Below are 45,667 nucleotides of genomic sequence, written 5' to 3'. Positions count from 1 at the left end.
CGGCCATGCTCGCCGCAGTGGCGGGTGTGGCGGCGCTGGCCGCGTTGTTCACGTTCGTGCCGTGGATGCACGCGCACGGCCTCTATTTGCGCGATGCCGTGCGGACGGAGGGTCAATGGTGGCGCCTGGTCACCGCGATGTGGGTGCACCTCGACACCAGACACTATCTCTCCGATGTTGCCGCCACCGCCGGGCTCATGCTGCTCGCCGGGCGCGAGGCGCGGGTGCGTGAGTCGCTGACGGTGCTGGTGGTCTGCGGACTGGCCGCCCAGTTGGCGTTGCTCGCGATGCCGGCGGTAGGTTGGTATGGCGGGTTGTCCGGGGCTACACACGGGCTTGCGCTATGGACGGCGTTGCGGCTGCTGCAGGCACCCGGCTGGTCGCGCCTGATCGGCGTGGTGACGTGCGTGATCGTGCTGGGCAAGGTCTGGCTCGAACAATCGTGGCTCGCGGCCGTGGTGTTCGATCCGTCGTGGGGGTTCGGCGTGGTGCGCGGCGCGCACGCGGCGGGCGCTGTGGCGGGATTGGGCTGCTGGTTGCTGCAGGAATGGTGGGGGGCGCGTGGGAAGCGTGAAGGATAGTTGAGCGGTTATCGCCCTTCCAGCCAGCCGGCGAGCTGCGCAAATCGCCAGCCTTCGATCTTGATACTCCCGCGGTGCTCTGCCCCGACCCCGCTAGCAGGAAACGGGAAGGGGCAGGGCCAAAGGGCAGGCGCCCGCTATGCGGTTATGCCCGCTTCACTCCCACCCGCCTCCGTATCGCGAACCCCGTCACACCCATCACCAGCAACAAGGCAGCGCTCCACGGCACCATCGCGCCGCCCCCACCGCCCCCGCCCCCGCTGCTGCCGGAGCCACTGCCGCCAGTCGATGTCGATGAGGAACCGGCCGGCGCGCTAATCGCCGCCGCCAATGCGGCATCGGCATCCAGCAGTCCGGCGCCACATTTGCCGACATTGCTGCCGGTGGTGCAGAACGTGTTGGCCGGGTGCGGACGTGCCGAACTCTGCAGGGCAGTCGTGACCTGGGCCGGCGTCAGTGCGCCATTCACCGCGAACATCAATGCGACGACGCCCGACACCATCGGTGTCGCGAAGCTCGTGCCTTGAGAACTGACGATCGTGTAGTTGCCGATGGTCGTCGCGCCATCGTTCGAGAGCGTCCGGATGTATGACTGGCCGCCCACCGCCGTGCAGACTGGCTGACCCGCGATGGTGCCGACCTTCGAGTTGCCGCAGCCGCCGCCGGGCGCGCTCAGCGTTACCTGGGTCCCGAAGTTGGCGTAGCTCGCGTTCTCGCCATCGTTCGCGTGCGCGGTCACGGCGACCACGCCGGAGCAGTCGGCGGGGGCTTCCACGGCACCGGCCGAGTTGCCGGCGGCAGCCACCACCACCACGCCCGCTGCATTGAGATCGTTGATTGCCTGTTGTTCAATCGTCGAGCACGTGCCGCCACCCAGGCTGATATTGATCACCCGCGCCGGGGTCGGGTTGGCCGGTACATTTGGCACGCTCAGGCCGCCGGCCCAGCGCATGCCGTCGACGGTGTCGGACAGCAGCGCGCCGCAGCGTCCCGATACCCGCACAGGCTGAATCCGTGCCGACCAGTCCACGCCGGCGATGCCGAGGCCGTTGTTGGTCAACGCGCCCAGCGTGCCGGCCACGCGTGTGCCGTGCCAGGTGCTGGCCTGTGGGCCGGCGGAGCCGTCCGGGCAGGTGACGCCGGATGGGACGTAGTCACCGGGGTCCGTGGCGTCGCCGCTGCGCGTCGCGCCGTTCGTCGATACGAAGTTGTAGCCGGCGATTATCCGGCTGGCCAGATCGGGGTGGGGCAGATACCCGGTGTCGACCACCGCGATCACGACGCTGCTACTGCCGCGCGTGCGGTCCCACGCCTTCGGCAGGTTGACGCCGCCAACTACCTGCGATGGCGGGCCAAGATACGTCTGGTTGGTGGCGAACTCGGGGTCGTTCGGAATGGTGTCATGCAACCGCAGCCAGCGATCCGGCACGGCGTCGGCGATGCGTGGGTCGTTGCGCAGCCGCTTTGCGACAATCTCGGGATCGTCGCCACGACTGTCCTTTACCGTCAGCAACTGCATCGCGCCGGACATCGGACGCTTGACGGACAGGCCGAGCCCCGTGCTGGAGGCCACCTGGCGCATCCGGGTGGTGTCCGTGGGGGTATCGACGGTCTGGCTGCCGTCGCGCCATCGCACGATGTAGTTGCCGGTGTAGACCGGGGCGGTACGCGCTGCCGTGCCGGTATCGGCATGGGCGGCAGGAGCGTGGGCGAGGGCTGCGCCGATGACAACCAGCGCGGCTGGCGCGGCGGACGTGAGCCAGGACTTCAGCAACCTGTACGGCATCATCGCTCCTTAAGGGGCTTTGTCGGCTAGAGCTTGTCGAGGCAACCGGCGATGCGAACTGCTGAGGTACTCGGCTCTCAGATTAGGCGATGCTGATACTTATTGCTGGGGCATGTCGCGGCCACCCGGCATGGAGCGGTGCGGCTTCAACATGCGGTCGGGCGTTGCCGATTCCACGCGCGGCGCGGCCTGCAGCGTGGCGACTGCCTGGTCGGCGGTGATGTCGGGGGATTTCGTGATCGCGGTGACCAGCCAGACCCCTCCTGACATCGGGCGTTTGACCACATAGCGCACCGGCCCCTCGATCGCTGCCAGCAGCTTGCCGGCGTCTTCCGAGGTTGTCACATCCGGCGGCGTGAACTTGACGAGGATGTCCCCGATCGCGCGGTCGTCCGTAATGCTGCCGCGCGGCGGCGCAAATGACTTCGATTCCGAGGCGCAGCCCGACACTGCCGTCACAGCCAGCGCGGCAAAGGTGGCCGCGACGACGCGGCGGTGGAGCGATGGCGACTTGCCATGGGTCATCGGTTTGAAACTCCTGTGTGGTTCGGCGTGCCGGAATCAGCCGGCCGCGCGGCGCGGGCGCTTGCCACTGCTTTCGCGCGGCGAGTTGGCCGCCTGGGCCGCCTGGGTGCCTTGCGCCAGCATTTCCTCGGCATGTTGCATGGTCGTGGCAGTGACCGTGGTACCCCCAAGCATACGCGCGGTTTCCTGGATGCGACCATCTGTATCAAGTGTCCGGATGCGTGATCGCGTCACCGGGCCGCCATTGTCGCCTCCGGCCTTTTTGTCATCCTTGCTGGTTTCCTTGCTGACCAGCAGGTGGGTCCCGGCCTGCGCCGCCACCTGTGGCAGGTGCGTGACGCAGAGTACCTGTCGCGAGCGTCCGAGCTCCTGCAGGCGGCGTCCGACCACCTCGGCTACCGCGCCGCCGATACCCGTGTCCACTTCGTCGAAGATCAGCGTTGGCGTGGGCGCCGCCTCGCTTGTGATGACCGAAATCGCCAGGCTGATCCGCGCCAGTTCGCCACCCGATGCCACGCGGGCGAGCGGCCTGGGGCTCACGCCGGCGTGGCCCGCGACCAGGAACTCGATCTGCTCGAGCCCGTGGCTCTGGCCTTCCTCTAGCGGATGCAATGCCACGGCGAACGTGCCGCCGGCCATCGACAGGCCCTGCATCGCATTGGTAACGGCGGCGGACAAGGCTTCGGCTGCCACCTTGCGCGCCCCCGACAGATGCTGGGCGAGGGTCAGGTAGGCAGCGCGCGACGCGGCTTCGCGCGCCAGCACCTTGTTGATGTCCTGGGCGGCCTGGAGGTCGTCAAGTTGCTGGCGGCGGGCCAGCAACTCGTCGGATAGCTGTTCGGGCGGCAGACGATACTTGCGGGCGGTGGCGTGCAGCGCCTGCATGCGCTCTTCCACGGCCTGCAGCCGTTCCGGATCGAGTTCGAGCCGGTCGACATAGCGGTTCAGGGAGTGCGCGGCTTCCTCGACCTGCACCAGCGCCGGCTCGAGCGCGGCCAGCACGTCGCGCAGGCCCGCGTCGACATCGGCCAGTTGCTGGAGTCGGTGCACCACGCCGTTGAGCACGGAGGTCACTGCGCCGTCCGATTCGGATAGTGCGTCGAGCGCGGCGCGGCCGCCGTCGATCAGGCCCGCCGCGTGCGACAGGCGGTTGTATTCGCCCTGGATCTCTTCCCATTCACCTGGCTGCGGCGCGAGCTTGTCCAGTTCGCCGACCTGCCATTCGAGCCGCTCCCGTTCGAGCTGCATCTCGCGCGACTGGTGCTCCACCGCCTCGCGTTGCTTGACGCAGGCGCGCCACACACGCCAGGCCTCGGCCACGGCGGCGGATTGTTCGGTCAGGCCTGCGTGGGCGTCGAACAACTGGCGTTGGGCATCCGGGCGCAGCAGCAACTGGTGCGCGTGCTGGCCGTGGATATCGACGAGCTGGTCGCCCACCTCGCGCAACTGCGCCAGCGTTGCCGCGGCGCCATTGATGAAGGCCTTGCTGCGGCCGCTGGCGTCGACAGTCCGGCGCAGCAGCACGGTGCCGCCGTCGTCGTCTTCCATGTCGCTCGACAGTTCGCGCTCGGCCAGCCACGCATCCAGCGCTGGGTGGGTGTGGAAGGTGGCACTGATGCTGGCACGTGCCGCGCCTTCGCGGACCACGCCTGCGTCGGCCCGTTCACCCAGCACCAGGGCGAGCGCGTCGATGAGGATCGACTTGCCCGCGCCGGTTTCACCCGTGAAGACGGTAAAGCCGGCGGAGAAGTCGAGGTCGAGCGTGTCGACGATGACGAAGTCGCGGATCGATAGGCTGCGCAGCATCGTGGGCGGTGAGCGGTGGCGGGTAAGGGCGGTAAGGGCGGTAAGGGCGGTAAGGACGGGTAACGAGGATAACGGCGGAACGTTGAGGTGCCTGTGGATCAGAGCCGGTTGTCTTCAGTCGGATACTCGTGCCAGTGCAGCTTCTTGCGCAGTGTGGCGTAGTAGTTATACCCCACCGGGTGCAGCAGGTTGATGGTCTTGGCCGAACGGCGTACCACGATGCGGTCGCCGGGCAGCAGCGAGGCCAGCGCCTGCATGTCGAAGTTGACGCTGACATCGCGCGCGCTGGCCACTTCGATCGTGACCTCGGCGTCGTACGGCAGCACGATGGGCCGGTTCGACAGCGCGTGCGGCGCGATCGGCACCAGCACCAGGCCGGACAGCGTCGGGTGCAGGATCGGGCCCCCCGCTGCCAGCGCGTAGGCGGTGGAGCCGGTCGGCGTGGAGACGATCAGGCCGTCCGAACGCTGGTTGTACATGAAATAGCCGTCGACCGAGACCGCCAGTTCGACCATGCCGGAGATCCCCGAGCGGTTCACCACCACATCGTTGAACGCCAGCGCGGAGAAAATCACCGAGTCGTCGCGGATCACGCGCGACTCCAGCAGCATCCGGGTTTCGGCCTCGTACCGGCCGGAAAGCATCTCTGGCAGTGCCGTGGAGATGGCATCGAGCGGGATGTCGGTCATGAAGCCCAGTCGGCCGTGGTTGACGCCGATCACGGGCACATCGTGCCCGGCCAGCTGGCGGGCCAGCCCGAGCAGCGTGCCGTCGCCGCCCAGCACCACCGCCACATCGGCTTCGCGGCCGATCTCGTCGGGGGTCAGCACCGGGTAACCTGTCAGCCCGGTAGCCATTGCGGTTTCGCGTTCGAACACCACATCCTGTCCGTTACGGGAGATGCAAGATGCGAGCTCTTCCAGCGGACCTTCGATGCCAGCGGTCGAGTGTCGGCCCACCAGGGCTACAGTCTTGAACGGGGGGCGCGCGGCGCCGGTCTTGTGGGGGGCAGACATGCCGGGATTAGACCATACCGGCATGATCGTTGTCAGCACTGGGCCGCCGCCGCTCCAGGTGACGCCTGAACCGCCAAAGTTTGATTAAAATCGGGGCATCATGGACGAACGTTCAAAAAAGCTTCTCAAGACCCTGATCGAGCGATACATCGTCGAGGGGCAGCCCGTGGGCTCGCGCACCCTGTCGAAGTTCTCGGGGCTTGATCTCTCGCCGGCCACCATCCGCAACGTGATGTCGGACCTCGAGGAGATGGGTTTCATCGCCAGCCCACATACCTCGGCTGGCCGAATCCCCACGCCGCGCGGGTACCGGCTGTTCGTCGACACAATGCTGACGGCGCGCCCGCTGGAGCGCGCGCCGGAGTTCAGTGCCGAACTGGCTGAGCTGACTGGCCAGATCCAGGGTCAACTGGGTGGCCAGCAGTTCGGGCCGCAGCGGATGATCACGGCGGCGGCGCATACGCTTTCGAATCTTTCTCATTTCGCCGGCGTGGTGATGACGCCACGGCGCGCGCAATCGTTCCGGCAGGTGGAATTCATGCGGTTGTCTGACAAGCGCATCCTGCTGATCATCGTCAGCCCGGAAGGGGATGTGCAGAATCGGATCATCCAGACCGACCTGGCGTACACGCCGGGCCAGCTCATCGAGGCGGCGAATTTCTTCAACTCGCACTATGCGGGCATGAGTTTCGACGCCGTGCGCGACCACCTGCGCGTGGAGTTGCAGGACCTGCGCCGCGACATGTCCGCGCTGATGCAGGCGGCGGTCGAGGCGGGCAGCAGCGCGATGGCCGAGGACAACGAGCAGGTGTTCATCTCAGGCGAGCGCAAGCTGCTGGAAGTGGAAGACCTGTCGTCGAGCATGGACAAGCTGCGTCGCCTGTTCGACGTGTTCGAGCACAAGACGAGCCTGCTGCAGCTGCTCGATGTGTCGAGTCACGCGCAGGGCGTGCAGATCTTCATCGGCGGCGAAAGCCAGCTTGTGCCGATCGAGGACATGGCCGTGATCACCGCGCCATACGGGGTGGATGGCCAGATCGTTGGCACCCTGGGCGTGATCGGCCCCACGCGGATGGCCTACGAACGGGTGATCCCGATCGTCGATATCACCGCGCGGCTCCTGTCCAGCGCGCTCAGCCAGAGCTGAGCCACGAACTATTGACACGGTGGACGTGTCTGTCCTGAGTCGGCCGCCTGCAACGGCTTGCGGCCGGCCCCTGATTCGCCAGCGCCCCCGGCAGTCCCAACGGAAACCCTATGACGTTTTCGCCTGAACCGGCACACCAGCACGGCCAGCCGCCGCGCACCGCGATCCTGCTGATCAACCTCGGCACCCCGGACGCGCCCACGCCTAAGGCGGTGGGGCGCTACCTGAAGGCGTTCCTGTCCGACCCGCGCGTGGTAGAGATCCCGCGCCTGGCCTGGCTGCCGATCCTGCACGGGCTGATCCTGCCGTTCCGCTCGCGGGCGTCGGCCATGAAGTACGAGTCGATCTGGCTGCGCGAGGCGCATATGACCGGGTCGCCGCTACTTGTGTATACAGAGCGTCAGGCTCATGCGCTGCAACTGTTGATGCAGCAGCAAGGTCACGACGTAACGGTGGCCTGCGCGATGCGCTATGGCAATCCGTCAATCGAATCGGTCATGGAAGCGCTGCGCCGGCAGGGTACCGAACAGATCCTGTTGCTGCCGCTGTATCCGCAGTTCTCCGGCACGACCACGGCCACCGCCTTCGACGAGGCATTTCGTGTCCTGTCGGCGTGGCGCAACCAGCCCGAGTTACGGCTGATCAAGCATTTCCACGATCACCCGGCGTATATCTCTGCGCTGCACAAGCAGGTGGGCGGCTATTGGGCCCAGCATGGCAAGCCGGATTTCGCGCGCGGTGACAAGCTGATCCTGTCGTTCCACGGCCTTCCGCGCCGATTGCTGGACCTGGGTGATCCCTATCACTGCGAGTGTCTGAAGACCGGTCGTCTGCTCGGCGAGGCGCTGGGCTTGCAGCCCGGCCAGTATCAGGTGACGTTTCAGTCTCGTTTTGGCAAGGCGGAGTGGTTACAGCCCTATACAGCGCCGACGCTGGCCGAACTGGGCAAGGTCGGGACGCAGCGCGTGGACGTGTTCTGTCCCGGCTTTCCCGCCGACTGCATCGAGACGCTCGAGGAGATCGCGATGGAGGGGCAGTCGGAATTCCGCGTGGCCGGCGGCCAGGATTTCCATTTCATCCCGTGCCTCAACGATGCAGAGGCGTGGATCGCCGGATTGGCGGATATTGCGTTGCAGCATTTGCAGGGGTGGCCGCTCAATGTTCCACATCCCCACGAACTGGAAGCAAGGCGCTCCCGCGCGCAGGCGCGTGGCGCGGGAGCCTGAGGCCTTGGCGGCGGTCACGGGCGGGCACGGGCAGTAACGGACGGTAATCATGCAAGTCGATTTCGAACCCGATGCGCGGCTGCGCATCGACAAATGGCTCTGGTGCGCGCGCTTCTTCAAGACGCGCTCGCTGGCTGCCGAGGCGGTGGAGCGGGGGCGCGTGAGTGTCAACGGGCAGCCCTGCAAGAACTCGCGCGAGGTCAAGCCGGGCGACACCGTGATACTGGAGGCGCATCAGCAGCGCTGGGAAGTGGTGGTCAAGGGCGTGGCCGCGTCACGCGGGCCGGCGCCGATCGCCCAGACGCTCTATGCGGAGACCGAGGAAAGTCAGGCCGGGCGACAGACAGACGCGGAACGGCGGCGCTTCCAGCACGAGCCGGCGGCGCAGATGCACGGGCGACCGACCAAGCGCGACCGGCGCAGAATCGACGACTTCAAGGGGTGACGGTTGCAGCCAGCCGGGGGCGGGGCACTCCGGCTGGCCGTAATGTAGCGGGTTAGCGGACGTACTGGACGAGGTAATGCTTGAATACGGCCTTGCCGCTGCCATACTCGGTGTCGCGCGGGGCAACCGTGTCGGACAGGCAGATGAAGACCGTCATGGCCGAGAGCGCGGCAATCAGGCAAAGGGCAACGACTGGCAGCTTGTGCATGGCGAACCTTCCGAAGGATGCACCAAAATGATCCACCTCTCTGCTCCCGTTATTTTTGACATTTTTTATTAAGTGAATCTTAGTGTGTGCGATGCAGCAAAGCAATGACGGCTCGATTTCATCGAGCAAGGCTTTGTAACGACGTATTTCCGCGTCTCTGAACCTCCACACTTGAAAAATCGGGGACTGACACCAAGTGCAGCTAGACTTGCCGGTTTGACACCCGACTCACCCGATGGCCTGCCGCCAGAGCGGGCCGTGCTTTTGTTTTGATACGAATCGACATGGAAGAACAGAACCAGACGCCAACCCCCAATACGCAGGCAGCCGAGGACGCCGCCCGCACGCCGGAAGCCGGTGCCGACGAGGTGGTCCGCCTGACGCAACAGGTGGCCGAACTGGAAGCCAAGGCCAAGGAACACTACGACATGTTCCTGCGCGCCACGGCGGAGGGCGAGAACATCCGCCGCCGTTCGCAGGACGAAGTGGCCAAGGCTCACAAGTTCGCCATCGAGAGCTTTGCCGATAACCTCGTGCCCGTGATGGACAGCCTGCAGGCCGCGCTGGCCGACGGTACCGGTGACCTCGGCAAGCTGCGCGAAGGTGTGGAACTGACCGCGCGCCAACTGACCGCCGCGTTCGAACGTGGCCGCATTGTCGAAGTGAACCCGGTGGGCGAGAAGTTCGACCCGCATCGCCACCAGGCCATCTCGATGGTGCCGTCCGAGCAGGAACCGAACACCGTGGTCAACGTGCTGCAACGCGGCTACATGATTGCCGACCGCGTGCTGCGCCCGGCGCTGGTGACCGTCTCGGCGCCGCGCTGAGCGCGAGTCGTCGGCATACGGCAGTACGAAACGCCCGGGCCATTGGCACCGGGCGTTGTCGTTTCAGGAGGGATCGAAATGTCCGAAGGAAACGAGCCGCACCTCGATCACCGCGCGTTCGAGGCGCTCGATATGGCCGAAGTCGATGGCGAGAACATCGACGCGGCGATCGCCAATGCTGGCGACGATCTGGTCTGCGTGTTCTTCTGGGGTGTGGACTGCTTCAACTGCGAGATGGCCAAGAAGGCGATCCTGGCCAATCCCGAACCGATTCGCGCGCTCGACCTGCACTGGCTGCATGCCAATGTCTATGCCCATCCCGAGCTGGGGCGGCGCTTCGGCCTGCATGGTATCCCCGTGTTCATGTTCTTCCACAAGGGTAAGAAGCTCGGCCGCGCCACGGGCTGGCACGGCCATGGGCAGTTCTCGGCGGCCGTGGGCAATGCGCGGCTCAAGGCCAGCGGCAAGCCGCTAGCGGGATAGCGCGTAACCCAGGCGGATCTGCCAGGGCGTCTTCTGGTTGTAGTTGAGCAGGCTTTCGCCATAGCCATAGAAGTAGCCCAGCATCAGGTAGCCAGCCGTGCCCGGAATCAGGCGAGAGAGCGGGTACGAGGCCTGCGCGTCGACGCTGCCGTACATCTGCCGCGTGCCCTTGCGCAGCGTGGCGGCGAATTCCCACGAATCGGGCTTCCCATAGGCCAGGTTCAGGTCCATGTAGCCGCGATAGTGCGCGATGTCCTCATTCTCGCTTTTCTCCAGGTACGCATAGACCTTGGGCGCCACGCGCCAGTGCCAGTCGTTCTGGTCGCCAAAGTACATCGTCGGCTTGAGGAACAGCGTGTTGATGCTGCGCGAATCGGCGCCGGCCCGGCCATTCGACTCGTGCTCGAAGCCCGAAGCGATCGACAGCCGGCTGATCACGCTGTTCTTCACGCCCGTGTCGGACAGGTAGTAATACAGGCTAGGGCGATAGTTGGTGTCCTCGAACGGCTTCGAGGCGCTGTGCAGGTCCCATAGCGAGAACTGCGTGTAGGCGAAGTAGAGGTTGTCGATGAAGCGCTTCGACGCCGGGTCCTTGCCCTCGTAGATCCGGAATTTGAAGCTGAGCTGGAACTTGGCGTTGGCCCCGTCGTGCGCGCCGAACATGATGTACATCGGCTCGTTGAAGGAAAGCCGTTGCGCATCACGCAGATCGGCTGGCGCCGGAGTGGATGCGGGGACATTCTCGGCCGATACGACCGGGGTGACCTGGCCGACGCTGACAGGCGCGCCGGCCGCTTTGGGTTCGGCCGGTGTGCCGGCGACCACTGGCGCAGTAACGGTGGCCGGGTTTGCGCCCGGCGCCTGGTTCAGCGTGATCAGGACCGGCGCGGCGTCGATCCCGGAGATGTCCAGGCGGACCACTCCACGCAATGTCGCAGGCCATTCCCCACGGAAGCTGACGGTCTGGTGCTCGCCTTGCCGCAGGTTCAGGACGGTTGGCCCCTTGCCGACGCGCTTGAGCGTCATGGGTGCCGGCGCCACAAGGTCTCCCGAGGCTGACACCTCGAGGGTGTCGGGCACGGCATAGCGGCGCGTGTCCCGATCCCCGGTGATCAGCAGGGTCAGGGTGAGCGGCTGAGTGGCATCAACGACACGCGGTGGCTGCAACACGGATACCGCGGCATCGGCTGGCGTGGCGTGGAACAGGACGGCCGACGAGGCCAGCGTATGCAACAGCAGGCGGAAGGCCGTGCGTGGAAGTGCAACACGGCCTGACACGTAACGTGGCATCGGGAGCAATGAGCGCCGCACCGGCGGGATATCGACAGCACTCCGGTGACGTGGACGCGACAAGAGTTGCGATGCCCGCAAGCGTACCATGTGTGGCGCGTGCGGCATGTGACGAATGGTTAGCCACGGGGCGTGGCCAAACCGGGTGGGTGCGGATCAGCCGGCGGCCCGGCGTCGGATATCGTCCACGTAGGCCTGCCCGTCCGGCGGCATGCCATTGCGCTGCGCGTTCCAGAGCATCTGGCCGAGCGCTTCCATGATCTGGTGCTGGGCCTCGTGCGGCGAATCGAGCCGGCGGCTCAATGCCTCGTAGGCGGCGCGGATGCCGGGCGGCTGGTCGATCGAGACCTGTTCGGAGATCGACAGATGCATCGCCAAGTGCAGGAACGGGTTGGTCTGGCCGCCTTCCGGTGTGTAGTCGCGCGCTAGCGCGGCTTCGGTATCGGTCAGCAGGGACTGGTACTCGGGATGCTGGTCGATCCAGTCGACCGCGATCGCTTCAAGCGGCGTGAGGACGTTGCCCGCGACGCGCTTCTGCCAGGCTTCGCAGAAGAACCGGCGGACTTCTTCTCTTGAGGGATTGAACATGATGGCCGCTATTGTAGTGCAGCGGTCGCGGCTCTGCCGACGGCGCCCCGCGCATTAGTAGAATGCGGAAGTTTGTTCGCCGTCGTTCAGTACGCTGACAAACTATCGCGAACAAACCTCAGCCACTGCCATTTTTCAGATTCGCCACCGATGACTGCATCCGCCACCGGCACCATGGGCCACGCCCGCGACAAGCTCGCGGGCGTGTTGCTGATCGCGCTCTCCGCCAGCGCCTTCGGCGCCATGGCCATCTTCGCGCGCTTTGCCTATGCAGCGGGGGCGGACGTCTATGGCCTGCTGGCCGTGCGCTTCCTGCTGGCCGCGATTGCGATGGGCTTTGTGATGCGTGCCAGGGGGATCAGCCTGCCGCCGTGGCGCCGCGTGCTGGCGCTGGCGGCGATGGGTGGCATCGGTTATGTCAGCCAGTCGTACTGTTTTTTCACGGCGTTGAACTACGCGCAGGCCAGCCTGGTGGCGCTGCTGCTGTATCTCTATCCGCTGTTCGTGACGATCCTTGCCGCCGTCTTCCTGAAGGAGCACCTGACCACTTCCACGGTGATCGCGCTGGTGCTCTGCTCGGTGGGCGCGGGTTTGACCGTGGGGGGAGGCGAGGGCAGTTCGCTAGGCATCGCCCTTGGGGTGGCCGCGGCGGTGATCTATTCGATCTATATCGTGGTGGGTGCGCGCGTGACTGCCGGCGTCAATGCCATCGCCACGACCACGGTGATCTGTACGGCGGCGGCACTGGTCTATGTGACGCTCGGGTTCTTGCGCGCGGGGGCTGGCGTGCCGCCGCAGTTTCCGGCCAGCGCAGGTGGCTGGCTGGCGTTGGTGGCCATCGCGCTGGTATCCACCGTGCTCGCGATCCTGACGTTCTTCGCCGGACTGCAGCGGCTTGGGGCCTCCAAGGCATCGATGCTGTCGACGCTGGAGCCTGTGGTGACCGTAGTGCTGGCCGCCGTGTTGCTTGGCGAACACATCGGCCCGACCCAGGCCGTCGGGGGCGGGTTGATCCTCGCCGGAGTGCTCTGGCTGACACGCCGGGCCAGCGGTACGCCCCCACTGAAGACCTCCGACGAACGGAATTGAACGGGTTCGTCAAAGCGCTTGTGGGCGCACGGCGGACGCTTGGGTACAATCGCGCTTTCTTTCATCCCAAAACCCGGAAAACGCGCAATGAAATCCGTCGATCAGGCAGTCCTTGCACAATTGTTCACTGAAGCCCGCACCCACAACGTGTGGCAAGACAAGCATGTGGATGATGCGCTGCTGAAGCAGATCTACGAAGCGATGAAATTCGGTCCGACCGCCGCAAATGGCTCGCCGGCACGCATCGTGTTCGTGAAGTCGGCGGCCGAGAAGGCCCGCCTGGTCGAGTGCGTATCGGCTGGCAATGCCGACAAGACCCGCTCGGCGCCGGTGACCGCGATCATCGCGTTCGACCGCAACTTCCACGACCAACTGCCGAAGCTGTTCCCCCACGCCGATGCGCGTTCGTGGTACGCCGGCAACGACGAGAAGATTGCCCGCGACGCGCTGATGAACAGCTCGCTGCAAGGTGGCTACTTCATCCTGGCCGCCCGCGCACTGGGTCTGGACTGCGGCCCGATGGCCGGATTCGATGCCGACAAGCTCAACGCCACGTTCTTCCCCGACGGCAAGTGGGCGGTCAACTTCCTGGTGAACCTGGGCTATGGCGAAGCCGACAAGCTGTTCCCGCGTGGTCCGCGCCTGACGTTCGACGAAGCCTGCCGCATCGTCTGATGCGCCGCTGACCCGAAACAAAAAAGCGACCCATCGAGGTCGCTTTTTTGTTGGCGCGTGGACGGCTCAGGGGCTCAGGCCGACCATTCCTCCATCGGATTGCAGGCGAGGTATTGCTTTGCTTCCGAGATGCCAAGCCGCTCCCGGGCCGCGTCGATCGGCTCGTTCAGCAGCGCATCGTAGTCTTCGGCCAGCAGCCACTTCGCCCGCTTGCCCAGGCGGTAGCCTTCGAGCACTGCGCGCGCGAACGCGAGGCTGCCGGTCAGCCGCCAGCTCTTCAGGGCAGCGGCGACCGCGATGAAGGCCCAACCCTTGCCGCCGGTCTGCGCATAGCTGAACGCGACCAGTGCCGCCTCGCCGAGACTTTCGTCGGCACGGTAGCCGGTCAGCACGTGCCAGATATCGTGGATGTCGCGTGTGCGCCGGCCGAACCACATATACGCGTCCTCGACCACCGGTTCCTGGTTCAGGTTCGAGACCTTCGCCAACCCATCCGCGCTATAGCCGGTCTTTTCGAGAAAACCACGGTACGCCGCGCCGACCGTTCCCGGGGCAAAGCTGGCGATGTATGCGGGATCGCAGAGTCGCTCGGCCAGTTCTTCGCGCAGGTAAGCAAGGCGGCGGCCTTCCGGCGTGCTCAGCAGCCGGCTGTAGTTCTTCGGCATGCTCGGGCCATTGAGCGCCCGCATGATGCGGAAGACCTGCTCCGTGTCGTGGCCGTCCGCCAGCAGTTTGCGGATGGCATCGAAGGCGGTGGGCAAGTCCCGCTTGTAAGGGTTGAAACCGGTCGAAGCGGCCATCGTTGGGCTCCTATTTTCGGGCGGGCGGATCAGGCGGACACTGGCTCGTGCAGTTGCAGTGCCGCGTTTCGGACAAAATCCACGCTGGTATCGATCGCGGTAACTGGCAGCATATGCCCTCCGCTTACCAATGTCAGCCTGGCGCCAGGGACCTTCGCGGCGAATGCCTCGCCGTTCAGCTTGTAGTCGAGGATGCGGTCCTCGCGGCCGTAAAGGACGTGGATCGGCATCCGCAGCGCGCCATAGTGCGGCACCACGGCAGGCAGGCTCGCGGCTGCGCCGATCAGGTCTTCCGAGGCACCGAGGAAATGGCTCGGCCGCATTGCCAGCAGGCCGCCGCCGCGCGTGGGGAAGTCGTCGGGCGCGCGGTCGGGGCCGAAGACGATGTCCATGACCTGCTCGCGATTCCTGATCGACATCGGGATCAGCAGCGTCCACGCCAGCAGCTTTCTCTTCCATGCGCTCGGGATCGTCATTGCCTCGAACACGGGCGAGATATGCTCGGGCGGATGCGTCAGCGGGGCGATCAGGGCCAGACCGCCCACATGCTCGGGGTGGCGACTCGCCAGGGTCAGCGCAATCGCGCCACCCAGCGAGTGGCCGACCACCAGTGGCTTGTCGAGGCCCATCTTGTCGATCAGGGCAGCCAGCGTGTCGGCCTGCGCCGGCAGGTCGGCAGCGGCGCCGGGCGCGCGCGTCGAGTATCCGGCGGCAGGCCGGTCGATGGCCACCACCCGGAAGTCGCGCGCAAGCGGTTCGATCATCCCGTAGTCGAAGTTGCCGAGCTGGCCGGACAGGCCATGCACCAGCAGTACAGCGGGGCCGGTGCCGCGCTCGACGACATGCAACTGCGCGCCAGGGACGTCAATGAAACGCCCGGTCGGCGGCAAGGCGGCTTCGATCTTCCGGGTGGTGCGCCACGTGAACAGGAACAGCGCAAGGCCGATCAGTACCAGCAGCCCAACGACGGCGACGATGACGGAGAGCAGGACGTTCACGGCTGTACCTCCGCCAGGGCATCTTCCTGCGGCAAGGTCGCGGTGCCTTGCCTATCAAACTGCAGCACGCCATCCGCGATGCGGCCATGGCGAATGGTCATCATATCCATGAAGTAGTTCTGGTAGACGCGCCACGGCCGGCGGTCGCCCTGCCGGGGCAGCACACTGGCGGCGCGTTGCACGTAGCCCGAAGAGAAGTTCAGAAATGGCATGGTCTGCACGGTTGGATCCACGTGCGGCGCGGCGGAGCGGTAGCCGTGGCGATCCATGTAACGCAGCAGCCGGCAGACGTACTCGGCGGTCAGGTCCGCCTTCAGCGTCCACGATGCATTGGTGTAGCCGAAGGCCAGCACGAGATTGGGTACGTCGCTGAGCATCATGCCCTTGTAGGCCATCGCCTCGGCCGGGCGGCGCGGCGCGCCATCCACGGTGACGACGATGTCGCCCAGCATATTCAGCTTCAGGCCGGTGGCCACCACCACGATGTCGGCCGGCAGGGTCTGGCCCGAGGCCAGCACGATGCCGTCCTCGGTGAAACGCTCGATGGTGTCGGTCACGATCGAGGCGCGGCCCTCGCGGATCTCGCGGAACAGGTCGCCGTCGGGCACCAGACAGACGCGCTGGTCCCACGGCTTGTAGCGCGGCGTGAAATGGGTGTCGACGTCATAGCCGGGCGCAAGCTGCTCGGCCGCCATGCCGATCATCCGGGCCTTGACCTTCTCGGGTTTGCGACGGGCAAGCTGGAAGAAGAACATCCCCAGCAGCACGTTCTTCCAGCGCGTGGCCGCATAGGCCAGCCCTTCGGGCAGCATCCGGCGCAGCTTGTGAGCGATCGCATCCTGACCGGGACGCGTGACGATATACGTGGGCGACCGCTGCAGCATCGTCACGTGGGCCGCGGTTTGCGACATGGACGGTACCAGCGTGACGGCCGTAGCGCCGCTGCCGACTACCACCACGCGTTTGCCGGCATAGTCGATCGACGGGTCCCAAAACTGTGGATGCACCATGCGGCCACGGAAGTTCTCCTCGCCCGGAAACGTTGGCCGGTGGCCCTCCGCGTAACTGTAGTAGCCGGCGCAGACATAAAGGAAATGCGTGCGCAGGCGGACCCGGCTGCCATCGGCGGTGCGCTCGGCCTCGATCGACCAGCAGGCTGAGCGGCTATCCCAGGCCGCGCTGACCACCTTGTGCCCGTAGCGGATGTGCTTTGTGATGCCCGCTTCGTCGGCGGTCTCGCGAATGTACGACAGGATCGACGGGCCATCGGCAATTGCCTTGGCGCCTCTCCAGGGCTTGAAGCGGTACCCCAGGGTGTACATGTCCGAGTCGGAGCGGATGCCCGGGTAGCGGAACAGATCCCAGGTACCGCCCATGGCCTGCCGGGCTTCCAGGATGGCGTAGCGCTTGCCGGGGCAGCGGTCCTGCAATTGTCGGGCGGCGCCGATACCGGACAGGCCGGCGCCGACGATCAGAACATCAAGGACTGCGTCATCAGGAGTAGGGGCGGTCATGACGGGAACCCGGATCAGTGGCATTTCTGACAACATAGGTTGTCAGAAGCAATCTGACAATAGGGAATGTCATAATGGCGCCCATGACTACCGAGCTCTCTCCCGCGCGCCGCTACCGTGGCGCCGAAGCCGAAGAACGGCGCGCCCAGCGCCGCGGGCAACTTATTGCCGCGGCAGTACAGGTCTATGGCGAGCGCGGCTACCAGAACGCGACAGTCAAGGCCGTTTGCGAGGCAGCCGGTCTTACCGAGCGGTACTTCTACGAGTCATTCGCCAACAGCGAGGCCTTGCTGCTGGCTTCGTTTCAAACAGTCACGGACCTGTTGCTGCAGAAGATCGAACTGGCCGGCGAAGCGGCCGGCGGTGACGGCGAGCATCGCGCATTGGCGATACTGCGTGCCTACTTCGGCACGCTGCAGTGCGAACCCCGCTCGGCGCGGGTCTTCCTGGTGGAGATCCGGGGTGTCAGCAAACTGGTGGATGAGGCGCTCGGCCTCTCGCTGCGCGATTTCGGCGGGCTGCTGGCGCGTGTGCTGATGCCGGAAGGCAAGGAGCCGGATCCGATGCTGCTGGCCGGTGTGGCTGGCGGCATCATTCATGTGGCACTGCACTGGATCCGTCACGGCTATGCGCCCGATGTCGATACCGTTGCGGCGACGGCGCTGCAACTGGCGCTGGTGTTGAAGGATCGTCAGCGTTCCTGACGACCGGCGACTGAACCGGCTACTGCTTCGGCGCGGGCGTTTTTTCCTTGAACTCGCAGAGGGGTTCGATCGCGCAGTGCCAGCACTCGGGCTTGCGCGCCTTGCACACGTAGCGACCATGCAGGATCAGCCAGTGGTGCGCATCGTGCAGGAATTCTGTCGGCACGACCTTCAGCAGCTTCTCCTCCACTGCGTCGGGATTCTTGCCGGGCGCCAGGCCGGTACGGTTCGATACGCGGAAAATGTGCGTGTCCACGGCGATCGTCGGCTGGCCGAACGCAACGTTCAGCACCACGTTTGCCGTCTTGCGGCCGACGCCGGGCAGCGATTCCAGCGCCTCGCGCACCGGCGGCACCTTGCCGTCGTACTTCTCCACAAGAATGCGGCACGTTTCCATTACGTGCCTGGCCTTGGTCTTGTAGAGGCCGATCGTCTTGATGTAGTCGATCAGGCCCGCCTCGCCAAGCGCCAGGATCTGCTGCGGCGAATGCGCGACCGGGAACAGCAGGCGCGTGGCCTTGTTGACGCCGACATCGGTGGCCTGCGCGGAGAGCAGCACCGCGATCAGCAATTCGAACGGCGAGCTGTACTCCAGCTCCGTGGTCGGCGTCGGATTGACCTCACGCAGGGTTTCGAAGATGGCGCGGCACTTGGCGGAGTTCATGTCGAAGGGTTGTTGTTGTCCTGCTTGTTGTCCTGCTTGTTGCCCTGCTCGCCGGCCGGTTCGTGCGTGGTCATGCCAAGCTTTGCCCGCCGAGCTTCGGCAGCGTCGATCTGTGCCTGGACGGCCGGCGAAACGTTCTCGGTATTGAGCGGCCGGGCCGCGGCTTGCTTCTGCCGCGCGCGTTCAATGGCCGCCTGGATGATCGCCTTCTTGCGCGCCTGGGCTTCCTGTTCCGCGGTGTTGGCGACGGGCTCGGCCTGCAGCGCCTCGAGTTTGGCGGCGGCCTTGGCGGCCAGCCGCGCATCGTTTTCCTCGCGCTCCCGCACCAGTCGCACGCCGCGCGCGGCGTAGCGCGCGTGTGCCGCGTCGGCCTGCTCCTGTGACCACGCAGCCCATCCCGTTTGCTCGCCGGTGACCGGAATCATCTCGATGCAGTCGACCGGGCAGGGCGCCACGCACAAGTCGCAGCCCGTGCACCAGTCTGGCAGAACGGTGTGCATCTGCTTGGGCGCACCGACGATGGCATCGACTGGGCAGGCCTGGATACACAGCGTGCAGCCGATACAGAGCGATTCTTCGATCCGGGCGACCGCGCGGGGTTGCTCCACGCCGCGTTCCGGGTCGAGCGGCTGTGGCGCGACGCCGAGCGCCGCTGACAGCCGCACGATGCCTTCGGCGCCGCCCGGGGGGCAACGGTTGCTTGCCGCTTCACCGCGCGCCATGGCTTCGGCGTAGGGGCGGCAGCCATCGAACCCGCACTTGGTGCATTGGGTTTGTGGCAGCAGGGCTTCAAGGCGATCCGCCAGGCTGGCGGCGGCTGAGGGGGTGGTAGTCACGACTGCGAAACGTATATCGAGGGACGGCTGAAATCTGGCACGCTTCTGGCGAGCGTGTGCGCGGCAAGGATTATCCCCGATTTCGTCGCGGGCCAGAAAAAGCGATGATGCGCTGCGTCACCCGTTCGGGGAGGAACAGGGCGATGCGACATTGCTGTGTGCCATAATCCGCGCAACTCACAGACCAGGAATTCATGTCAAACGAGCCAAGAACCAAGCGGGACCCCGAGGGCACGCGCCGGCGCATTCTGGCTGCGGCCACGGAAGAGTTTGCCAAGGGCGGGCTGGCCGGCGCGCGCGTCGACCAGATCGCGCGCCGCGCCGAGACCAACGAGCGGATGCTCTATTACTACTACGGCAGCAAGGAGGGCTTGTTCCTTGCGGTGCTCGAAAAGCAGTATGCGGAGTTTCGCGCGGACGAAGAGCGCCTCCACATCACCGACGAAGACCCGGTTGCCGCCGTCCGCACGCTGGCTCGCTTCGTCTGGGACTGGTATTACCAGCATCCGGAGTTCATCCGGCTGGTGAACAGCGAGAACCTGCACGAGGCGCGGCACCTGAAGAAGTCCGCGCAATTGCATCAGCTCGTCAACCCGGTGGTCGACGTGCTGGCCGACATCATCAAGCGAGGACAGAAGCAGGGCCTGTTCCGCGATGACATCGACGTGCCGCAGTTCTACCTGACCATCTCGGCGCTCGGCTATTACGTGCTGTCGAATCGTTACACGATCAGTGCCGTGATCGGCCGCGACGTGGCCTCGGAGGAGGAGCACGAGCGCTTTGCCGATCTGCATACCAAGATGCTGCTGTCGTATCTGAAGCGCTGAAGCTGGCGCCGGCATCGGCAAATAAAAAAACGCCCGCGAGTCTTCGCGGGCGTTTGACTTTGATGCGACGCGCGACGGTCAGGCGCGGTACTTGCGGATGAAATCGCGCAGTTCCGGGTAGACGCTATCGCGCCAGCGGCGGCCCGAGAAAATCCCGTAGTGGCCGCATTTCTCGGCGGTCAGGTGTTGCTTGCGGGTCTTCGCGATGCCGGTGCACAAGTCGTGCGCGGCGGCGGTCTGGCCGGCGCCCGAAATATCGTCGAGCTCGCCTTCGATCGTCAGCAGGGCAGTGCTCTTGATGTCCTGCGGACGCACCGGCTCGCCGTCGACAACCCACGTGCCATTGGCCAGGCGGAATTCCTGGAACACCGTGCGAATCGTCTCGAGGTAGTACTCGGCCGCCATATCGAGGACGGCGTTGTACTCGTCATAGAACTTGACGTGCGCCTCGGCGTCGTCGGACCCGCCCTGGACCAGGCTCAGGTAGTAGTCATAGTGCGACGACACATGGCGGTCCGGGTTCATCGCCACGAAGCCGGCGTGCTGCAGGAAGCCCGGATAGACGCGGCGGCCGTGGCCCGGGTAGTTGGCCGGCACCGTGTAGATGACGTTGTTCTCGAACCACTCGTAGGACTTGTTGGTGGCGAGCGAGTTGACCGCCGTTGCGCTCTTTCGCGCGTCGATCGGGCCACCCATCATCGTCATGGTGCGCGGGGTCTTCTCACCTGCCGACGCCATCAGCGAGATCGCGGCAAGTACCGGCACGGTCGGCTGGCACACGGAGATCACATTCAGGTTCTCCGCGCCAATGTGGCGGATGAACTCCTGGATGTAACGGATGTAGTCGGACAGATGGAACTCGCCGTGCTCCACCGGCACCATGCGGGCGTCCACCCAGTCGGTCACATAAACTTTGTGGTCCTGCAGCAAAGTGCGCACGGTATCGCGCAGCAGCGTGGAGTGGTGGCCGGACAACGGCGCGCAGACCAGCACGACCGGCTCGTCCTTGAGCAGCTTGATGGTGTCCGGATCGTCCGCATAGCGCTTGAAGCGCACCAGCTTGCAGAACGGCTTGTCCAGGATGGTTTGTTCGACGATCGGAATGTCGCGGCCATTCGAACGGACGGATTTGATGTTGAATTCCGGCTTTTCGTAGGCTTTTCCCAATCGGTACAGCAATTCGTAGCCTGCTGCCAGCCGAGGAGCGCCGGGGACCAGTGAAAGAGGGCTGAGGGGGTTCGTAAATGTCTTTGCAGTCGCTTGGGCCCACGCGGTAAGCGGGTTCAGCATCGTGCGCTGGAATTCATGCAGTTGATAAAGCATGGGGGTACCTGTCTAGCCTTTCTTGTCGCCAACGGATGTCGTGCAACCGATTATGCACGGAATAGAACGATCGTGCTTTGCAGCATAAACCTCATCGTTGTACCTGCAAGTGGGGAAGACAATAGGGCATTTGCCTATATTCCAGATGACATTTCCGAGCGCCCAAAGAAAAAGGCGACCGGAGTGGCCTCCAGGTCGCCTTTCGCTGCCGGATGCCGCATTTTGGTGCGGCGCCCGTCCGATGTCGCCGGTTTAGTAGACGGCGGCGATCGCGTTCACCACGGCGTCGATGTTGCGGCTGTTCAACGCTGCCACGCAGATGCGGCCCGTGCTCACGGCGTAGATGCCGTGTTCGTTGCGCAGGCGGTCCACCTGGGCCGAGGTCAGGCCCGAGTACGAGAACATGCCGCGCTGGGCCTTCACGAACGAGAAGTCGCCCGGCACGCCCTTGGCGGCCAGCTTGTCGACCAGCGCATGGCGCATCAGCTTGATGCGGTCGCGCATTTCGGCCAGTTCCTGCTCCCACATGGCGCGCAGTTCCGGGCTGTTCAGTACGGTGGCCACCACGGTGCCGCCGTGGGTCGGCGGGTTCGAGTAGTTCGTGCGGATGACGCGCTTGATCTGCGACATCACGCGCTGGGCTTCTTCCTTGCCCGTGGTCACGATCGACAGGGCGCCTACGCGCTCGCCGTACAGCGAGAAGCTCTTCGAGAACGAGCTGGAAACGAAGAACGGCAGGCCCGACTCCGCGAACAGGCGCACAGCGGCGCCGTCCGGCTCGATACCCTCGGCAAAGCCCTGGTAGGCCATGTCCAGGAACGGGATCAGGTTACGTTCCTTGACCAGTTCCACGACCTGCTTCCACTGGGCTTCGTCCAGATCCACGCCGGTCGGGTTGTGGCAGCAGGCGTGCAGCACGACGATCGTGTTGGCCGGGTACGACTTCAGCGATTCCACCATGCCGGCGAAGTTCAGGCCGTGGCTGGCAGCGTCGTAGTAGGCATAGTTGATCACGGGGAAACCGGCGGCTTCGAACAGCGCGCGGTGGTTTTCCCAGCTCGGATCGCTGATTGCGACCGATGCGTTCGGGTACAGGCGCTTCAGGAAGTCGGCGCCGATCTTCAGGGCGCCGGTGCCGCCGAGTGCCTGAGCCGTCACCACGCGGCCTTCGGAGATCAGGGCCGATTCCTTGCCGAACAGCAGGGTTTGCACGGCCTGGTCATAGGCGGCGATGCCTTCGATCGGCAGGTAGCCACGCGGCGTGGCGGTCGTCAGGCGGGCCTTTTCGGCCTCCTGCACGGCGCGCAGCAGCGGAATTTTCCCTTCGTCGGTGAAGTACACGCCAACGCCCAGGTTCACCTTGGTGGCGCGGGTATCAGCATTGAACGCTTCATTCAGGCCCAGGATCGGGTCGCGCGGGGCCATCTCGACGGCAGAAAACAAACTCATTTGGAATCTCGTGGTCAGCTGTGTAACAAAACGGAGGGCGTAGAATCGCTTCGACTGCGCAGTGGCTGCAGCGGAACCTGGAACACACTCCTGACAGAACCTGACAGCAGCGTCGGGCAGACTGTGCTTGAACCAAGCCGCGCAACCCCAAGATTCTAGCGTATCCGCCAGTTTTCCTCAGGTATTTCCCTACGTTTATGACGAACCTTGCTGAAGCCGCCCCCGCCCTGGATGAAGACAAATTCGTCACGTTTCCGGGGTCTCCATTCCAGCTTTATCAGCCGTATTCGCCGGCGGGCGACCAGCCGGAGGCGATCCGCCAACTGGTGGAGGGCGTGGAGGACGGCCTGTCGTACCAGACGCTGCTGGGCGTGACCGGCTCCGGCAAGACCTTCACGATGGCCAACGTGATCGCCCGGATGGGCCGGCCGGCCATTGTCTTCGCGCCAAACAAGACACTGGCGGCGCAGCTGTATTCCGAGTTCCGGGAGTTCTTCCCGCGCAACGCGGTCGAGTATTTCGTCAGCTACTACGATTACTACCAGCCCGAGGCCTACGTGCCGCAGCGCGACCTGTTCATCGAGAAGGACTCGTCGATCAACGAGCATATCGAGCAGATGCGGCTGTCGGCGACCAAGAGCCTGCTGGAACGACGCGACACGATCATCGTCGCCACGGTGTCGGCGATCTACGGTATCGGCAATCCGAGCGAATACCACCAGATGATCCTGACGCTGCGTACTGGCGACAAGATCAGCCAGCGCGATGTCATCGCCCGCCTGATCGCGATGCAGTACACGCGCAACGAGACTGACTTCCAGCGCGGCACGTTCCGCGTGCGCGGCGACACGCTCGACATCTTTCCGGCCGAGCACGCCGAGATGGCGGTGCGCGTCGAACTGTTCGACGACGAGGTGGATTCGCTGCAGTTCTTCGATCCGCTGACCGGCCGCGTGCGCCAGAAGATTCCGCGTTTCACGGTCTATCCCTCGAGCCACTACGTGACGCCGCGCGAAACGGTGCTGCGCGCGATCGAGGACATCAAGGTGGAGCTGCGCGAGCGGCTGGATTTCTTCTACAAGGAGAACCGCCTCGTGGAGGCGCAGCGGCTCGAGCAGCGTACGCGGTTCGATCTGGAGATGCTCACCGAACTGGGCTTCTGCAAGGGCATCGAGAACTATTCGCGCCATCTGTCGGGCGCGAAGCCGGGCGAGCCACCGCCGACGCTGGTTGACTATCTGCCGCCAGACGCGCTGATGTTCCTGGACGAGTCCCACGTGCTGATCGGCCAGTTGAACGGCATGTACAACGGCGACCGCGCGCGCAAGACCACGCTGGTCGAGTACGGCTTCCGCTTGCCCTCGGCGCTGGACAACCGGCCGCTCAAGTTCGACGAGTACGAGCGAAAGATGCGCCAGGCGGTGTTTGTGACAGCCACTCCGGCGAACTACGAGAAGGAGCACGCGGGGCAGGTGGTCGAGCAGGTGGTGCGGCCGACCGGGCTGGTCGATCCGGTGATCGAGGTGCGGCCGGCCACGACGCAGGTGGACGACCTGCTTGGGGAAATCCATCAGCGGGTCAAGGTCAACGAACGTGTGCTGGTGACGACGCTGACAAAGCGCATGGCGGAGCAACTGACCGAGTTCCTTTCGGAAAACGGCGTGAAGGTCCGCTACCTGCATTCGGACATTGATACCGTCGAGCGCGTGGAAATCATTCGCGACCTGCGGCTTGGCACGTTCGATGTGCTCGTCGGCATCAACCTGCTGCGCGAGGGGCTCGACATCCCCGAGGTGTCGCTGGTGGCGATCCTCGATGCGGACAAGGAGGGTTTCCTGCGCGCCGAGCGTTCTCTGATCCAGACCATCGGGCGGGCCGCGCGTAACGTCAATGGCACGGCCATCCTGTATGGCGACCGCATGACCGACTCGATGAAGGTGGCGATCCGGGAAACCGAGCGTCGCCGCGAGAAGCAGATGGCCTTCAACGAAGCCAACGGCATCACGCCACGCGGCGTGGTCAAGCGCATCAAGGACATCATCGATGGGGTCTACAACGCCGACGACGTCAAGGCCGAACTGACGGCCGCCGCCGAGCGGGCCAGGTACGAGGACATGAGCGAGAAGCAGGTGGCCAAGGAGATCAAGCGCCTGGAGAAGCAGATGCTCGACCATGCCAAGAACCTGGAGTTCGAAAAGGCGGCCCAGGTGCGCGATCAACTCGCGAAGCTGCGGACGCAGGTGTTCGGGGCTGGGGCCGAAGGCGATCATCTCCTGCCGCCGTCCGCGTAAGAGGTCGATCGGGGATCACCCCGAGCCACGGCGTATCGCCGGCATCCTATAGTGGTTGGGGCGGAGACGCCGGATCACGGACAAGGAGCACGCCATGGTGAGTCAGTTCGAATATGGTGGTTATGCGGTAGTGGCCCGTGCAGTCCCGCACGCGGGCGGTGGGTTTGCCGGGGTATTGACGATTGCCGACGCGTTCGGCGAGCCCGGCGGCCCGACTTTCGAGACGGAAACCGGCACGGCGCATTCGCCCGAGGCTGCGCTTGCCCTGGCGGAAGCCGAGGCCATGCGTACGATCGACGCCGGTGAAGTGAACTGACGGGCCGGCAACGCGCAGCATCCGGAAGCGCAGGACGCAGGAGACAGGTAATGGCCTATAGCAGTGAGTGGAAGAAGAGGGTTTTCGAGACGCACGAGATTCAGGTGCTGGTGAAACCCCGTTCACCGATCGCATGGGAATACACGGTGCGGGTGTGCCGCAAGGGCACGAATATCCGCGCTGCCAGCACGATGGTGGAAACAGCGCCACCCTCCGAGCGGTACGGAACGCCCGAAGAAGCCGAGGCGGCCGGATTCGCGCGTGGCAAGGCGATCGCCGAGCAGCTCTGACCGGGCGAAGTCGTTTCGGCGTCAGTCGGCAGGCGGTAGAATCGCGCCGATGAAAAAGTACGCCATTCTGATGTGTTGCATGGGCAATATCTGCCGTTCCCCGACGGCGGAGGGTGTCCTGCGCGCCAAGCTCGAGGCCGCCGGCCTTGCCGATCTGGTCGAACTCGATTCGGCCGGCACGCATGACTATCACGTGGGCAGGGCGCCCGACGCGCGCAGCCAGCGCCATGCGCTGCGACGCGGCTACGACTTGTCCGCACTGCGTGCCCGGCAGGTGGTCGTGGCGGACTTCAGTCGCTTCGACCTGGTGCTGGCGATGGACCAGGCCAACCTTTCGGCGCTGCGCGCGCTCCATGCCGATGCTGGCGCCGACAGGCTACGCCTGCTGATGAGCTTTGCCACGCAGCACAACGCCGAGGAAGTGCCCGACCCGTACTACGGCGAGGGCGATGGTTTCGAGCGCGTGCTGGACTATATCGAGGATGCCTGTGACGGCGTGATCGAGATGTTGCGGAAGCGGCTGATCTGATGCTGCGTTCCCTGTTTCGAAAGTGGCGCGAGTCACGCAATGCCAGCCTGCAACTGGATGCCATCCTGGCCGCGGCCGACCCCGATGCGCTGCTCGCCGACCGAAATCAATGGCTGATCGAACTCGCCTACTGGCTGCGCCGGGACGGCAATCTCGATGCCGGCGCGGAGGCGGGCGGGGCCGGCAGCCGCAGTTTTCCGGTCCATGTTCGTCTGCGTTACCTGCTGCAGGTGCTGGCCCGGCATCCCGACTGGGCCGACAGCTTCGCCCGCACGGTCCGCTCGATCGTGCGCGACAACGATCCGACCTCGCTGTTCTGCGATACCGGCGTGGCCTCCCACCCTGGGATCTGGAGCGAGATGGCGGACCGGCTCCAGGCGCGCTTCCTGCCGCCGCCCCCGAATCGCAGCGATATGGCGGGCCTGTTCGCGCTGTTGTTTGTCGATGAGAACGACGCTGACTGGGTCGAGACACTCGACGACGAACTGGTCGAGCGGCTTGCCCAGGCGTTGCTGGTGGGCGCCGAGGGCGGGGCGGAAGAAGGGGATGGCGTCAAGCGCCTGCGCAAGGCGCGCGAGGCAACGCTGACGGCCAGCATCCAGGTTCTGGTGAGCCAGGTGAAGGCGACGGGGCTGAGTCAGGCGATCCGCAGCCGCCTGCGTGGGCGTGTGGACGAGACACCGTTCTTCCGCCTGGACCGCGCTGTCGCGGCATTGTGCGAGGAAGGACTGGCGCACGATGATGCATTCGTCCATCGGCTCAATTATTTCCGCGGCTTGCTAGACGGTTGCCACGCAGCCGCGCGCCAGGTCTACGAGGATCTCGAGGAAAACGGTGTCTCCGTGGAGGTGGTGTTCCAGATCGAGCGGATGAAGGCTCGCCTGGCACGTATCGATCTGCTCCTCACCGCATGGGTCGATCCCTCGCACCATGGGCGGCACGCGCACCTGATTGCCGAGTTGATCCGATCGACGCAGGCGCGGCGCAGCGTCGGGCATCTGATGAGTTCGTCGTTCGCGCAACTCGCGCGCAAGGTCGTCGAGCGTTCGGCCGAGAGCGGCGAGCACTACATCACGCGCGATCGCAAGGAGTATGCCGAACTGATGCGCGCCGCGATGGGCGGTGGTCTGGTTACCGTCCTCACCGTCTACCTGAAGTTCCTGATCTACGGGCTTCACCTGGACAAGTTCATCGAAGGCTTCCTGGCCTCGCTGAACTACGCGGGTAGCTTCCTCGCGATCCATTTCGCGCATTTCACGCTGGCCACCAAGCAGCCGGCCATGACGGGGCCGGCGCTGGCACACCGGCTCGACGGCGCTGGGCGGCCGGAAGGGCGCGAGATTTTCGTCGACGACACGATCGCCATGATCCGGTCAAATGCGGCCGCGATCTTCGGCAACCTGTCCGTGGTGTTCCCGGTGGCGCTGGCGATCGAGTGGGGCGTGGGCAAGGCGTTCGGCGCCCACCTGCTGACGCCCGCGAAGGCGATCGCGACGATCGAATCGTTCTCGATCCTTGGCCCTACGCCGCTCTATGCGATCTTCACGGGCGTGCTGCTCTGGCTGTCGAGCCTGATCGCGGGATGGGCCGACAACTGGTTCGCGCTGCATCGTGTGCACGATGTCATGGCCTACAACCGGCGCTTGCGCTATGTACTCGGTCAACGCGGCGCGATGCGCCTGGCCGATTTCTGGAAACGCAATCTCTCGGGCATCACGGCCAACGTGTCGCTGGGCTTCCTGCTTGGGCTGGGGCCGGAGATCCTGAGCTTCTTCGGTCCGCATATGGAAGTGCGCCATGTGACGCTTTCGACGGGTTCGATCGGTGCGGCCATCGGTGTGCTCGGGTTCGATGCGCTGCGCATGCCGGCCCTGTGGCTAGCGGTGGTGGGGATCGCGCTGATGGGGGTGTTGAACGTGGCGGTGAGCTTCGCGCTGGCTTTCAACATGGCCCTGCGCTCGCGCAACCTGCGTCGGGTCGATCGGCGGGAAGTGGTGCGGGCGGTGCGTCAGCGCATTCTCCGGCACCCGCTTTCATTGCTGATTCCGCCGCGTAAAGCGCCGGATTCGGCGCCCGAGGGAAGCCCGTCGTTATAGCGAGTGGAACACTGCATTGCAGCAAGGGGTACTTGACTGATTTAGTCGGAAAATCTTATACTCGACCGAAATCCTCAAGTATTCCACCCCGAGCATCATGAGACTGACCACCAAAGGCCGTTTCGCGGTAACCGCCATGATCGACTTGGCCATGCGCCAGGATCAGGGTCCTGTCACCCTGGCAGGCATCAGTCAACGTCAGAAGATCTCCCTGTCGTACCTGGAACAGCTGTTCGGCAAGCTGCGCCGCCACGAAATCGTGGAGAGCGTGCGTGGTCCGGGCGGCGGGTACAGTCTCGCCCGCAAGGCCGAGGACGTCACGGTGGCGGACATCATCATCGCCGTGGACGAACCGCTCGATGCGACGCAGTGCGGGGGGAAGGGCAATTGTAACGGAGATGACGGCAGCGGACGCTGCATGACCCACGAACTGTGGGCCACGCTGAACCAGAAGATGGTTGAGTATCTCGACTCCGTCTCCCTGAAGAATCTGGTCGACCAGCAGCGCGCCCGCCAGCCGGCGGTGCTGCACGACATGCGCGAAGACGCCGCGCAGCAGCCGGTCGCCGTGTCCCGTGGCAAGGCGGACAAGCAGGAAAAGCCGGCACGCCCCCGCGTGGTCAATTCGGTATTCAGCCTCGCGCAGTCCTGAGCAGGGATTTCGCGGCTGCAGTAAACTATCGGTAGACATTAAGCGATTAGCTGTACCTATAAGGCAGTCATAACGATGAGCACCACCCCACATTTCCCGATCTACATGGATTACTCGGCAACGACGCCGGTGGACCCGCGCGTGGCCGACAAGATGATTCCGTACCTGCGCGAGCAGTTCGGTAATCCGGCGTCGCGTAGCCACGCGTATGGCTGGGACGCCGAGCGCGCTGTGGAAGAGGCGCGCGAGCAGGTGGCCGCGCTGGTCGGCGCCGATCCGCGCGAAATCGTCTGGACGTCGGGCGCGACCGAGTCGGACAACCTCGCCATCAAGGGCGCGGCGAATTTCTACTCGGGCAAGGGCAAGCACATCATCACCGTGAAGACCGAGCACAAGGCCGTGCTCGATACCACGCGTGAACTGGAGCGTCAGGGCTTCGAGGTGACGTACCTCGACGTCAAGGATGACGGCCTGATCGACATGGATGTGTTCAAGCAGGCGATTCGCCCGGACACGATCCTGGTGTCGGTGATGCTGGTGAACAACGAGATTGGTGTGATCCAGGACGTCGAGCAGATCGGTGAGATCTGCCGCGAGAAGGGCATCATCTTCCATTGCGACGCCGCGCAGGCGACCGGCAAGGTGACCATCGACCTGAGCACGCTGAAGTGCGACCTGATGTCGTTCTCGGCCCACAAGACCTATGGCCCGAAGGGCATCGGAGCGCTGTATGTCCGCCGCAAGCCGCGCGTGCGCATCGAAGCGCAAATGCACGGCGGCGGTCACGAGCGCGGCATGCGCTCGGGCACGCTGGCTCCGCACCAGATCGTTGGCATGGGCGAGGCATTCCGTCTGGCCCGCGAGGAAATGGCCACGGAAAACGAACGTATCCGGATGCTGCGCGACCGCCTGTGGAATGGCCTGTCGAGCATGGAAGAGGTGTACCTGAACGGCTCGATGGAACACCGCGTGCCGCACAACCTCAACGTCAGCTTCAACTTCGTCGAGGGTGAGTCGCTGATCATGGCGATCAAGGACGTGGCCGTGTCGTCGGGTTCGGCCTGCACGTCGGCTTCGCTGGAGCCGTCGTACGTGCTGCGCGCCCTGGGGCGCAATGATGAGCTGGCGCACAGCTCGATCCGTTTCACCGTGGGCCGCTTCACGACCGAAGCCGAAATCGACTACACCGTCGAACTGCTCAAGAACAAGATCGGCAAGCTGCGCGACCTGTCGCCGCTGTGGGAAATGTTCAAGGACGGCGTCGACCTGAATTCGATCCAGTGGGCCGCGCACTGATTGCGGCACACGTAAAAAGAACAACCCCATTAAAAGATTGATTAGAGGTAGCCAAAATGTCTTACAGCAACAAGGTTCTCGACCACTATGAAAATCCGCGTAACGTCGGTTCGTTCGACAAGAACGACGACGCGGTGGGTACCGGCATGGTCGGCGCCCCGGCCTGCGGCGACGTGATGAAGCTGCAGATCAAGGTGAACGAGGCTGGCGTGATCGAAGACGCCAAGTTCAAGACCTATGGTTGTGGCTCGGCGATCGCCTCGTCGTCGCTGGTGACCGAGTGGGTCAAGGGCAAGACCGTGGACCAGGCGCTGGAGATCAAGAACACCCAGATCGCCGAGGAACTGGCCCTGCCGCCGGTGAAGATCCACTGCTCGATCCTCGCCGAGGACGCCATCAAGGCGGCCGTCGATGATTACAAGAAGAAGCACCCGGGCGCCGAGCAGAAGGCTGCCTGATCCGGCGTAGACGGTTTGCATGACCGCGCGTGGCAAGTGGGTCGCGCGCGGTGTTCGACAGCAAGGCAAAGATGATCTCAATGACCGAAAAGGCGGCCAAGCACGTCGCCCGATACCTGGAACGCCGCGGCAAGGGCGTGGGCCTGCGCGTGGGCGTGAAGACGACCGGCTGTTCGGGTCTGGCGTACAAGCTTGAGTACGTCGATGAAGTGCTGCCCGAAGACCAGGTGTTCGAAACGCACGGCATCAAGGTGATCGTGGACCCGAAGAGCCTGCCGTACATCGACGGCACCGAGCTGGATTTCGCACGCGAAGGGTTGAACGAAGGCTTCAAGTTCAATAACCCCAACGTCAAGGACGAGTGCGGCTGCGGCGAGTCGTTCCGGGTCTGACGGCTTTTGCCGCAAGGCATGCAACAGGGGGCGGCATAGCCGCTCCTTTTTGTTGGGGAAGCTCTTGAAAGACGATTTTTTTGCGCTGTTCGGGCTGCCTGCCCGTTATGAAGTGGACGAGGCCGCGCTGGACGCGGCCTATCGCACGGTCCAGTCGCAGGCACACCCGGACCGTTTCGCCAATGCGGGCGATGCCGAGCGGCGCGTGGCCATGCAGTGGGCCGCACATGCCAACGAGGCATACCGGACGCTGCGTCAGCCGCTCAAGCGCGCGATCTATCTTCTGCATCTGCGGGGCGTCGATATCCAGGCCGAGAGCAATACGGCCATGGCACCCGAATTCCTGATGCAGCAGATGGAATGGCGTGAGGCGCTGCAGGATGCGGTCGACAGCCGCGCGGTGGATCAACTGGATCGCCTGCTGCGCGATCTGCGTCAGGAAAAGCTCGAGCGCCACGCGGCGCTCGGCGCGCTGCTTGATGCAGACGATAACGGCGCCGCTGGCGAGGCGGCACGACAGCTAATGTTTATCGAGAAGATCGAACACGACGCGAGCGAGGCGATCGATCGTCTCGAGGATTGAAGAAATACCATGGCACTGCTCCAGATTTCCGAACCCGGCATGTCGCCGGCGCCCCATCAGCGCCGATTGGCCGTGGGTATCGACCTTGGCACCACCAACTCGCTGGTGGCCGCCGTGCGCAACAGCATTCCCGAAGTCCTGCCCGACGAGCACGGCCGCGCGCTGCTGCCGTCCGTGGTGCGTTATTTGCCGAACGGCAATGCGCATATCGGCTACAAGGCCCAGGACGAGGCCGTGCGCGATCCCAAGAACACGATCATTTCGGTCAAGCGCTTCATGGGCCGTGGCGTGCGCGACGTGGCCAATATCGAGCACAGCCTGTACGACTTCGTCGATGCGCCGGGCATGGTCCAGTTGAAGACCGCTGCCGGCATCAAGAGCCCGGTGGAAGTTTCGGCCGAGATCCTTGCCACGCTGCGCCAACGCGCGGAAGACTCGCTTGGTGATGAACTGGTCGGTGCCGTGATCACGGTGCCGGCGTACTTCGACGATGCACAGCGTCAGGCCACCAAGGACGCCGCTCAACTGGCGGGCCTCGAGGTGCTGCGCCTGCTCAACGAGCCGACTGCCGCCGCGATTGCCTATGGCCTCGACAACGCCGCGGAAGGCATTTACGCCGTCTATGACCTGGGCGGTGGCACCTTCGATATCTCGGTGCTCAAGCTGACCAAGGGTGTGTTCGAAGTGATGTCGACGGGCGGCGATTCGGCGCTCGGTGGCGACGACTTCGACCAGCGCCTGTTGTGCTGGATCGTCGAGCAGGTCGGTCTGCAGCCGTTGTCCGCTGAAGATTCGCGTCTGCTGATGGTGCGCGCCCGCGCGGCGAAGGAAGCGCTGTCGTCCAGTGACAGCACGGTGATTGACGCCGTGCTGACGAGCGGCGAGATCGTGCATCTCACGCTGGATGCCGATACCTTCATACAGATCACCGCCAACCTGGTGCAGAAGACGCTGACGCCGGTGCGCAAGGCGTTGCGTGACGCCGGTGTCGGTCCCGAGGACGTGAAGGGCGTGGTCCTGGTGGGTGGCGCCACGAGAATGCCGGCGATCCGCAAGGCGGTGGGCGACTACTTTGGCCAGCAGCCGCTGACCAACCTCGATCCGGACCGGGTTGTGGCGCTGGGCGCAGCCATGCAGGCGAACCTGCTGGCCGGCAACCATGCGCCGGGTGAGGATTGGCTGCTGCTCGACGTGATCCCGCTCTCGCTGGGCGTGGAAACGATGGGTGGGCTGGTCGAGAAGATCGTCCCGCGCAACAGCACGATTCCCGTGGCGCGCGCGCAGGAGTTCACCACGTTCAAGGACGGCCAGACCGCAATGGCGATTCACGTGCTGCAAGGCGAGCGCGAGCTGGCCAGCGACTGCCGTTCGCTGGCGCGCTTCGAGCTGCGTGGCATTCCGCCGATGGTGGCCGGCGCGGCGCGTATCCGCGTGACCTACCAGGTGGATGCCGACGGCCTGCTGTCGGTGTCGGCCCGCGAGATCGGTTCCGGGGTGGAAGCATCTGTGACGGTCAAGCCTTCGTATGGCCTGGCCGATGACGATATCGCCCGCATGTTGCAGGAGAGCTTTCAGGAAGCCGAGCACGACATGAAGAACCGCGCGCTCGCCGAGGAACGCGTGGACGCTGCCCGTCTGGTGGAAGCCACCACGCGTGCGCTCGAAACCGACGGCAACCTTCTGTCCGCAGATGAGCGTGCCGCAGTCGACGCGTTGATTGCCAATGTGAGCGAAATCGCCAAGGGCGAGGACCATCGCGCGATCAAGGCGGCGGTCGAACGCCTCTCGCAAGGCACCGACGAGTTTGCCGCCCGCCGCATGGACCGCTCGATCAAGAGCGCGCTGGCCGGCAAGAAGGTTCAGGAAATCGGCTGAAGGCGGCGCTGCACGCGCCGCGGAAAGACAACAGGATAGAAATGCCACAGATCATCGTTTTGCCCCACGTCGAGTTGTGTCCCGAAGGGGCTGTCTTCGAAGCCAAGACCGGCACGAGCGTCTGCGACGCGTTGCTTGCCAATGGCATCGAGATCGAACATGCGTGCGAGAAGTCGTGCGCTTGCACCACTTGCCACGTGATCGTGCGCGAGGGATTCAATTCGCTCGAAGACGCCGAGGAAAAGGAAGAAGACCTGCTCGACAAGGCATGGGGACTGGAGCCGAATTCGCGCCTGTCGTGCCAGGCGCTGGTGGCGGACGACGACCTGACCGTCGAGATTCCGAAGTACACGATCAACCATGCCAAGGAAGGCCACTGAGCCTGACGCCCGGAGTTTCCTCATGAAATGGACTGATACCTACGATATCGCCGCCGCGCTCTATGACAAGTTTCCGGAGGTCGATCCGCTGACGGTGCGCTTCACGCAACTGCGCCAGTGGGTGCTCGAACTCGACGACTTTAGCGATCTGCCCGAGCGTTCGGGCGAGAAGATCCTGGAGGCAATTCAGGCAGCGTGGATCGAGGAAGCGCAGTAAGCCTGCGTGACCTTTGAGAAAAAAAGCACGGCGATCATGCCGTGCTTTTTTGTTTTCCGCGTCAGAAGCGGTAGCCGATACCGCCCATGATGATGTCCGTGTCCCGGTCATAGCCGGTCACCGTCCGGTTCCACGACAGGCGTGCAGACCATTGCTGGTTGATCCGGTAACTGGCCGACATCGTCATCAGCCCCGACCACCGCGACGGTGTCTCGGGTGCGGCCTGGCCGTGATTGCTCAGGTCGATCGCGTAGTAGGGCCCGGCGCCAACGCCCAGCGTCAGCTTGTCATTGAAGAATGCGCGCTCCACCCACAGCTGCGCGGCCACGCCATTGCGGCGCAATGCGGCGTTCTGGCCTTCATTGATATAGCTCACCGTGCCTGACAGGTAGCGGCTCAGGCCGCGCCGGTATTCGATCGCCTTGGCGAACGACGTTTCCGAATTGAACGTGTTCACAATGGTCCCGCCCAGGAACACGGTGAATTCATTCTGCGTGACGTTATTCGTGCGAGACGGCGGCGGCACCACGGGTCCGCCGCGATCGCCACGATCGAGCTGGTAGCCCACGCCGAGCAGCAGCGTATTGGTCTTGATGCTCGACCGCGTCTGCGCGCGGTTGTATCGCGCCTGCACCATCCACGGGCCGCCGTTGACATACCAGGTGGCTGACAAGCTGGCCAATGCGCCCCAGCCGTGGTCGTTGTCGGAGCCATTGCCTGAGCTTCGGCTGGTGGTGTCGAAATAGCGATAGGGGCCAATACCGACGGCGACGTTGAAATTCCGGTCAGCAAATGGATAGCGCCACCAGAGCTGAACGCTGTGACCATCGCGATGGTGGTCGGGGATATGGCCTTCGTTCAGATAGGAGAACGATGCGTACCAGTTCTCGGACAGATTGTGCTGGTAGCTGTAGGTGTAGCCGTAGCTGGATTCACCACCCTGGTCGGAGCGCTGCAAGCCGCCCAGTACAAGCACCTCCTGTCCATGGACAGGCGCCATCCACGCGGTGGCGCTCAACAACAAGACTGACATGCGCAGACGGCGCGACAGAAAAGACAGAACTTCAGACAACAACATTACAGTGGCCAGCAAAGAAATCGGGCCATCTTAACAATCAGGGCCGGCAAAAAGCCAGCCCCCGGTTCAAGGTTGCGCCAGATCAGAGTCTTGCTGATTGGCTTGAACGCGCGGCTGTCAGCCCGTCACAAGCACTCCACGCTCGAGGTGCACGCGCTGTCCAGCTTCCACACCCGGAGGGTTCTGGTAGGTGAACGTACGGCGCGAGCCGTCGTCCATCTGCACGCTGACGCGGTAGGACTTGTTCGTGTTCAGTTTCTTCTCGGCGTAGTTGCCGCCGAAGCCGCCGGCTGCCGCGCCCGCGACAGTCCCCAGAATGCGGCCATTGCCGCTGCCGATCTGGTTGCCGAGCAGGCCACCCACTACCGCACCACCCACCGCGCCAAGACCGGAGGTTGGCTTTTCAGATTCCACTACTTGCACGCCGGTTACGTGGCCAGCCGTATGGCTGGGCCGTGCGGCGGTATTCGGCTCGGTCTGCGACGGTTGTTGCTGCTGTTGTTGCTGTGGCTGTTGCTGTTGCTGGGCAGGCGCTTGTGGCATTGCGTTTTGGGCGTACTGCCTGTCATAGGCCGGCGGGCGTGTGGTCGAGCCGGGCGCAGACGTTTGTGTCTCTGCTTGCGTCTCCGCTTGCGTGGCCGGTTGCGCGTTGTACTGTGCCGCGGTGGGCTCGGTGCCACCCTGGTTGGCCTTGCTGATCGGCAGCACACCCGTGATCGCTGCCACGGCCGCGAGGCTGGCAACGACGATCGACACAGCCGCCGCGCCAATCAGCGGATTCAGGCGGCGTTGGGTCGGCAAGGAGGGGAGGGTTTCCGGACCAGACATTTGCTTGTTCTCCAGGTCACCGCATGCGCAGTGGATAGTTTCAAGTTTGGCCGATACCAGAGCGCATTACCGTTCGTTTTTGTAAGTATCTGTAGTCCAAAAAATGCTTGGCAATCAATGACTTATATCTGTGCTCGATCATCGTTGACAATGACGTTGTAACAATCGGGCACGCGATGTGCAGTTGCCGGGCACCCCAACAAAGCAAAAGCCCCGCGTGGGCGGGGCTCTTGGTCAGGGTCATATTCTCACTGGCCGGTGGGTTCGGCCGTGAGAATCAGTCCTCGCGGCGCAGGTGCGGGAACAGGATCACGTCGCGGATGTTCGGGCTGTCGGTCAGCAGCATTACCAGACGGTCGATGCCGATACCGCAGCCGCCTGTCGGAGGCATGCCGTACTCGAGCGCGCGAATGTAGTCGGCGTCGAAGTACATCGCTTCCTCGTCGCCCGCATCCTTCTGCTCGACCTGCTTGCGGAAACGCTCGGCCTGGTCTTCCGGGTCGTTAAGCTCGGAGAAGCCGTTGGCGATCTCGCGGCCCGTGATGAACAGTTCGAAGCGTTCGGTAATGCCCGGCTGCGTGTCCGAGCCGCGCGCCAGCGGCGATACCTCGACCGGGTAGTCGACGATATAGGTCGGTTCCCAGAGTTGCGCTTCGGCGGTTTCCTCAAAGAGCACCAGCTGCAGCGTGCCCAGGCCGGCGTTCAGGAACTGCGGCGCGCTGGTGTTGATCTTGAACTTGTTCTTGAGCTCGGCGCGCAGGAAGTCGGCATCGGCAAGTTGCGCGTCGGTGTATTCCGGCGCGTACTTCTGGATCGCCCCGCAGATCGTCAGGCGGTGAAACGGCTTGGACAGATCAAGTTCGCGGCCCTGGTACGTCACCGTGGCGCTGCCACGCGCGTCAATCGCAGCCTGGCGGATCAGGTTCTCGGTGAAGTCCATCAGCCAGCGGTAATCCGTGTAGGCCGCGTAGAACTCCATCATCGTGAACTCGGGGTTGTGGCGCGGGCTCACCCCTTCGTTACGGAAGTTGCGGTTGATCTCGAACACGCGCTCGAAGCCGCCGACGATCAGGCGCTTCAGATAGAGCTCGGGCGCGATGCGCATGAACATCTGCATGTCCAGTGCGTTGTGGTGCGTGATGAACGGCTTGGCCGCCGCGCCGCCCGGAATCGGGTGCAGCATCGGCGTTTCCACTTCCATGAAGCCGGCGTCGGCCATATGGCGGCGGATCGACGAGATGGCCTGGGTGCGGGCGCGGAACGTGCTGCGCGTCTCCGGCGAGACGATCAGGTCCACGTAGCGCTGGCGGTATTTGGTTTCCTGATCGGCCAGGCCATGGAACTTGTCCGGCAGGGGACGCAGCGCCTTCGACAGCAGGCGCAGTTCGCGCACTTGCACCGACAACTCGCCCTTGTTCGTGCGGAACAGCTCTCCGCGCGCGCTGATGATGTCGCCGAGGTCCCAGTGCTTGAACGCGGTATAGACGTCTTCACCGACCTTGTCGCGCGTGATGTAGAACTGGATCTGGCCGCTGCCGTCCTGGACCGTAGCAAAGCTGGCCTTGCCCATCACGCGCTTGAGCATCATGCGTCCGGCGATGGACACTTCCACCGGGCTGGCTTCCAGCGTGGCCTGGTCCGTTTCGCCATACTGCGCGTGCAGCGTGCCGGCCTGGTGCGTTGGCTGGAAATCGTTGGGGAAGGCCACGCCTTGCTGGCGCAGGGCCTGCAGTTTCTCGCGCCGCTCGGCGATGATCTTGTTCTCATCTACGGCAAGCCCTTCGGTGGTGGGCGTGGCGGCTTGGGCGCGGGTCGGTTCGGTCATGATGTGAGGTTCGATCGCGCGGCGCGGAGCGTCGCGCGGGGTCGGTTCAATGTTTCGGTTCAGTATTTGCGGATGTCGTCGAGTTCGGTGGTGCCGAAATCGGGACGGGCCAGATAGGCCACGATGCGCCGGGCGGTATCGTCAGGCGAGGCGAGCTGTTCGTTGTCCTTGAGGTCGCGGAAGCGTTGCACCTGGGCGAAATCCGCGCCGCGGATGGTTTCCTGCATTCCGGTATCCACCACGCCCGGCGCCAGCGCCACGGCGCGCAAGGTGCGCGGCTCGGGCACGCTCGCATACTCGGTGTTCACCGAGCGGATGAACATGTCCAGGCCAGCCTTGCCGGCGCAGTAGGCAGACCACCCCGGTACGGGGTTGCGCGCGGCGCCCGACGAGATTGCCAGCACCTTGCGCGGGCAATCGAAGCGCACGGTATGTTCGATGAACGCACCGGTCATGGTCATCGGCGTGACCAGGTTGGTCTGCAGATGCGGCACCAGCGTGCTGTCATGCAGTTGCGTGATCGGACCGATCGGCTCGACGACCCCGGCGTTCAGGATCAGGGTGATGCTGGCGGGCGCCTCTTCCACGGCATCGAGCACGCTCGCCAGCCAGCCGGCCGACGGGCCAGGCTGCGACAGATCCTGCAGATGCCAGGCCACGCGCACGCCGCTGGCCGTAGCCTCGGCTTCGAGCTCGGGGTTGCGGCTGCGCGCCACGCCGATTACGCGGTTGCCGGGTACCAGCAGCGCGCGAACCAGGGCGGCCCCCAAGCCGCGCGAGGCGCCGGTGACGATGTAGAGATGAGTGGAGCGGGGCGTTCCGGTGGTCATGTGAGTGGACCTTGTTCAGTGAGATGGCATTGGAATCACCGCGCAGGCCCCGAGTTTGTTTGGGGACATTGCGCGGCGACGTCTATCTGCAATCTTCGGCAGAAATTGCCAGGACCTGAGTATCAGGCGTCTGGATTACAACCCCTGTTTCAGGCTGGCCTCGATGAACGGGTCGAGGTCACCATCCAGCACCTTCTGGGTGTTGGACATTTCCACGTTGGTGCGCAGGTCCTTGATACGGCTCTGGTCCAGCACGTACGAGCGGATCTGGTGGCCCCAGCCCACGTCCGTCTTGCCGGCTTCGAGCTTGTCGGCTTCCGCCTGACGCTTGCGCATTTCATGCTCGTACAGGCGCGATTTCAGCATGGACATGGCCTCGGCGCGGTTGCGGTGCTGTGAACGGTCGTTCTGGCACTGCACGACGATGCCGGTGGGCATGTGCGTGATCCGCACGGCGGAGTCGGTCTTGTTGATGTGCTGACCACCGGCACCCGACGCGCGGTAGGTATCCACGCGCAGATCGGCCGGGTTGACCTCCACCTCGAACGAATCGTCCACTTCGGGGTAGACGAAGACCGACGAGAACGACGTATGGCGCCCGCCCGACGAATCGAACGGCGACTTCCGCACCAGGCGATGCACGCCGGTTTCCGTGCGCAGGTAGCCGAACGCATATTCGCCCTCGACCTTGATCGTCGCGCTCTTGATGCCGGCCACGTCGCCTTCGGATTCTTCCAGCACTTCGGCCTTGAAACCCTTGCGCTCGCAGTACTTCAGGTACTGGCGCAGCAGCATCGACGCCCAGTCGCAGGCCTCGGTACCGCCGGCGCCCGCCTGGATGTCGATGAACGCGTTGGCCTGGTCCATCTCGCCCGAGAACATGCGGCGGAACTCCATGTCCGCCACCAGGGCCTCGAAGCCAGAGACGTCGGCCTCGATGGATTCGAGTGTCTCGTCGTCGCCTTCCTCGCGGGCAAGCTCGAATAGCTCGTCCGTGCCGTTGAGGTCGTCGGTCAGCTTGCCGAGTACCTGCACGACGCCTTCCAGCGCCTTCTTTTCCTTGCCCAGGTCCTGGGCTCGCTTGGGGTTGTTCCAGACGTCGGGGTCTTCGAGCAACCCGTTGACTTCATCCAGCCGGTTTACTTTGACATCGTAGTCAAAGATACCCCCGTAGATCTTCCGTCCGGGAACGGAGATCGGAGATTGCACCGGAGATGGCGTTCAGGCGTTCTGCTTCCATGTTGTAGTGTTCTTGCGCTTCAAAACCGGGAATTATAGCGGATTGACGGGGCAAATCCGGGGTAGGGCGGACAGATCTCGCGACGAAAATGCGAACCGTTCGCGCAGCGAACGGTCTATTCGCGGAGCCTTCTCGCCGCTTCGGCGACAATAACGCCCGAACCGCGCCCACCCCGGCGCCATTTTTCAGGAGTGATTCCGGCGCATGAATCGAACGCACCACGCCAATCTGCAGACCCGCCGCCGTGCCCTGGGCGCACTCGGCAGCCTCGCCGCGATTTCCCTGTCCGCCCTGCTGGCGGCTTGCGGCACCACGCCGACCGAGCCGGCTCCGGACGGTTTCTACCGCGTCGAGCGTGGCGACACGCTGTATTCGATCGCGCGCCGGAACAAGCGCTCGGTGTCCGAACTGGCACGCTGGAACAATATGTCGAACACCAACCAGATCGAGGTTGGGCAACTGATTCGCGTCCGTCCTCCCGGCGGCGCCTCCACATCGGCGGCGGCGCCGCAGTCCGACAAGCCCGCGCGTCCCGTCCAGGACATGCCGTCCGCCAAGCCGCCGGCCAGTTCGATCAGCCTGCAATGGCCAGCCGATGGCCGTGTCTCGGGCCGTTTCGCGCCGCCGGCGGAGAAGGGAATGCGTATCGAGGTACCGGCTGGCGGCAAGGTCCGCGCGGCCGCGCCGGGCTGGGCGATTCACGTCGGCACGCTGCGTGGCTACGGCATGTTGGTCATCGTCAAGCACAACGACGACTGGCTGACCGTCTACGGCAACCTGGACAAGCCGCTGGTCAAGGAGGGCGATCGCGTTACCGCAGGCCAGGAGATTGGCAGCATGGCGCAGGCCGCCGAACTGCATTTCGAGGTGCGCGGCAACGGTCGGCCGCTGAATCCGGCGAATTATCTGCCTTCTCGGGGGTAGGGGGTAGGAGCCGCCTGTCAGACGGTTCGCCCCCTCTCCCGCAGGCGGGAGAGGAGAAAACAAACGGTTGCCCTTACTGCGCGTGCTCGATGACCAGTTGCACCCGGGTCATTCCGTTGAACGTGTTGTTGTCGAGCCGGTAAGCCACCATTGCGCTGGCGCCATCAAGCGCATCGGCATGGTTGAACCAGATGGCATCGAAGCGCTGGCTGCCCCGACCGAGCTGGAGTTTCAGGTGCTTGCCCTTGAGCACGGTCTGGCGCAATACGTCGAATTCGCCGCAGAACGTCGGTGCCGGGAAACCCTGGCCCCAGACCTGGCCTTCGAGCAGGGTGACGAATTCCGGGCTGAAGCACGCGTCCTCGATATCGCCGTCGGTCTCGATCACGCGCGCCAGTTGGTCATCGGTCAGCCATTCGCGGCCAACTTCCTCAAACGCGCTGACAAAGGTGTCGAAGTCCTTGGCGCGCACGGTCAAACCGGCCGCCATCGCGTGTCCGCCGAACTTCACCAGCAGGCCCGGGTGGCGCTTCGACACCAGATCCAGCGCGTCGCGCAGGTGGAAACCGGGGATCGATCGCCCTGAACCCTTGATGTGCTCCTCGTCGCCGGGCGCGAATGTGATGGTCGGGCGGTGGAATTTTTCCTTGAGCCGCGATGCGACGATGCCGATCACGCCCTGGTGCCACGTGTCATGGAACACGCTGACGGTGTGGCGCGATGTCGGGTCCAGCCCGGCCAGCGGCTGTTCGAGGATTTGAAGTGCTTCCTGCTGCATCCCGGCCTCGATATCGCGCCGCTCGCGGTTCATGCCATCCAGTTCCTGGGCGATTTCCCAGGCGCGATTGGCATCGTCGGTCAGCAGGCACTCGATGCCGAGCGACATATCAGCCAGCCGGCCCGCCGCATTCAGGCGCGGGCCCAGGCCGAAGCCGAGGTCGAACGTGTTGGCGCGCGCGGCTTCGCGGCCGGCGGCACGGAACAGTGCCGCCACGCCGGGATGCATCCGTCCTGCGCGCATGCGCTTGAGCCCCTGGGCCACCAGAATCCGGTTGTTCGTGTCCAGTTTGACCACGTCGGCTACCGTGCCAAGCGCCACGAGATCCAGCAGGGTTTGCAGCGGTGGCTGAGTGGCCTGGGTGTACACGCCGCGGCGGCGCAGTTCAGCGCGCAGGGCCAGCAGCACGTAGAACATCACCCCGACACCCGCCAGATTCTTGCTCGGGAACTCGCATCCCGGCTGATTCGGGTTCACGATCACCGCCGCGTCGGGCAGTGTCTCGCCGGGCAGGTGGTGGTCGGTCACCACGACGTCGATGCCGCGTGCGTTGGCGGCTGCCACACCGTCGACGCTGGCGATGCCGTTGTCGACCGTGACGATCACGTCAGGATGTTGCCGGGCTGCCAGTTCGACGATCTCCGGCGTCAGCCCGTAGCCGTACTCGAAGCGGTTCGGCACGATGTAGTCCACGCGCGCGCCCAGCATGCGCAGCCCGCGCACGCCCACCGCGCAGGCCGTAGCGCCATCGCAGTCGTAGTCAGCCACGATCAGCAGCTTGCGATTCGCGGCAATCGCGTCGGCCAGGTACTCGGCCGCATGGCCGATACCTTTCATGCTGGCCGGCGGCGCCAGTTCGGGCAGGTCCGTGGCCAGTTCGGAGGGTTGGGCTACGCCACGCGCGGACAGGATGCGCGCCAGCGTCGGATGCAGACCCGAGGCCGCCAGGGCCTTTGCGTGTTCGTCGGAAAAGGAGCGGATGGCAATCCGGGTCATGTGGCGTTCGCGTTCGAATTCGTCAATGTGATGTCAGGCCGCCGGGTCAGGAGACCATGGCCAGGTCGGACAGCAGGGCGCGCCAGTCTCCGCGCGAGCCCAGCCCGCGCCAGAATTTGCGCAGGTCGGCTCGTGTGACGGTGAACTCGGCAAAGTGGTTTTCGCCGCCGAGCACCAGCGTCACGGCCTGAATCCGGCCCTCGCCGAGCGCGGCCAGCACCGGCGCGAACCATTCGGCGTCGAGCGTGTGCATTCGCTCCAGCCACAGCCCCCAGTCCGCAGCGATATGGGCTTCGGTGGCACTGTCGAGCAGCGTCATGACCGAGCCATCGGTATCAGCGATGTCGGCGAAGCGGGCCGGCTGCGGCCCCAGGCGGCTGCCACCGGCCAGGCCGAGCCCGGCCAGGAACGGGTCGTCGGTCAGCACCGTGTCAGCCAGCTTGCGCGCCGCGTTGGCACTGCCGCCGCCGTGCAGCCACACGGAATTGACGGTCAGCCGTCCATCGGCCTCGCGCGCCTCGTTCACCGGGTGCCCGTGCCAGGTCATCTGGATCTCGTTCTGCAGGCGGCGCCAGTCGCGCGCTTTCGGGCCAGCCTGCATCCAGATATCGATATTGCGGCCGGTGGCGCGCACCGGCGTGGTCGCGGTCAAGTCCCCGAACATGCCATCGGGGATGTACCAGCGGGCAGGGTGGGGGGTATCGATCGTGATGCCTGCCTCGTCCAGCAGCCCGGCGATGGCGGCGTGCAGGGCGGCTGTCTCGTCGGGGCGGATGTCGAGCTGGTCCGGGTGCATCAGCACCAGGTGATCGCGCGCGGCATGGATGTGGACCGGCTGCAGGCAGGCCCAGCCGCCTTCCCCGGCTGCTTGCGTGGGGGGCGGGGCGATGCCGCGGTGATCCGCCAGCCGCATGAAGGGCGCAGTCGGCACTCGCGTGGTATCCAGTCCGGCCCGTCCGGCCAGCCAGCGCTCCTGCGGCAGTGTGCGCAGGTAGGGATCGTCGTGCATCTCGCGAGGGCCGGGGGTGGCGCGCGTCAGCAACTTTCCGAGCGCCGGCAACTCCAACTGCCGCAACAGCGCACCGGGCACGACATCGTCCGAGGCGTCGTCGCCGGCACCGGGCGGGACGGAAAAAGGCACAATCAGGGTCAGGTGCGTCGTCATGGTTGGCGAGATTGTAAACTCCCGGCTGGCCGGCGCCAGTTTCCCGTTACCGGATAACCGATAAACTGCCGTCGGCGCTTTTCCTCGAACAACAGGACTCCTCTTGAACTTTCCTTACGAATGGCAGATCGGCTGGCGCTACACCCGCGCGAGCAAGCGCGCCAGCCGCAATACGTTCATTTCATTCATTTCGATGATTTCGATGATGGGCATCGCGCTTGGCGTGGCCGCCCTGATCGTCGTGCTCTCGGTCATGAACGGCTTCCAGAAGGAAGTGCGCGATCGGATGCTGTCGGTGCTGTCGCACATCGAAGTCATCGGCGCCGCGCCGCTGACGGACTGGCAGAAGACGGCCGCCGAGGCCCTGCGCAACAAGGAAGTGGTGGGCGCCGCGCCGTACGTGGCGGCCCAGGCCATGATGACGCGGGAGGACGCAGTGCGCGGCGTGCTGCTGCGCGGCGTGGACCCCGCCGAAGAGCCCAAGGTGTCGGATATCGCCAACCAGTTCCGCGCCGGCAGCATGAACGCGCTGGCGCCGGGCGGCTTCGGCATCGCACTCGGCAGCGAACTGGCCAATGCGCTGGGCGTGCGCGTGGGCGACAAGGTGATGCTGGTGGTGCCGCAAGGCACGATCACGCCGGCCGGAATGCTGCCGCGTCTCAAGCAGTTCACCGTGGTCGGCGTGTTCTCGTCGGGTCACTACGAGTTCGACAGCGCGCTGGCGTTGATCGACATCGTTGATGCGGAAACGCTGTTCCGCCAGAACGGACCCACGGGCGTGCGCCTGAAGCTGCAGGACATGCAGCGCGCGCCGCAGGTGGCCCAGGAACTGGCGGGCACCATGAGTGGCGACCTCTACCTGCGCGACTGGTCGAAGCAGAACCGCAACTGGTTCGCCGCCGTGCAGACCGAAAAGCGCATGATGTTCATCATCCTGACGCTGATCATCGCCGTGGCCGCATTCAACCTGGTGTCCACGCTGGTCATGACCGTGACTGACAAGCAGGCCGACATCGCGATCCTGCGCACGATGGGCGCCCAGCCGCGCTCGATCATGAAGATCTTCATCGTCCAAGGCGTGGCCATCGGCTTCATCGGCACCTTGCTCGGCGTATTGGGCGGCACGCTGATCGCCACCAATATCGACGTGATCGTGCCTTTCATCGAGCGGATCCTGCATGTGCAGTTCCTGCCCAAGGACATCTACTTCATTAGCGAATTGCCTTCGGACCCGCGCATGAACGACATCGCTACCATCGGTATCATTTCCTTCGTGCTGGCGTCGCTGGCCACGATCTACCCGAGCTGGCGCGCCTCGCGCGTGAACCCGGCGGAGGCGCTGCGCTATGAGTGATACGACGCTGCTCCCCGAAGCCTCATTCCAGGCCGGCACCCACGGCGCTGGCACGCCAACCGGCACGCCGGTCCTGCTGGGCGAGGGCCTGACCAAGCGTTTCAAACAGGGCGGCCTGGACGTCGAAGTCCTGCGCGGCGTCGATGTGCGCGTCGACGCTGGCGAGAAGGTGGCCATCGTCGGTGCTTCCGGTTCGGGCAAATCGACACTGCTGCACGTGCTGGGCGGGCTCGACAACCCCGACGCCGGCCGCGTGGCGCTGCTGGGCAAGCCGTTCACGGCGCTACGCGAGAAGGAACGCAATATCGTGCGCAACCGCTCGCTGGGCTTCGTCTATCAGTTTCACCATCTGCTGCCGGAGTTCACCGCGCTCGACAACGTGGCGATGCCAATGCGCATCCGCGGCCTGAGCGAGCCCGCCGCGCGTGCCGAGGCGCAGGCCGTGCTTGAGCGCGTGGGGCTCGGCG

47 protein-coding genes are annotated in these 45,667 nt (G+C 64.6%); 26 read left to right on the top strand and 21 right to left on the bottom strand.

Features of this window, described 5'->3' with window-relative positions:
* A partial coding sequence (rrtA, locus tag D769_RS21375) for a rhombosortase (RefSeq protein ID WP_008649336.1) occupies window positions 1–581 on the top strand: 581 nt, incomplete at its 5' end.
* Window positions 582–726: 145 nt separating this feature from the next.
* Here the strand turns inward: rrtA and mprA are convergent.
* The 4 genes from mprA to D769_RS21355 all read right to left on the bottom strand — a co-directional run bounded on the left by mprA (window position 727) and on the right by D769_RS21355 (window position 5,714).
* Window positions 727–2,367, bottom strand: coding sequence for an MprA protease, GlyGly-CTERM protein-sorting domain-containing form (mprA, locus tag D769_RS21370; RefSeq protein WP_008649334.1), 1,641 nt, complete (start codon window positions 2,365–2,367; stop codon window positions 727–729).
* A gap of 99 nt (window positions 2,368–2,466) precedes the next feature.
* The gene (locus tag D769_RS21365; protein WP_008649333.1) at window positions 2,467–2,892 is read right to left on the bottom strand and encodes a hypothetical protein; all 426 of its coding nucleotides are present in this window, start codon (window positions 2,890–2,892) and stop codon (window positions 2,467–2,469) included.
* 36 nt (window positions 2,893–2,928) lie between these two features.
* Window positions 2,929–4,698, bottom strand: a complete 1,770-nt coding sequence (recN, locus tag D769_RS21360) for a DNA repair protein RecN (RefSeq protein ID WP_008649332.1) — start codon at window positions 4,696–4,698, stop codon at window positions 2,929–2,931.
* A 98-nt stretch (window positions 4,699–4,796) separates the two neighbouring features.
* On the bottom strand, window positions 4,797–5,714 hold the full coding sequence (locus D769_RS21355) for an NAD kinase (protein WP_008649331.1): 918 nt from the start codon (window positions 5,712–5,714) through the stop codon (window positions 4,797–4,799).
* Between the two features lie 100 nt (window positions 5,715–5,814).
* Here D769_RS21355 and hrcA point away from each other — a divergent pair, with 100 nt between their 5' ends.
* The 3 genes from hrcA to D769_RS21340 all read left to right on the top strand — a co-directional run bounded on the left by hrcA (window position 5,815) and on the right by D769_RS21340 (window position 8,532).
* Entirely contained in the window at window positions 5,815–6,861 is a 1,047-nt protein-coding gene (gene hrcA, locus D769_RS21350; protein WP_008649330.1) for a heat-inducible transcriptional repressor HrcA, read from the top strand.
* A 110-nt stretch (window positions 6,862–6,971) separates the two neighbouring features.
* Window positions 6,972–8,087: a ferrochelatase gene (gene hemH / locus D769_RS21345; RefSeq protein ID WP_008649329.1), complete on the top strand. Its 1,116-nt coding sequence runs from the start codon at window positions 6,972–6,974 to the stop codon at window positions 8,085–8,087.
* 49 nt (window positions 8,088–8,136) lie between these two features.
* Window positions 8,137–8,532, top strand: coding sequence for an RNA-binding S4 domain-containing protein (locus tag D769_RS21340; RefSeq protein WP_008649328.1), 396 nt, complete (start codon window positions 8,137–8,139; stop codon window positions 8,530–8,532).
* Window positions 8,533–8,584: 52 nt separating this feature from the next.
* Here the strand turns inward: D769_RS21340 and D769_RS31365 are convergent, their stop codons facing one another.
* Entirely contained in the window at window positions 8,585–8,740 is a 156-nt protein-coding gene (locus D769_RS31365) for a hypothetical protein (RefSeq protein WP_008649327.1), read from the bottom strand.
* Between the two features lie 284 nt (window positions 8,741–9,024).
* Between D769_RS31365 and grpE the strand changes: the two genes are divergently transcribed.
* Together grpE and D769_RS21325 are read left to right on the top strand one after the other, a co-directional pair.
* Window positions 9,025–9,567 (top strand): nucleotide exchange factor GrpE, encoded by a 543-nt coding sequence (gene grpE / locus D769_RS21330; protein WP_008649326.1) that lies wholly within the window; start codon window positions 9,025–9,027, stop codon window positions 9,565–9,567.
* A 78-nt stretch (window positions 9,568–9,645) separates the two neighbouring features.
* Window positions 9,646–10,050 (top strand): thioredoxin family protein, encoded by a 405-nt coding sequence (locus D769_RS21325; protein ID WP_008649325.1) that lies wholly within the window; start codon window positions 9,646–9,648, stop codon window positions 10,048–10,050.
* Here D769_RS21325 and D769_RS21320 read toward each other — a convergent pair.
* A complete protein-coding gene (locus D769_RS21320; RefSeq protein WP_152415045.1) occupies window positions 10,039–11,448 on the bottom strand; it encodes a phospholipase A in 1,410 nt (469 codons plus the stop codon). The genes D769_RS21325 and D769_RS21320 overlap by 12 nt on opposite strands.
* Window positions 11,449–11,496: 48 nt before the next feature.
* On the bottom strand, window positions 11,497–11,928 hold the full coding sequence (locus D769_RS21315; protein ID WP_008649323.1) for a DUF1841 family protein: 432 nt from the start codon (window positions 11,926–11,928) through the stop codon (window positions 11,497–11,499).
* A gap of 150 nt (window positions 11,929–12,078) precedes the next feature.
* Here D769_RS21315 and D769_RS21310 point away from each other — a divergent pair, with 150 nt between their 5' ends.
* Window positions 12,079–13,017, top strand: coding sequence for a DMT family transporter (locus D769_RS21310; RefSeq protein ID WP_008649322.1), 939 nt, complete (start codon window positions 12,079–12,081; stop codon window positions 13,015–13,017).
* 87 nt (window positions 13,018–13,104) lie between these two features.
* Window positions 13,105–13,692 (top strand): malonic semialdehyde reductase, encoded by a 588-nt coding sequence (locus tag D769_RS21305; protein WP_008649321.1) that lies wholly within the window; start codon window positions 13,105–13,107, stop codon window positions 13,690–13,692.
* A gap of 74 nt (window positions 13,693–13,766) precedes the next feature.
* Here D769_RS21305 and D769_RS21300 read toward each other — a convergent pair whose 3' ends face one another.
* The 3 genes from D769_RS21300 to D769_RS21290 are packed head-to-tail and all read right to left on the bottom strand — an operon-like array spanning window position 13,767 to window position 17,004.
* A complete protein-coding gene (locus D769_RS21300; protein WP_008649320.1) occupies window positions 13,767–14,492 on the bottom strand; it encodes a Coq4 family protein in 726 nt (241 codons plus the stop codon).
* A gap of 29 nt (window positions 14,493–14,521) precedes the next feature.
* Window positions 14,522–15,490, bottom strand: coding sequence for an alpha/beta hydrolase (locus tag D769_RS21295; RefSeq protein WP_008649319.1), 969 nt, complete (start codon window positions 15,488–15,490; stop codon window positions 14,522–14,524).
* Window positions 15,487–17,004, bottom strand: coding sequence for an NAD(P)/FAD-dependent oxidoreductase (locus D769_RS21290; RefSeq protein WP_008649317.1), 1,518 nt, complete (start codon window positions 17,002–17,004; stop codon window positions 15,487–15,489). The genes D769_RS21295 and D769_RS21290 overlap by 4 nt, the downstream gene beginning before the upstream one ends.
* 74 nt (window positions 17,005–17,078) lie before the next feature.
* Here D769_RS21290 and D769_RS21285 point away from each other — a divergent pair, with 74 nt between their 5' ends.
* The gene (locus tag D769_RS21285) at window positions 17,079–17,708 is read left to right on the top strand and encodes a TetR/AcrR family transcriptional regulator (protein ID WP_008649315.1); all 630 of its coding nucleotides are present in this window, start codon (window positions 17,079–17,081) and stop codon (window positions 17,706–17,708) included.
* Between the two features lie 19 nt (window positions 17,709–17,727).
* Here D769_RS21285 and nth read toward each other — a convergent pair whose 3' ends face one another.
* Together nth and rsxB are read right to left on the bottom strand one after the other, a co-directional pair.
* Window positions 17,728–18,372 (bottom strand): endonuclease III, encoded by a 645-nt coding sequence (nth, locus tag D769_RS21280; protein ID WP_008649313.1) that lies wholly within the window; start codon window positions 18,370–18,372, stop codon window positions 17,728–17,730.
* Window positions 18,369–19,208 (bottom strand): electron transport complex subunit RsxB, encoded by an 840-nt coding sequence (rsxB, locus tag D769_RS21275; RefSeq protein ID WP_008649311.1) that lies wholly within the window; start codon window positions 19,206–19,208, stop codon window positions 18,369–18,371. Before rsxB ends, nth begins: the two co-directional genes overlap by 4 nt.
* Window positions 19,209–19,402: 194 nt before the next feature.
* On the opposite strand from rsxB, the gene D769_RS21270 reads away from it, so the two are divergent.
* Window positions 19,403–20,035 (top strand): TetR family transcriptional regulator, encoded by a 633-nt coding sequence (locus D769_RS21270; protein ID WP_008649310.1) that lies wholly within the window; start codon window positions 19,403–19,405, stop codon window positions 20,033–20,035.
* Between the two features lie 78 nt (window positions 20,036–20,113).
* Here the strand turns inward: D769_RS21270 and phaZ are convergent, their stop codons facing one another.
* Together phaZ and D769_RS21260 are read right to left on the bottom strand one after the other, a co-directional pair.
* On the bottom strand, window positions 20,114–21,358 hold the full coding sequence (phaZ, locus tag D769_RS21265; RefSeq protein ID WP_008649308.1) for a polyhydroxyalkanoate depolymerase: 1,245 nt from the start codon (window positions 21,356–21,358) through the stop codon (window positions 20,114–20,116).
* A gap of 252 nt (window positions 21,359–21,610) precedes the next feature.
* Window positions 21,611–22,807, bottom strand: a complete 1,197-nt coding sequence (locus D769_RS21260; RefSeq protein ID WP_008649306.1) for an amino acid aminotransferase — start codon at window positions 22,805–22,807, stop codon at window positions 21,611–21,613.
* A gap of 197 nt (window positions 22,808–23,004) precedes the next feature.
* On the opposite strand from D769_RS21260, the gene uvrB reads away from it, so the two are divergent.
* The 13 genes from uvrB to iscX all read left to right on the top strand — a co-directional run bounded on the left by uvrB (window position 23,005) and on the right by iscX (window position 34,182).
* Window positions 23,005–25,098 (top strand): excinuclease ABC subunit UvrB, encoded by a 2,094-nt coding sequence (gene uvrB, locus D769_RS21255; RefSeq protein WP_008649304.1) that lies wholly within the window; start codon window positions 23,005–23,007, stop codon window positions 25,096–25,098.
* 94 nt (window positions 25,099–25,192) lie between these two features.
* Complete coding sequence (locus D769_RS21250; protein ID WP_008649303.1) at window positions 25,193–25,414, top strand: hypothetical protein; 222 nt, start codon at window positions 25,193–25,195, stop codon at window positions 25,412–25,414.
* 50 nt (window positions 25,415–25,464) lie between these two features.
* Window positions 25,465–25,704: a hypothetical protein gene (locus D769_RS21245; protein ID WP_008649302.1), complete on the top strand. Its 240-nt coding sequence runs from the start codon at window positions 25,465–25,467 to the stop codon at window positions 25,702–25,704.
* 49 nt (window positions 25,705–25,753) lie between these two features.
* The gene (locus tag D769_RS21240) at window positions 25,754–26,233 is read left to right on the top strand and encodes a low molecular weight protein-tyrosine-phosphatase (protein ID WP_008649301.1); all 480 of its coding nucleotides are present in this window, start codon (window positions 25,754–25,756) and stop codon (window positions 26,231–26,233) included.
* Complete coding sequence (locus tag D769_RS21235) at window positions 26,233–28,329, top strand: site-specific recombinase (protein WP_008649300.1); 2,097 nt, start codon at window positions 26,233–26,235, stop codon at window positions 28,327–28,329. The genes D769_RS21240 and D769_RS21235 overlap by 1 nt, the downstream gene beginning before the upstream one ends.
* Before the next feature lie 97 nt (window positions 28,330–28,426).
* Window positions 28,427–28,981 (top strand): Fe-S cluster assembly transcriptional regulator IscR, encoded by a 555-nt coding sequence (gene iscR, locus D769_RS21230; RefSeq protein WP_008649299.1) that lies wholly within the window; start codon window positions 28,427–28,429, stop codon window positions 28,979–28,981.
* 75 nt (window positions 28,982–29,056) lie between these two features.
* On the top strand, window positions 29,057–30,277 hold the full coding sequence (locus tag D769_RS21225; RefSeq protein WP_008649298.1) for an IscS subfamily cysteine desulfurase: 1,221 nt from the start codon (window positions 29,057–29,059) through the stop codon (window positions 30,275–30,277).
* Window positions 30,278–30,333: 56 nt separating this feature from the next.
* Window positions 30,334–30,735, top strand: coding sequence for a Fe-S cluster assembly scaffold IscU (gene iscU / locus D769_RS21220; RefSeq protein ID WP_008649297.1), 402 nt, complete (start codon window positions 30,334–30,336; stop codon window positions 30,733–30,735).
* Window positions 30,736–30,806: 71 nt separating this feature from the next.
* Entirely contained in the window at window positions 30,807–31,127 is a 321-nt protein-coding gene (gene iscA / locus D769_RS21215) for an iron-sulfur cluster assembly protein IscA (protein ID WP_008649296.1), read from the top strand.
* 64 nt (window positions 31,128–31,191) lie between these two features.
* Window positions 31,192–31,710, top strand: coding sequence for a Fe-S protein assembly co-chaperone HscB (hscB, locus tag D769_RS21210; protein ID WP_008649287.1), 519 nt, complete (start codon window positions 31,192–31,194; stop codon window positions 31,708–31,710).
* Between the two features lie 9 nt (window positions 31,711–31,719).
* Window positions 31,720–33,585: a Fe-S protein assembly chaperone HscA gene (hscA, locus tag D769_RS21205; RefSeq protein ID WP_008649285.1), complete on the top strand. Its 1,866-nt coding sequence runs from the start codon at window positions 31,720–31,722 to the stop codon at window positions 33,583–33,585.
* Window positions 33,586–33,626: 41 nt separating this feature from the next.
* Window positions 33,627–33,965, top strand: a complete 339-nt coding sequence (fdx, locus tag D769_RS21200) for an ISC system 2Fe-2S type ferredoxin (protein WP_008649280.1) — start codon at window positions 33,627–33,629, stop codon at window positions 33,963–33,965.
* A gap of 22 nt (window positions 33,966–33,987) precedes the next feature.
* Window positions 33,988–34,182, top strand: coding sequence for a Fe-S cluster assembly protein IscX (iscX, locus tag D769_RS21195; protein ID WP_008649279.1), 195 nt, complete (start codon window positions 33,988–33,990; stop codon window positions 34,180–34,182).
* A 61-nt stretch (window positions 34,183–34,243) separates the two neighbouring features.
* Here the strand turns inward: iscX and D769_RS21190 are convergent, their stop codons facing one another.
* The 5 genes from D769_RS21190 to prfB all read right to left on the bottom strand — a co-directional run bounded on the left by D769_RS21190 (window position 34,244) and on the right by prfB (window position 39,983).
* Window positions 34,244–35,215 (bottom strand): outer membrane beta-barrel protein, encoded by a 972-nt coding sequence (locus D769_RS21190; protein ID WP_152415044.1) that lies wholly within the window; start codon window positions 35,213–35,215, stop codon window positions 34,244–34,246.
* Window positions 35,216–35,377: 162 nt separating this feature from the next.
* Entirely contained in the window at window positions 35,378–36,088 is a 711-nt protein-coding gene (locus D769_RS21185; protein ID WP_008649274.1) for a glycine zipper 2TM domain-containing protein, read from the bottom strand.
* Window positions 36,089–36,365: 277 nt separating this feature from the next.
* Window positions 36,366–37,913: a lysine--tRNA ligase gene (lysS, locus tag D769_RS21180; RefSeq protein ID WP_008649272.1), complete on the bottom strand. Its 1,548-nt coding sequence runs from the start codon at window positions 37,911–37,913 to the stop codon at window positions 36,366–36,368.
* Window positions 37,914–37,972: 59 nt separating this feature from the next.
* The gene (locus D769_RS21175) at window positions 37,973–38,743 is read right to left on the bottom strand and encodes an SDR family oxidoreductase (protein ID WP_008649271.1); all 771 of its coding nucleotides are present in this window, start codon (window positions 38,741–38,743) and stop codon (window positions 37,973–37,975) included.
* A gap of 135 nt (window positions 38,744–38,878) precedes the next feature.
* A protein-coding gene (prfB, locus tag D769_RS21170) for a peptide chain release factor 2 (protein ID WP_104669723.1) occupies window positions 38,879–39,983 on the bottom strand; the annotation gives its coding sequence in 2 pieces (ribosomal slippage) (window positions 38,879–39,901 and window positions 39,903–39,983; 1,104 coding nt in all).
* Between the two features lie 204 nt (window positions 39,984–40,187).
* Here prfB and D769_RS21165 point away from each other — a divergent pair.
* Entirely contained in the window at window positions 40,188–40,907 is a 720-nt protein-coding gene (locus D769_RS21165; protein ID WP_008649269.1) for a peptidoglycan DD-metalloendopeptidase family protein, read from the top strand.
* Window positions 40,908–40,980: 73 nt separating this feature from the next.
* On the opposite strand, the gene recJ is transcribed toward D769_RS21165, so the two are convergent.
* Complete coding sequence (gene recJ, locus D769_RS21160; protein ID WP_008649268.1) at window positions 40,981–42,681, bottom strand: single-stranded-DNA-specific exonuclease RecJ; 1,701 nt, start codon at window positions 42,679–42,681, stop codon at window positions 40,981–40,983.
* Between the two features lie 46 nt (window positions 42,682–42,727).
* On the bottom strand, window positions 42,728–43,846 hold the full coding sequence (locus D769_RS21155; RefSeq protein ID WP_008649267.1) for a hypothetical protein: 1,119 nt from the start codon (window positions 43,844–43,846) through the stop codon (window positions 42,728–42,730).
* Between the two features lie 103 nt (window positions 43,847–43,949).
* Here D769_RS21155 and D769_RS21150 point away from each other — a divergent pair, with 103 nt between their 5' ends.
* Both D769_RS21150 and D769_RS21145 read left to right on the top strand, forming a co-directional pair.
* The gene (locus tag D769_RS21150; protein WP_008649266.1) at window positions 43,950–45,200 is read left to right on the top strand and encodes a lipoprotein-releasing ABC transporter permease subunit; all 1,251 of its coding nucleotides are present in this window, start codon (window positions 43,950–43,952) and stop codon (window positions 45,198–45,200) included.
* Window positions 45,193–45,667 (top strand): ATP-binding cassette domain-containing protein (locus tag D769_RS21145; RefSeq protein ID WP_008649265.1); only part of this gene is annotated, 475 nt, incomplete at its 3' end. The genes D769_RS21150 and D769_RS21145, both read left to right, overlap by 8 nt.

This window comes from Cupriavidus sp. HMR-1 (assembly GCF_000319775.1).
GTDB classification, from domain to species: domain Bacteria; phylum Pseudomonadota; class Gammaproteobacteria; order Burkholderiales; family Burkholderiaceae; genus Cupriavidus; species Cupriavidus metallidurans.
The sequence above is the reverse complement of the archived record's forward strand: the minus strand, read 5'-3'. Positions and strand labels throughout refer to the sequence as shown.

What these genes read in the sequence shown, in the direction of transcription:
- mprA (WP_008649334.1), bottom strand. Translation starts at nt 2,367, where the DNA reads ATGCCGTACAGGTTGCTGAAGTCCTGGCTCACGTCCGCCGCGCCAGCC.
- D769_RS21365 (WP_008649333.1), bottom strand. Translation starts at nt 2,892, where the DNA reads ATGACCCATGGCAAGTCGCCATCGCTCCACCGCCGCGTCGTCGCGGCC.
- recN (WP_008649332.1), bottom strand. Translation starts at nt 4,698, where the DNA reads ATGCTGCGCAGCCTATCGATCCGCGACTTCGTCATCGTCGACACGCTC.
- D769_RS21355 (WP_008649331.1), bottom strand. Translation starts at nt 5,714, where the DNA reads ATGTCTGCCCCCCACAAGACCGGCGCCGCGCGCCCCCCGTTCAAGACT.
- hrcA (WP_008649330.1), top strand. Translation starts at nt 5,815, where the DNA reads ATGGACGAACGTTCAAAAAAGCTTCTCAAGACCCTGATCGAGCGATAC.
- hemH (WP_008649329.1), top strand. Translation starts at nt 6,972, where the DNA reads ATGACGTTTTCGCCTGAACCGGCACACCAGCACGGCCAGCCGCCGCGC.
- D769_RS21340 (WP_008649328.1), top strand. Translation starts at nt 8,137, where the DNA reads ATGCAAGTCGATTTCGAACCCGATGCGCGGCTGCGCATCGACAAATGG.
- D769_RS31365 (WP_008649327.1), bottom strand. Translation starts at nt 8,740, where the DNA reads ATGCACAAGCTGCCAGTCGTTGCCCTTTGCCTGATTGCCGCGCTCTCG.
- grpE (WP_008649326.1), top strand. Translation starts at nt 9,025, where the DNA reads ATGGAAGAACAGAACCAGACGCCAACCCCCAATACGCAGGCAGCCGAG.
- D769_RS21325 (WP_008649325.1), top strand. Translation starts at nt 9,646, where the DNA reads ATGTCCGAAGGAAACGAGCCGCACCTCGATCACCGCGCGTTCGAGGCG.
- D769_RS21320 (WP_152415045.1), bottom strand. Translation starts at nt 11,448, where the DNA reads ATGCCGCACGCGCCACACATGGTACGCTTGCGGGCATCGCAACTCTTG.
- D769_RS21315 (WP_008649323.1), bottom strand. Translation starts at nt 11,928, where the DNA reads ATGTTCAATCCCTCAAGAGAAGAAGTCCGCCGGTTCTTCTGCGAAGCC.
- D769_RS21310 (WP_008649322.1), top strand. Translation starts at nt 12,079, where the DNA reads ATGACTGCATCCGCCACCGGCACCATGGGCCACGCCCGCGACAAGCTC.
- D769_RS21305 (WP_008649321.1), top strand. Translation starts at nt 13,105, where the DNA reads ATGAAATCCGTCGATCAGGCAGTCCTTGCACAATTGTTCACTGAAGCC.
- D769_RS21300 (WP_008649320.1), bottom strand. Translation starts at nt 14,492, where the DNA reads ATGGCCGCTTCGACCGGTTTCAACCCTTACAAGCGGGACTTGCCCACC.
- D769_RS21290 (WP_008649317.1), bottom strand. Translation starts at nt 17,004, where the DNA reads ATGACCGCCCCTACTCCTGATGACGCAGTCCTTGATGTTCTGATCGTC.
- D769_RS21285 (WP_008649315.1), top strand. Translation starts at nt 17,079, where the DNA reads ATGGCGCCCATGACTACCGAGCTCTCTCCCGCGCGCCGCTACCGTGGC.
- nth (WP_008649313.1), bottom strand. Translation starts at nt 18,372, where the DNA reads ATGAACTCCGCCAAGTGCCGCGCCATCTTCGAAACCCTGCGTGAGGTC.
- D769_RS21270 (WP_008649310.1), top strand. Translation starts at nt 19,403, where the DNA reads ATGTCAAACGAGCCAAGAACCAAGCGGGACCCCGAGGGCACGCGCCGG.
- phaZ (WP_008649308.1), bottom strand. Translation starts at nt 21,358, where the DNA reads ATGCTTTATCAACTGCATGAATTCCAGCGCACGATGCTGAACCCGCTT.
- D769_RS21260 (WP_008649306.1), bottom strand. Translation starts at nt 22,807, where the DNA reads ATGAGTTTGTTTTCTGCCGTCGAGATGGCCCCGCGCGACCCGATCCTG.
- uvrB (WP_008649304.1), top strand. Translation starts at nt 23,005, where the DNA reads ATGACGAACCTTGCTGAAGCCGCCCCCGCCCTGGATGAAGACAAATTC.
- D769_RS21250 (WP_008649303.1), top strand. Translation starts at nt 25,193, where the DNA reads ATGGTGAGTCAGTTCGAATATGGTGGTTATGCGGTAGTGGCCCGTGCA.
- D769_RS21245 (WP_008649302.1), top strand. Translation starts at nt 25,465, where the DNA reads ATGGCCTATAGCAGTGAGTGGAAGAAGAGGGTTTTCGAGACGCACGAG.
- D769_RS21240 (WP_008649301.1), top strand. Translation starts at nt 25,754, where the DNA reads ATGAAAAAGTACGCCATTCTGATGTGTTGCATGGGCAATATCTGCCGT.
- D769_RS21235 (WP_008649300.1), top strand. Translation starts at nt 26,233, where the DNA reads ATGCTGCGTTCCCTGTTTCGAAAGTGGCGCGAGTCACGCAATGCCAGC.
- iscR (WP_008649299.1), top strand. Translation starts at nt 28,427, where the DNA reads ATGAGACTGACCACCAAAGGCCGTTTCGCGGTAACCGCCATGATCGAC.
- D769_RS21225 (WP_008649298.1), top strand. Translation starts at nt 29,057, where the DNA reads ATGAGCACCACCCCACATTTCCCGATCTACATGGATTACTCGGCAACG.
- iscU (WP_008649297.1), top strand. Translation starts at nt 30,334, where the DNA reads ATGTCTTACAGCAACAAGGTTCTCGACCACTATGAAAATCCGCGTAAC.
- iscA (WP_008649296.1), top strand. Translation starts at nt 30,807, where the DNA reads ATGATCTCAATGACCGAAAAGGCGGCCAAGCACGTCGCCCGATACCTG.
- hscA (WP_008649285.1), top strand. Translation starts at nt 31,720, where the DNA reads ATGGCACTGCTCCAGATTTCCGAACCCGGCATGTCGCCGGCGCCCCAT.
- fdx (WP_008649280.1), top strand. Translation starts at nt 33,627, where the DNA reads ATGCCACAGATCATCGTTTTGCCCCACGTCGAGTTGTGTCCCGAAGGG.
- iscX (WP_008649279.1), top strand. Translation starts at nt 33,988, where the DNA reads ATGAAATGGACTGATACCTACGATATCGCCGCCGCGCTCTATGACAAG.
- D769_RS21190 (WP_152415044.1), bottom strand. Translation starts at nt 35,215, where the DNA reads ATGTCAGTCTTGTTGTTGAGCGCCACCGCGTGGATGGCGCCTGTCCAT.
- D769_RS21185 (WP_008649274.1), bottom strand. Translation starts at nt 36,088, where the DNA reads ATGTCTGGTCCGGAAACCCTCCCCTCCTTGCCGACCCAACGCCGCCTG.
- lysS (WP_008649272.1), bottom strand. Translation starts at nt 37,913, where the DNA reads ATGACCGAACCGACCCGCGCCCAAGCCGCCACGCCCACCACCGAAGGG.
- D769_RS21175 (WP_008649271.1), bottom strand. Translation starts at nt 38,743, where the DNA reads ATGACCACCGGAACGCCCCGCTCCACTCATCTCTACATCGTCACCGGC.
- D769_RS21165 (WP_008649269.1), top strand. Translation starts at nt 40,188, where the DNA reads ATGAATCGAACGCACCACGCCAATCTGCAGACCCGCCGCCGTGCCCTG.
- recJ (WP_008649268.1), bottom strand. Translation starts at nt 42,681, where the DNA reads ATGACCCGGATTGCCATCCGCTCCTTTTCCGACGAACACGCAAAGGCC.
- D769_RS21155 (WP_008649267.1), bottom strand. Translation starts at nt 43,846, where the DNA reads ATGACGACGCACCTGACCCTGATTGTGCCTTTTTCCGTCCCGCCCGGT.